Raw genomic sequence first — 54,924 nt, 5'->3', positions numbered from 1 at the left:
TTTTTCATGTAGGTGCCTTTGGCCCCCGACGGCTTTGCGCGCGCAACGGCATCCACGAAGGCCTTGATGTTTTCCACCAGCTTGGCCTGGTCAAAGGACACCTTGCCGACGCCGCCATGAACCACGCCGCCTTTCTCGACCTTGAACTGGACCTCGCCGCCCTTCGCGGCCTTGACCGCGTCCGCGACCTCCATCGTCACCGTTCCGACCTTGGGGTTCGGCATCAGGTTGCGCGGCCCGAGGACCTTGCCCAGGCGGCCGACGATCGGCATCATGTCCGGCGTCGCGATGCAGCGGTCGAATTCGATCTTGCCGCCCTGCACGATTTCCATCAGGTCCTCGGCGCCGACGATATCCGCTCCGGCGGCCTGAGCTTCGTCAGCCTTGGCGCCACGGGCGAACACGGCGACGCGCACGGTCTTGCCGGTGCCGTTGGGCAGGCCGACGACGCCACGGACCATCTGGTCGGCATGGCGCGGGTCGACACCCAGGTTGACGGCCAGTTCAATGGTCTCGTCGAATTTCGCGTTGGCGTTTCCCTTGACCAGAGCGACGGCATCCTCGACCGACAGATCGCTCTTGCCGGCAAATGCTTCACGTGCGGCGCGGGTGCGTTTTCCGAGTTTTGCCATCTTACTTCACCTCGATGCCCATGGAGCGGGCAGAGCCCAGGATGATCTGCATCGCGCCTTCGATGTCGTTGGCGTTCAGATCCTTCATCTTGGCCTCCGCGATCTCGCGCACCTGCGCGACGGTCACGGTGCCGACGGTTTCGCGGGACGGCGTCTTGGCGCCGGACTTCAGCTTGGCCGCCTTCTTCAGGAAATAGGACGCCGGGGGCGTCTTGATGTCCATGGTGAAGGACTTGTCCTGATAGTAGGTGATCACGGTCGGACACGGGGCACCGGGTTCCATGTCGGCGGTCTTGGCATTGAACGCCTTGCAGAATTCCATGATGTTGATGCCGCGCTGACCCAGGGCGGGTCCGACCGGCGGCGACGGGTTTGCCTGCCCGGCAGGCACTTGCAGCTTCATGCTGCCGACGAGCTTCTTGGCCATTGGCCTTCTCCTTTTACAGCACTGACGGATCGCGTTCCGTCAGCAGGTTTTGCCCGTGGTCCGGTGCGCCGCGCGCGTGCTGCGCCGCCTCCCACGTTTCGACTCGCCCCGAAGGACGATCCGTGTCCGATATCCAATCCGGAACCGACATGCAAGGGTGGTGAACCCGCGGTGGCAGCACGGGTACAGCCGCCGGCGGGCCAACCGTCCGCTGCGCCCAATTCGACAAACGCGTCGTTTTGTGGCATATTTTCCAGACGGCCAGAACGAAACGGATCGGGGACGGAAACACCCGCAATCGCCATGCGCCATCGATTGATCGCCGCCATTCTCATTTCCCTGCTCGGGGTCTCGCTGCTGCCGCGATCGGCTGCGGCCGCCGGCAGCGACTGCTCTCTGGCGTTGGTCTTCGCGCTTGATATATCCGTCAGCGTCGACGAAACCGAGTATCGCCTGCAACGCGAAGGTCTTGCCGCAGCCCTGAACGACCCCGAAGTCAGCGCGCTGATCCTTCAGCAACCGGACGCCGTGGCGATGCTGGTTTTTGAATGGAGCAGCCACCGCCACCAATCGGTCAAGGTGCCGTGGCATATGATCGAAACCCGGACCGACCTGTCCCGTTTCACCGCCAGTCTGATCGATTATCCGGGCTTTCCTCACTTCTATCCCACGGGTGTGGGCCGCGCTGTCGCCTTCGGCCTGACTGCGCTTGCCGAACAGTCCCAATGCACCCGGCGGGTTCTGGACGTGTCGGGCGATGGCGTGAACAATGATGGCTACGCGCCGGACAACGCATACAGGCATTTTCCCGTGGACGGCGTGACGGTCAACGGCCTGGTCATCCTGGGCGCCGATGCCGATGTCCTGTCCTACTACCTGGACAATGTCCGGTTCGGACCTGGCGCCTTCGTCGAAGTCGCCGGCAGTTTTGCTCAGTATGAACAGGCCATGAAGCGCAAACTGCTGCGGGAAATCGGCGTCCGGCAGTTCGTGTCAAACGAAGGTTCCGTCAGCACGCGCTGAAACGCAGCCTGTCGCCATTTGAATTCGTGCAACGCGAAACGCCGCGACCGGCGATCCGGGATGACACCGAATGGCTTCAGCTTTGCTTGGTGACCTGGGTGAATTCCAGTTCGACCGGAGTTTCGCGGCCGAAGATCGACACCGACACCTTCAGGCGCTGGTTGTCCTCGTCCACTTCCTCGATCATGCCGTCGAAATCCTCGAACGGGCCGTCGTTGACCTTCACCCTCTCGCCGATCTCGTAATGGATCAGGGTGCGCGGGGCCTCTTCGCCTTCCTGCACGCGGTTCATAATCGCATTCAGTTCCGCGTCGCGCATCGGCATCGGGCGGCCCTGCGGCCCAAGGAACCCGGTGACGCGGTTGATCGAGTTGATCAGGTGATAGCCCTGGTCGCTCATTTCCATGTGCACGAGAACGTAGCCCGGCATGAAGCGGCGCTCGGTCGTGACCTTCTTGCCGCGGCGCACCTCGATCACTTCCTCGGTCGGCACCAGAACTTCGTCGATCTGATCCTCGAGCCCCTGCTCGGCGACCGACGTGCGAATCTGCTCCGCGATCTTCTTCTCGAAATTCGAGAGAACACTGACCGAGTACCACCGTTTCGCCATGAACCTTGCCGTCCTTGTCCTGCCCGGCCCGTCCGCAAGACGCCGCCGTTATCTTGAATTGCCGGGCGCGGTCGTTGCGCCCTGCCCCGGAATAAAAAGCGGCGCGCAACACGAATCGCCGCACGCCCATACCGAGATAGGCCGTCACCTACCCGCCAGCGGCCCATTGATCAAGGGCTTTGGCCGCATTTGTTGCGGACCGGCGCCGACGCGCCGCCGTCAGCCAAACACCCCGAGAATGCCTTGCAGGCCGTAGCGGATCAGGATGTCGACCAGCGCGAAGAACACCGCTGTCAGCGCCGCCATGATGAACACCATCACCGTGGTCAGGAACACCTCGCGGCGGGTCGGCCAGACCACCTTCGCCACTTCGGCGCGGACCTGCTGGATGAACTGGATCGGATTGGTTGTGGCCATTGCTCGGGGAACTCTCTGCTAGCGGACGGTTGGCACATAAAGAGATCGCGGTGCCATTTCAACCCCGCGGACGCCGGGCCGCGCAAGCGCCGCCCGCTCCCGTCGCGACGGGCGGTCCTGGCAGGGGCTGAGGGACTCGAACCCACGACCCTCGGTTTTGGAGACCGATGCTCTACCAACTGAGCTAAACCCCTAGGACCGCGCTTTTCCTATGACAGGCCGACCGAGGGGGCAAGTGCTATTTGGATCCGCCGCCCGTCCTTCGCGCGGCAAATTGCAGGCGGCCCGACAATTTTCCCCCCGCGCATTCCAGACCGGCGCGGGATTGCATATGTAGAGACAAACAGTGGGGAGAATCCGGTGAGCCTGCGGAAAAGGATCGCGGACAGCGCATGGTTCAACGACTCTCTCGAAGGGGCGTTCGCCGCCTATATCCGGTTCGCCCATCGCACTTCGACCTGGCAGCGCATCGGGTTCGAACCGATGGAAGACGCGGTGCGCGCCGGGGAGCCGGTCATCATGGCGCTCTGGCACCAGCGGCTGATGATGGCCCCTTTCATGTTCGACACGTCGCTGGGGCCGATCTGCTCGCTGACCTCCTCGGCCCGCGCGGGCAGCGCGGTCGGGCGGATGCTCGGCCGGTTCGGTTTCGACACCGTCCCGATGTCCAGCCACAAGCGCCACGTCGCCCTGTCCCGGATCGTTCTCGGCAAGATGCGCGACGGCGTTTCCATCGGCATCGCCACCGACGGGCCGCGTGGCCCGGCGCGCATCGCCTCGACCGTGCCGCTGGTCTGGGCGCGCGCCTCGGGCAAGCGGGTCTTCGTCGTCGCCTATGCCGCCAACCGCCAGATCAGTTTTCCGACCTGGGACCGGATCACCCTGCCCGCGCCGTGGTCGCGCGGCGTCCTGATCTGCCGCGAGTGGGATGAAACCGTACCGCGCAAGTCCACGGACGCCGAAACCGAGGCCCTGCGGCTGAAACTCGAGGCCGCGCTCAACGACGTGACCGACGCCGCCGACCGCGCCGTCGGGCGGCCCCTGCCCTGATCCGACCGCCTTGCCCGGTTCAATCGGGGCGGGACACCGCAAAACGGGCCGCTCCAACGCGGAGCGACCCGGTCGCCATACCCCGTGGATTTACGGGCAACACCGAACTCGTTATCCCCGCGCCTCACTCCGCGCGGGGTACACTTGGCGACAACGGTCCGGGCCGGCCCGCAAAGCGGCCCACCCGGCTGTCAGGTCTTCCTTTTGCGCCGCAGGGCGGCCAGCCCGCCGAGCAGCGGCACGGTCCAGGCATCGATGCCGACCGACGCACCGTTCAGAAAACCTTCGACACTGTAGCTGACGGCGCCCCGCCCCCGCGGCGCCCAAATAGCCGGCAAAGGGGGTCAGGGAAAAGACACCGCCACCCGGTTTGGTGATGGTCAGCGTGCCGTCCGTAGAATTGCTCGCGGGGTCAATGGAATTCGACGGGGAAAAGCCATTGATGCCGCTTGCGGATGGGGGAAGTTGATCCCCAACGGCCGCGGAGGTGAGCGCCGCGAAGGCGGCGGAGGGGGCAAGGGTTTTCATACGATCTTTATAAAATATGGCCCAAAAACATTGCCAGATCATACTAATGGCCGCGAACCCTTAAGAATATCCGATATGCGAAACACCAATCCGGTTCACGAAAACCCGGCAGGAATATTTTTCTTCAAGACAACCTCCGGCAGAGGTTTCCTACGGCTCATCGCGAACAGGTTGCCCAGAGTCCGTGGCCAATGGTCCTGCGCCGCGAATCGCAAATGCAAAAGGGCGGCCCGAACGGACCGCCCTTCCCGAATTCTCTTCGATCAACCGCGTATTCTGACCCGATTTACTCGATGATTTTGGAGACGACGCCGGCGCCGACGGTGCGGCCGCCTTCGCGGATGGCGAAGCGCAGGCCCTGTTCCATCGCGATCGGCGCGATCAGTTCGACGCCGAAGCTCACGTTGTCGCCCGGCATCACCATCTCGGTGCCCTCGGCCAGCTGAACCGTCCCGGTCACGTCCGTCGTGCGGAAGTAGAACTGCGGCCGGTAGTTGGCGAAGAACGGCGTGTGGCGGCCGCCCTCTTCCTTGGTCAGGATATAGGCTTCGGCCTCGAACTTGGTGTGCGGCTTCACCGAACCCGGCTTGCACAGCACCTGGCCGCGCTCGACGCCGTCACGGTCGACGCCGCGCAGCAGCGCGCCGATGTTGTCGCCCGCCTCGCCGCGGTCCAGCAGCTTGCGGAACATCTCGACGCCGGTGCAGGTGGTCTTCTTGGTGTCGCGGATGCCGACGATCTCGATCTCGTCGCCGACGTTGATCACGCCGCGCTCGACACGGCCGGTCACCACGGTGCCGCGGCCGGAGATCGAGAACACGTCCTCGATCGGCATCAGGAACGGCTGGTCCACGGCGCGCTCGGGCGTCGGGATCCATTCGTCCACCGCCTTCATCAGCGCGCGGATCGAGTTCTCGCCGATCTCCGGGTCGCGGCCTTCCATCGCCGCCAGGGCCGAACCGGGGATGACCGGGATGTCGTCGCCGGGATATTCGTAGGAGGACAGCAGCTCGCGGATCTCCATCTCCACCAGCTCCAGCAGTTCCTCGTCATCCACCTGATCGACCTTGTTCATGTAGACGACCATCGTCGGGATGCCGACCTGGCGGCCCAGCAGGATGTGCTCGCGGGTCTGCGGCATCGGGCCGTCCGCCGCGTTCACCACCAGGATCGCGCCGTCCATCTGGGCAGCGCCGGTGATCATGTTCTTCACATAGTCCGCGTGACCCGGGCAGTCCACGTGGGCATAGTGGCGCGCGTCGGTCTCGTATTCCACATGCGCGGTGGAAATCGTGATCCCGCGGGCCTTCTCTTCCGGCGCGCCGTCGATCTGGTCATACGCCTTGAAATCGCCGAAATACTTCGTGATCGCAGCCGTCAGCGTCGTCTTGCCGTGGTCAACATGCCCGATCGTCCCGATGTTCACATGCGGCTTGTTACGCTGAAATTTTTCCTTACCCATCTGCAGGCGCCTTTTTCATTTTGGGGGGTCCAGCGACCCTGATTTACGTCGATTGCGCGCGCGACATATGAGGTTCGGCCGGGAAAATCAAGCCTGTCCGCGGCGCCCGGATCATTCCGCTGGAACGGCGCCGGCCGGGCCGGCCGCGGCCTCGTCGATGACGGTTCCGGGGTCCCTGTCGAACCAGCCGTCTTCCAGGTGCCGTTCCTGCAGCCAGTCGCCCAGCTGGTCCAGCGCATTGGCCGTCAGACCGTCCATCTGTTCCTGCTTCGTCCGCTCCCGGCCGGACCCCTTGAAGAAGGTCGTGACCGTCGAATCCTCGACCACCGTGATCTGATGCACTTCGTCGTTCAGCTTCTTTCCGAGCGCGTCGTCCCAGACCGTGACATTCAGGATCAGCATCGACCGGGGATTGTAGATGAACCCTTCCGGCGCCAGCATATAGCCTTCCACGCTGATACCGAAGTGATAGAGCTGATCGCCATCGAATGCGCCAAATCTCTGCTGCACGGCAGACTTGATGGTGGTTTCCCATTCCTCTGCGGTGGCGTCGCGGGAAATCGGACCCTGCCGCATCTTGTCGGCGACGACGACGTTGTGGCCGAGTTTGAACTCGCCCAGCGAGTCCGGTGTGCGGTCCTGCGGTCCGGTGTTGCAGGCCGCCAGAATGGCCAGTCCCGTCAGCAAGGCAAGGGTGCGGATCATGCTCGTCTCTCAGTTCTTTCGATCTGGCCCCAGATAGACCAGCAAGCCGACAGAGGCAAACCCTGCCTGACGGGATTCGACCGCGCCATTTCACAACGGCGCGACAATCCGCCGGGTTCAGCCGAACCTGTTGTTGCGCGGAAATCCGTATGGCGGCCGCTTGCCGACGCCGGCACGTTTCCCCAGCCATTCGGTCATGTCCGGTTCGTGGCGGGTCTTGCCGCCACCCATTTCCCAGCTCAGCCCGTCGGACCAGTTGAAGGTCGTGAGGTCCGACAGCCCTCCATCCAGTTCGAGCGATCCCTGCTTGCCACGCGCCATGTTGTATTTCTGAAGCCGCACACCCTTGCCCCGGCCCATCTCGGGCAGTTCCGACGCTGGGAACACCAGGAACTTGCCGTTCTGGGACACGATGGCCACGTGGTCTCCGGTCAGCGGCCGGCAGATCTGCGCCTGCGCCGCATCCCCGACATTCAGCACCTGTTTTCCGTTGCGTGTCTGCGCCACGACATCGGCCTCGGGCACGACGAACCCGTTTCCGGCGGAGGAGGCCACCAACAACCTGCGGTCCGGGTCATGAATAAAAAGATCGACGATCTCGGCCTCGTTGGGCAGATCGACCATCAGGCGCAGCGGTTCGCCCATGCCCCTCCCGCCCGGCAGGTTGGCCGCCGACAGGGTGTAGAACCGGCCATTGCTGCCGAAGACCAGAAGCCGGTCGGTCGTTTCGGCATGGAAGATGAAACGCGGGCCATCGCCATCCCTGAACTTGAGCTCGCGGGCCAGGTCGATATGGCCGGTCATGGCGCGAATCCAGCCCATCTGGGAACAGACGACGGTAATCGGTTCGCGGTCGATCATCGCCTCGAGCGGCACTTCTTCGACTTCGGCGGCCTCTTGCAGCAGGGTGCGCCGGGCGCCACCCTCGTAGTTCTTGCCAAAGGTCTCTCTCGTTTCCTTCAGCTGTTCGGCGATCCGCGACCATTGCAGGTCGTCGCTGTCCAGCAGGTCTTCCAGATCCTGCCGTTCCTGCAACAAGGCGTCGTATTCGCTGCGCAGTTCCATTTCCTCGAGGCGGCGCAGCGACCGCAGGCGCATGTTCAGGATCGCATCGACCTGCACTTCGGACAGTTCGCCTTCGCCCGGAGGCGGCGGCAGGTAATCCTTTTCCGACGTGGCCCGGACAAACGCGCGCGACCAGTCCTCGCGCATCATCGCGGCCTTGGGATCGTCGTCATAGCGGATGATGTCGATAACCCGGTCGAGGTTAAGAAAGGCGGTGATGAAGCCTTCCAACACTTCGAGCCGGTGGTCGATTCTGGCCAGCCGGTGCCGGCTGCGCCGGATCAGAACCTCCTGCCGGTGATCCAGAAACGCGCGCAGAACCTCCTTGAGGCTGCACACCTTCGGCGTCACCCCGTCGATCAGCACGTTCAAGTTGAGGCTGAAACGGACCTCCAGATCGGAGTTCCGATACAGCATCCCCATCAGAACCTCGGGGTCCACGTTCTTTGAGCGCGGCTCCAGGACCATGCGGATGTCGTCAGCGCTTTCATCCCGGATGTCGGCCAGAATCGGGACCTTCTTGGACTGGATCAGTTCCGCGATCTTTTCGATCAGCCTGGATTTCTGAACCTGATAGGGAATCTCGGTGACGACGACCTGCCATTGACCTCGGCCCAGGTCCTCGATCTCGTATTTGCAGCGCAGACGGAACGATCCGCGGCCGGTGCGATAGGCGGCAGCGATATTCTCGGGAGGCTCCACGATCACGCCACCGGTGGGGAAATCGGGGCCTGGCACGTCATTCAGGAGCGTATCGTCTTGCGTGTTGGGATTTTTGATAAGCCGCAAGCAGGCGTCGCACAGTTCAGCGATGTTATGCGGCGGGATGTTGGTCGCCATGCCGACGGCGATGCCCGACGATCCGTTGGCGAGCAGGTTCGGAAACTGCGCCGGCAGCACGACCGGTTCGCGCAGCGTACCGTCGTAATTGTCGCGGAAATCGACCGCGTCCTCGTTCAGCCCGTCGAGCAGCGCCTCGGCGACGATGGTCATGCGCGCCTCGGTGTAGCGGGAGGCTGCCGGGTTGTCGCCGTCGATATTGCCGAAATTACCCTGCCCGTCGACCAGCGGATAGCGGACGTTGAAATCCTGCGCCAGCCGCGCCATCGCGTCGTAGATCGCGGCGTCGCCATGCGGGTGGTAATTGCCCATGACATCGCCGGAAATCTTCGCGGACTTGCGGAATCCTCCGGTCGAGGACAGGCGCAATTCCCGCATCGCAAAGAGGATTCGCCGGTGCACCGGCTTCAGACCGTCCCGTGCGTCCGGCAGGGCGCGATGCATGATCGTCGATAACGCATACGTGAGGTAACGTTCGCCAATAGCGCGGCGCAGCGGTTCGGAAATCTCATCCGGCCCGTCTGGCGCCTTCATCTTGGGGTCATCAACCATATCGCTCATAGATGCTGTGATACGCGCCCGTTTCGTCCGGGTAAAGCGATGGCGACAGTTTTTATTTCCGGCGGGTTTCGCCCCCGTTCGTGCCGTCGCATCGGTGAAATCCGGCCGTTTGTCGTGCCCCGAATCGCCGGAGGGCCTATACTCTTGTCATACTGGCCCGAACGCATTCGGGCGGATTGTTTTTCTTGATGTTTGGGGGCGCCGATCATGCGCTTGATCGTTTCGAGTTTCGCCATTCTTGCAGCGGTCTTCTATGAACTGAGCGGCGGGGCGGATTTTCAGCCACCCGAACCGCCGGAACCCGTTGCGCGAGTCGAAACGAGACCGTCCCCGACCTCCCTGCCCGACCTGGCGCGGCCCGCCACCCGGACCCCTCTGGCCCAGAGCCGCGAACGCATTGCCGCAAGACGGGTTGCCGACCAGGTCGCGGAAAAGCCAGCGGCCGTCGAAACGGTGCCGCCCGCCGCATCGGAAAGCCGGGGCGCGGCGCAGGTGCGCTCCAGCCTGAGCCAGGGGCTGACGCTCCTGCCTGCGGCGGACCGGAACGGGTCCATGCAACTGGTTTCGCTGGAACTTGGCGCTTCGGGTTTGCGCCAGGCGCCTCCGAAGGCCGATTCCGCGGAAGAAACCACCGCCGTGCCACGAACGGACCCCTTGCCGGACACCGAAAAGGACCTGCGCGAAGTGACCGGAACGCGGGTCAACATGCGCGACGGGCCGGGCACGATCTATCCCGTTGTGGCGCGACTCGACATCGGGCACAAGGTGGAAATCCTGAGCGACAGCGGCACCGGCTGGCTGCGCCTGCGGATCCTGCCCGAACAGCAGCTTGGCTGGATCTCGTCCTCGCTGATCAGCCCGGCGGACCGTTGAGACCCACCGGTTGCACGATCCCTGGTTCGCAGGCATAGGGAAGGCGTCGTCGCAGCCAGGTCATCCGGTCCCACCATGTCAAAATCGATACTGATCACGGGATGCTCATCGGGCATCGGACTGGACGCGGCGCGGGGCCTTCGCAGCCGCGGGTGGCGGGTCTTTGCCTCTTGCCGGCAGCAGGAAGACTGCGAAAGGCTGGCCGCCGAAGGGTTTGACAGCCCGCGCATCGACTATTGCGACGAAGACAGCATCGCCAGCGGCCTGGCGCAGGTTCTGGACGCGACCGGCGGAACGCTCGACGCGCTGTTCAACAACGGCGCGCACCAGTTGGCGGGCCTCGTGGAAGATCTGCCGACCGATGGCCTGAGGGCGATCTTTCAGGCGAACCTGTTCGGCTGGCACGAACTGACGCGGCGCGTGATCCCCGTCATGCGGGCACAGGGTCATGGGCATATCGTTCAATGCTCTTCCGGGCTTGGATTCGTGGCGATCCCCTGGCGCGGCGCCTATACGGCGACAAAACACGCGCTGGAGGGACTGAGCGACACGTTACGTGTGGAACTGCGCGGCACCGGCATCCGGGTCGTGCTGATCGAACCCGGTCCGATCACAACCATGTTCCGCGAAAAGGGGATCCCCTATTTCGAGAAATACATCGACTGGCGCAATGCCCCCCGCCGCGCCGACTACGAAAGCCGGCTGATTCCGCGCATGAAGAACGGAAGCGGACCCGACAGGTTCGAATTGCCGGCCAGCGCCGTGACGGCGAAACTGATCCGGGTCCTGGACAGCGCGGACCCCGATCCGCGATACTATGTGACCACCGCAACCTATATCGGCGGCTACCTGAAACGGGTGCTGTCCAGCAGGATGATCGACCGCATCGTGTCCCGGATCTGAAAAACCGGTTCGCTTTTCCGTCCCGGACCGCTACATCACGCCGGGAATGCACAACAATGGCGGGGATGGCATGGGCGATCCGTTCTTCTTGATTATTATCCTGGCCGTCGCTGCGGTCCTTGTGGTCCTGATGATAGGGATCGGAGGTTTCGCCAAGGGTGGCGCGTTCAATCAGAAATACGGCAACAAGATGATGCAGTTGCGGATCGCGGCCCAATTCGTGGCGGTGGTCCTCATCCTTCTCTACATCTGGCTGCGCTGAAACGGGAAGAATTCGAATGGTCGTTCTCAACAAGATCTACACCAGGACCGGCGACGCGGGCGAGACCGCGCTCGGCAACGGGAACCGGGTGGCCAAGTTCGATCTGCGGGTGTCTGCCTACGGAACCTCGGATGAGCTGAACAGTGTCCTCGGTGTCGCGCGGCTCCACGCCGACGGAGACATCGACACAGCGCTGTCGCGCATCCAGAACGATCTGTTCGATCTCGGGGCGGACCTGTGTCGCCCGGACATGGATGCCGATGCCAGCGCGGAATATCCGCCGCTGCGCGTGATCGACAGCCAGGTGACCCGGCTGGAAACCGAAATCGACGCGATGAATGCGAATCTCGAACCGCTGCGCAGCTTCATCCTGCCCGGCGGCACCCCGCTGGCGGCGCAGCTTCACGTCTGCCGCACGGTGGCGCGGCGGGCCGAGCGCCTGACCGTGGAACTGGCGGCCCTCGACGGCGTGAACCCGGCCGCTGTGAAATATCTGAACCGGCTCAGCGACTGGTTTTTCGTCGCCGCCCGGACCGCGAACAATGGCGGCAAGGACGATGTTTTGTGGGTGCCGGGCGCCAACCGCTGACCGATCCCGATGGCCGCCACCCGCCTGCCGAAGAAAAAACGCGACGTCCCCGACCCTTGACGTGACGATTTTGCCCTGTTTCACACGTCGCCACCCCGTTATCTAATCCGGGAATGCATTGGACCGAGTCGCTGATCGGCTTGGGTTTTATTGAGGAGAGAAACGCCCATGAAGGTATTGGTGCCTGTCAAGCGCGTCATCGACTACAATGTGAAAGTGCGCGTGAAAGCGGACGGAAGCGGTGTCGATCTGGCCAACGTGAAAATGTCGATGAACCCGTTCGACGAGATTGCCGTGGAAGAGGCGATCCGGCTGAAGGAAGCGGGCAAGGCGGAAGAAATCGTCGCCGTCAGCATCGGCGTCAAACAGGCGCAGGAGACGCTGCGCACGGCGCTGGCGATGGGGGCCGACCGCGCCATTCTCGTGGTGGCCGCCGACGACGTGCACACCGATATCGAACCGCTGGCCGTTGCGAAGATCCTCAAAGCCATCGTCGATGAAGAACAGCCGGGCCTCGTGCTCTGCGGCAAGCAGGCGATCGACAACGACATGAACGCGACCGGGCAGATGCTGAGCGCGCTGCTCGGCTGGTCCCAGGGCACCTTTGCGTCCGAACTCGGTATCGACGGCGACCACGCCGTGGTGACCCGCGAGGTCGATGGCGGGTTGCAGACGATCAAGGTCAAGATGCCGGCGATCGTGACCGTGGACCTGCGCCTGAACGAGCCGCGCTATGCGTCGCTCCCGAACATCATGAAGGCCAAGAAGAAGCCGCTGGACGAAAAGACCGCCGCCGATTACGGCGTCGACGTCACCCCGCGGCTGCAGATTGTCGGCACCGCCGAACCGTCCGCGCGGGCAGCGGGCATCAAGGTGGGCTCGGTCGACGAGCTGGTCGCGAAACTCAAGGAAGTGGGGGCTGTATAATGGCTGTTCTTTTGCTTGCCGAAGTCACGGATGGCGAACTGGCGCTGGACGCGACCGCAAAGGCGGTGACCGCCGCGAAACAACTGGGTGAGGTGACCGCGCTCTGCGCCGGGGCCCATGCCGCCGCCGCCGGCGAAGCCGCCGCCAGGATCGACGGTGTTTCGAAGGTGCTGGTCGCCGAGGACCCGTCGCTGGGCCACCGCCTCGCGGAATCGACGGCGGCGCTGATCGTGTCGCTGGCCGGCGACTACGAACACATCGTCGCCCCCGCGACCACCGATGCCAAGAACGTGCTGCCGCGCGTGGCGGCATTGCTGGATGTGATGGTGATCTCGGATGCATCCGGCGTGGTCGATGGCGACACGTTCGAACGCCCGATCTATGCCGGCAATGCGATCCAGACCGTGAAGTCGTCGGACGCCAAGAAGGTGGTGTCGTTCCGCACCTCGACCTTCGACGCCGCGGGCGAAGGTTCCGCCGTCCCGGTCGAAACGATCGCCGCCGCCGCCGATCCGGGCCTGTCGTCCTGGGTCGAGGACAAGGTCGCCGCCAGCGACCGTCCGGAACTGACCAGCGCCGGCGTTGTCGTGTCCGGCGGACGCGGCGTCGGGTCGGAAGACGATTTCACGCTGATCGAGAAGCTGGCCGACAAGCTCGGCGCCGCCGTTGGCGCGTCGCGTGCGGCGGTGGATTCCGGCTATGCCCCGAACGACTGGCAGGTTGGCCAGACCGGCAAGGTGGTCGCGCCCGACCTCTATATCGCGGTCGGCATTTCCGGTGCGATCCAGCATCTCGCCGGCATGAAGGACAGCAAGGTCATCGTGGCCATCAACAAGGACGAAGAAGCGCCGATCTTCCAGGTCGCCGATTTCGGCCTCGTCGCGGACCTGTTCACAGCCGTCCCGGAACTCACCGAAAAGCTGTAACGGCGTCCTGCCCCGCAGGACCCTGACCGGATCGAGGCCCGCACGAACAGGTGCGGGCCTGTTTCGTTTCACCTACAGCAGCGCAGGCAGTTCGTTCGCCAGCATCGCCGCGATCCTGGAATGGGTTTCAGGGCCGATCGTCTGTTCGGCGGCCGGTGCCTGGAGCGGCCCGAACTGCATGCCGGCAAGTTCGCCCGCGCGCCCGGCCGTGCGCACCGGGATCTCCACGATGCAGGCCGTCTCGCCGCGCAGCTCATCAAGCATGGCGCGGGTCACAAGGCACGGAGCGCCCACCGTATCCAGAGCCTCCGCCGCGTCGTGGCCTTCGTGCCGCAACCAGAGCAACGCGGTCCTGGGCCCAAGTTTGCCAAGCAGGATCCGCATGCGCGCGACCCAGGCATCCTGAAGGTCCTCGCGGACGACACGAAAGCGTTCCGGCGATATGCCGTGCAGCGTCGACAGGAGATGCCTATTGAAATGGAATTCCGTGAAATCCACGTCGCTATAGATTTTCTTCAGCAGGGTGGACGCTTCGAGGAAGCGGTCGTTCCGCCGCGGATGGACCCGGTAGTAGCGGTTCGTCAGATTCTGCGCGCCCATCACCTGGATGACGGTAAACCTTGCGGATCCCGCGATCTCCAGAAGATCCGGATCGTTGACGAACGCATCCACGCCGGCATTCACGCATCCCAGATTGACACAGGCGATATCCATCGCTGCCTCTGTCAGGGCCGCGAACGGCTTTTCCACGAATTTTCCGTAGGTTTCGCTGCCGCCCAGAAACGAGAGATACGGCTGTTCAAGGTCTCGACTTGGTCCGCGAACCAGCAATTTCGATGCCCCATATCGACAGGGGGTATCATCAAGCGCATGCGCGCCCGGCACTTCAAAACTCATCATTCCCACCAGAATTGATTTTCACCCAGGATCAGCTTTGCCCGGAAATCCTTTCGATTCGGCTAAATGGCGCATTTGACGCAAATGGAGCGCGACTCTGCCTCTTGTCGCGGGTGGCTCGCGCCCGATAAGGTCAACCGACGCAAGACGAAAGGCAAGGCGATGGGTATTCAGACAATCGGCGTGATCGGAGCGGGCCAGATGGGCAACGGCATTGCGCATGTCATGGCGCTTGCCGGATATGACGTGCTGATGAACGACATCAGCCAGGACGCCCTGGACGCCGCGATTTCGAGCATCGACGGCAATCTGGCGCGCCAGGTGTCGCGCGGAAAGGTCAGTGACGCGGACAAGGCGGCGGCCATGCAGCGGATCGGAACGACCCTGTCCCTGCCCGATCTCGGCAAGACCGATCTGGTGATCGAAGCCGCGACCGAACGCGAAAGCGTCAAACAGGCTATTTTCGAGGACCTGCAACCGCATCTGCTGCCGCACACGATTCTGACGTCCAACACCTCGTCGATCTCCATCACCCGTCTGGCCAGCCGGACGGACCGGCCGGAACGGTTCATGGGCTTCCATTTCATGAATCCGGTTCCGGTGATGCAGCTGGTGGAACTGATCCGCGGTATTGCGACGGACGAACCGACCTATACCGCCTGCCGGGAAGTCGTGGACCGGCTTGGCAAGACGGCCGCCAGCGCCGAGGATTTTCCGGGTTTCATCGTCAATAGGATCCTGATGCCGATGATCAACGAAGCCGTCTATACGCTCTATGAAGGCGTCGGGAATGTTCAGTCGATCGACCAGTCGATGAAGCTGGGCGCCAACCATCCGATGGGTCCCCTGGAATTGGCGGATTTCATCGGGCTGGACACCTGCCTTGCGATCATGAACGTGCTGCACGACGGATTGGCGGACACGAAATACCGCCCCTGCCCGCTGCTGACGAAATATGTCGAAGCCGGGTGGCTGGGTCGAAAAAGCAAGCGCGGTTTCTACGACTACCGTGGCGACGTGCCGGTTCCGACACGCTGACCGGCACCGAGAACCGCCGTTCTTTCCTGGCTCGATTGGGGTTCCGGGGAACAGTTGCCCCGGTTCACGCTTGCGTCACTTGCCCAGATCAAGCGTGTGCTGACGCAACCACGCCATGAAGCCGCGCGGATCGGTTTCCAGCCGGGCCATTTCCTCTTCGCGGACCGGCTCTCCGACGATCGGGGCCTGGGGCTTATTGCAGGACCTTACGATCTCGTGCAGCAGCAATCCCTGCCGCAAGACCGGAGAAATCCGGTTTGCGATCTGGTAGGCCCGTGAATTGCTGCCCGGAAAATAGATCGGAACCACCTTGGCGCCCGACCTGCGGATCATCTTGGCGGTGAAGACGTTCCATTCCTTTTCGACCGCAGGTCCGAACCAGCTTTCCGAAGACATCACCACGCCGGACGGAAACAGGGCAACGACGCCGCCGTTCTCAAGATGGGACATCGCATTGGCGCGCATCTCGACCATCTTGCGCTGCGCTTCGGGATCATGCGGAAAGGGCACGGGGATCATGAAGGAGGTTGCGGCCTCGTCCAGACCGGTCAGCACCGAGCGGGTCAGGATGCGATAATCCAGCCGGACACGCCCGATCAGGTCGGCAAAGATCATTCCGTCGACCATGCCATGGGGATGGTTCGCGACGACGACGACGGGGCCTTCCTTCGGGATGTTGGCCAGCTGTTCCAGCGGCGTCCGAAGCTCGATCCCCATGACGTTGAGAGCCCCGCGCCAGAATTTCTGCCCGCGGTAGTTCTCGTTGGTTCGCTCGAACCGTTTCACCATCTTCAGGATCGTTAGCTTGCCGGTGAACCATTCGATCGCGCGGATTGCAAACGCCGTCCAGGGATCGTCAAAGGAATTGGCGTAGGTCAGCGTGCGCCTGTCATAGACTTCGCCCTTCGGCTTGTCCGTCTCGGGCACAATCGTTGATGTGCTGTCTCGTGCCGTATCCACCAATTTTCCGTTCCTGTTCCATACGCCGCTCGGCGGCGTTCAGAACCCTTCACCGAACTTGTCCGCGACCAGCGCCTCGAGCGCATCGGCCAGAGCTTCAGCATCGGGCCCGGTGGTCTGCACGTCAATAGTCGTTCCCTTGGACGCTGCCAACATCAAAAGGCCCATGATACTGTCACCCGAGGCGGACAAACCGTCACGCGAGACTTCGGCGCGCGCGTCAAAGCCTTCGACGACTTCGACCAGTTTTGCCGAAGCGCGGGCATGCAATCCCTTTTCGTTCACGATTTTCAATCTGCGGTCTGTCATTGCTTTGTGGAACCTTGATCGGGGCTGACATTCTGGGTGTTGATGTACTTCTTGCCCGCTTCGATCGCGGCACGCACCGCATCCGACACCGGAAACTGCCGGCTCTTCGCCAGCTTGATCAGCATCGGCAAATTCGCGCCATAGACGATTCGCCGGTTGTCCGGCGCACAGGCCCGCAGGCTCAGATTGGACGGCGATCCGCCAAACAGATCGGTCACGACAATCACCCCGTCGCCGCTGTCCACGGCGTCGGCGGCGGCGCAAATTTCCTGCTGTTTCGCGTCCCGGTCGTGATCCGGTTCGATCGAAACGGCCCGCATGCCTGGCTGCACCCCGACAACATGCTCAATGGCTGCCAGATATTCCCTGGCCAGCCCGCCATGCGCCACGATCACAATTCCGATCAACCCGACCTCTCATCCGACTTGCGGCGTTTCAACTCACGATGCCTAATTGACACTTGCTGCCCGTCCTCTGCAAGGGCGGACGCCAATGTTTCCGCGACGACGACGGAGCGGTGCTGCCCTCCGGTACAGCCAAAGGCGATGGACAGATGCGATTTGCCTTCCTCGCGATAGGCCGGCAACAGCAGATGCGTCAGGTCGAGAACCCGGTCGAAGAACGGGGCAAACCGTTCGTCCGCCGTGACATGCGCGGCCACCCGAGGATCACGGCCATCGAGCGACCGCAAGGCTGGATTCCAGTAGGGATTGGACAGAAACCGGCAGTCGAATACCATGTCGACACCCCGGGGCAAGCCGCGCTTGTAGGAAAACGACTGCACGGACAAGGCGAGACGTGTCGCGCCGCCCAGGGCGAACCATCTCTCGATTTCCGCACGGAGCTGGTGGACATTCAGTTCGGTCGTGTCCAGCAGGATGTCCGCCAGTTCCCGGATCGGCGCCATCAGATCGAGGTCGCGTCTGACGCCGATCTCGGGGCTTTCCGCCGGCGCCAGAGGATGCCTGCGGCGGGTTTCGGAGAACCGCCGCAGCAGCACGTCACTGGTGCAATCCAGATAGAGCACCGTCAACCCGGCGCCCGGGTCGCCTGCCAGCTGGTCGATCAGTTCCAGCAGCGCCGCCGTCGAAAAATCGCGGTTCCGCGTGTCGATGCCCAATGCCAGAGGGCGGTCGGGAGCGGGGCCTTCGAGCAACCTGGGCAGCAGGTGCAGCGGCAGGTTGTCGATCGACTCGAACCCGAGATCTTCCAGAACGTTGATCGCGGTGGACCGGCCCGCGCCGGAGGGACCCGTGACCAGCACGATCTGCGCAACGTTCGGTCCGATTTCAGAGGTCATGGCGCGAAACGTCCGGATTTCAGGAACTGAACAAGACCCGGCACGAATTGCGGACCGGCGACACGATACAGCAGGGGAAGGTCCTGCCCCAGCAGGCTGATCGTTCGGCTCTGAGGCAGTCGTTCTGTTTCGGCCTGGTCCATGTCCACCACAAGTTTGACCGGAACCGGATCGCCCGGCGTGCAAGTCAACAAACCGACGCCGCGCGCCTCGATCAGCCCCCGCAGGATCGGTGGCGACGAAGCGATCACCGCCCCGGCATCCTGTTCCAGAATGACGCGATCATCTGCGACCAAGGTGGCGTTGAAGGCCAGCAAAGACAAGGCCAGCGTCGATTTTCCGCTGCCGGACGCCCCCAGAACAAGGAGGCCGTTGCCATTTAGCTCCACGCAGCTTCCGTGGACAATCACGCCAAATCCCCCATGCGATGCCGCGCCCCCCCGGCAAGATCAGATCGGCAACCCCACCACGAACCGCACGCCTAACGGATCGGATGTCACATCGGCTTCGGTCGGACAGATGTTTTCGGCCCAGATCACCCCCCCATGGGCTTCCACGATCTGCTTGGAAATCGCAAGTCCCAAGCCGGAATTGTTGCCGAAGTGTTCTTCGGGGCGTTGCGAATAGAACCGTTTGAACACCTTCGACAGCGATTGTTCCGGTATCCCCGGCCCGGTGTCCTCGACGACGATCAGCATCCTGTTCTCGCGCCTGCGCGCCCAGACCCGGATGGCGTCGCCGTCTTCGCAGAAGGAAATCGCATTCGTGATGAGGTTGACGAACACCTGCGCCAGCCTGGCTTCCAGGCCCTGGATGTGGATTGGCCCGTCCGGCAGGTCGGCGATATAGTCTATGCCCTTGGCGCGCGCGTCTTCGCTCAGGTATTGGTTCAGGTTGGACATCATGTTGATCAGGTCGAAGGTCTCTTCCTCTTCCTTCACGAGTTCCGCGTCCAGGCGCGAGGCATTCGAAATATCGCTGACCAGCCGGTCAAGACGCCGCACGTCGTGAGCGATCACATCCATGAGCTTTTCTCGCTGATCTTCGCGCGTGACGAGCCGCAAAGTGCCGACCGCGGATTGCAGGCTCGCCAAGGGGTTCTTGATCTCATGGGCCACGTCGGCGGCGAATTGCTCGTTGCCTTCGATCCGGTTGTACAGCGCCGCCACCATGCCGCGAAGCGCGCGCGACAGACGGCCGATCTCGTCCGGGCGGCCCGACATGTCCGGAATGCGGACCCGCCCCGGCTGGGTATGACGCGCATTCCGGTCGCGGCCATGTTCCGCCGCTTCGGCGAGGTCGGCCAGCGGACTGGCGATGGTCGATGCCAGCACGAGGCTCAGCCCGATGGACACAAGCGCCGCAACGACGAACATCCGCAGCACCCTCTCGCGCTCATCCCGCACCAGGGCATCGATTTCTCCGGATGGGCTGGCGACGGCGACGATGCCGATCGCGATCCCGTCGCGCAGGATCGGCGTGACGGCCGAGATCACCGTGCCGCCCGCCGTATCCAGCCCCGTCCTGATCTGCGTGCCGTTCTCGATGGCCGAGGGAATCAGCTTGCGAAGCTGGTCTTCGACGGATCCGACTTCTTCAGGCGTCTGCGGCCAGAGGAGCGTGGAAATCGCCTGCCAGATGAACACCAGCCCATCGCTGATCAATGCCCGGTCCGCATCCCGCGACGACAGGGCCGACAGCGCCTTGCTCTGGTTGGTACCGCGCGTGTGACCCGCCAGAGCTTCGGCGCGGTCGAAAACATAGACCTCTATTCCATTGCGCAGGCTTAGTTGCGCGAGTGTCTCCGACACGGCTTCCGGATTCATCGGCGGCGCCAATGGCGCATTGGTCGCTGACTTGGCCTCAAACACGTTGGCGACCAGTTCCGCTTCTCCGACCAAAGCGCTTGCGCGTTGCAGAACGAGGCTTTCACGCGTGCCGTTCAGATAAAGGATGCCGGCAACGAGTATGTTCAGGGCGATCAGGTTGAAGATGATGATCTTGCGCGTCAGCGGCGAGTCGTTCAACGAAATGAAACTGCGAAAGGTCTTCGCGGTGCCCGGTCCGGTCGCGGTCGGACCGTCGGCGGTCGGACCGTCGGCGATCGCCCAGCCCTCTTTCAACGCCTGAACGGCTTTCCGTCCAGCCTGCCTCACACCGGCGCCACGCTCAATTCCCTTTCCCGCGGTGCTCATTTGCGAAACTATTCTTCGTTGTATCTGTATCCGATGCCGTAAAGAGTCTCGATCGCGGAAAACGCGTCGTCCGCCGTGCGCATCTTCTTGCGCAGCCGCTTGATATGGCTGTCGATCGTCCTGTCGTCCACGTAGACCTGATCGTCATAGGCCACGTCCATCAGTTGATCGCGGCTTTTTACAAAGCCGGGTCGCTGCGCAAGCGCCTGCAGCAGCAGGAACTCCGTTACCGTGAGGGACACGTCCCTACCCTTCCAGCTGACCGAATGCCGAAGCGGATCCATACGCAGGTTGCCGCGTTCCATCACCTTCGAATCCGGGCTTTCGCCTTCGAAATCCCCGGCAACTGCATCCTGGCGCCGGAGCAACGCGCGGATACGTTCCACGAGCAGTCGCTGCGAAAACGGTTTCTTCACGTAATCGTCGGCCCCCATCCGAAGCCCGAGAACCTCGTCGATCTCATCGTCCTTGGAGGTCAGGAAGATGACCGGCATCTGCGATTTCATCCGCAAGCGCTGCAACAGGTCCATTCCGTCCATGCGGGGCATCTTGATGTCCAGAACCGCCATGTCCGGCATCTTCTTGTTGAACGCATCCAGGGCGGACTGTCCGTCATTGTAGGTTTCCACCTCGAACCCTTCGGCTTCGAGCGTCATGGAAACCGACGTCAGGATGTTTCGATCATCGTCGACAAGTGCGATTTTTGACATTTCAGGCGCCCCTATTCTGCCCGGTTCCCGTTGCTGTTCCGACATTTCCACCTCCCGGCACGGGCGCACCGCCCCAGGCCGCGAATCATCGGATCGTTCCTGACCGATTAGGGCAAACAAGTGTTATGAATAGCTGAACTGCCGCGTTTTGCGGCATGGGGCTTGCACACGGGTTTTCATGGTTGCGCTAAATTTGGCCTTGGTTGCGCTAACTCCGGCCAAGTGCACTGTTCACCCCGCGAACGCCCATGCTAAGGGCCATCGTCAAGGCGCCCTGTCAGCGTGTTCCAACGGGACATGCATTCTCGAACAAGGCGCGCACACAGGAGAAACGACCTCATGACAGTTGGACGGGTAAACCCGAGCTTTCGCCTCCAGGATCAAGGTATCGAAGGGGTGGAAAATGTTCATTACAACCTTCTGGAACCCGCGCTCATAGAAGCCGCCCTGCGCCTCGGCGAAGGCGTGTTGGGCCAGGGCGGTTCGTTCATGGTCGAAACCGGAAAATTCACCGGCCGGTCTCCCAAGGACAAGCATGTCGTCCGCTCCGCCACCACCGAGAACACGATCTGGTGGGAAAACAACGCGCCGATGACACCCGAAGCGTTCGATCAGCTTTACGAAGACATGATCAAACACATGAAATCCCGCGAGTATTTCGTTCAGGACATGTTCGTCGGCGCCGACCCATCCCATCGGCTGAACGTCCGCCTCGTGACCGAACTGGCCTGGCACAACCTGTTCATCCGCCACATGTTCCGCCGTCCGGAGCGCGAGGAACTGGACACGTTCAAGGCCGAGTACACGGTCATCAACTGCCCGTCGTTCAAGGCCGATCCCGAGCGCCATGGCTGCCGCAGCGAGACCGTGATCGCGATGAACTTCGATCGCAAGCTGATCCTCGTGGCCAGCACCGAATATGCCGGCGAAAACAAGAAATCCATCTTCTCGATGATGAACTACCTGCTGCCCGAAAAAGGTGTCATGCCGATGCACTGCTCGGCCAACCACGCCAAGGGCAACCCGGTCGATTCCGCCATCTTCTTCGGCCTGTCCGGCACCGGGAAAACCACCCTGTCCGCCGACCCGGACCGCACATTGCTGGGCGATGACGAACACGGCTGGTCCGACAAGGGCATCTTCAACTTCGAAGGTGGCTGTTATGCCAAGACGATCCACCTGAGTCCCGAAGCCGAACCGGAGATCTACGCGACCACGACCAAGTTCGGCACCGTGATCGAGAACATGGTCTATGACGAGGAAACGCGCGCACTCGATTTCGAGGATGACAGCCTGACAGCCAACATGCGTTGCGCCTATCCGCTGCACTACATCTCGAACGCGTCCGAGACCGGCGTCGCGGGCAACCCGAAGAACATCATCATGCTGACCTGCGACGCCTTCGGGGTGTTGCCGCCGATCGCGCGGCTGACCCCGGCGCAGGCGATGTATCATTTCCTGTCCGGCTTTACGTCGAAAATGGCCGGCACCGAGCGCGGCGTGACGACCTCGCAGCCGACCTTCTCGACCTGTTTCGGCGCGCCATTCATGCCGCGCCGTCCCGAGGTTTATGGCAATCTGCTGCGCGAAAAGATCGCGACCCATGGCGCGACCTGCTGGCTCGTCAACACCGGCTGGACGGGCGGTGCCTATGGCACTGGCTCCCGGATGCCGATCAAGGCAACCCGCGCGCTGCTGACGGCCGCCCTGGACGGTTCGCTCGCAGAGGTCGATTTCCGCAAGGATGCCAATTTCGGCTTTGAGGTTCCAGTCAGCGTGCCGGGTGTCGCCGAAGTCCTGCTCGATCCCCGGCGGACCTGGGACGATCCCGCGGCCTATGACAAACAGGCTGCCGAACTGGTCAAGATGTTCGCCGACAACTTCGAACAATACCTGCCCTATATCGACGAAGACGTGAAAGCCGCTGCAATCGGCTGACCCATCCGGAGCGGATGATTGGAATGGCCCCGGCAGCGCCGGGGCCTTTTGCCGTCCGGACCGCTGCGCGCGGGCCGGCCGTCAGCCGACAAGGCCCCGCCGCACCAATGCGAGACCGGCCAGCAACAGAACGATCAGCGTCACGCGACGAAACACGGCCTGGTCGACGCGGTCGTGCAGCAGCCCGCCCAGCCACATGCCGAACACGGCCGGAAAGACCAGCGCCAGTGAAAACGGCAATGTCTCCGCCCGGAGCACGCCGGACTGGACATGCGCGCCCAGGAGCGCGACCGCACCGAGCCCGTAGATCACCCCCTGAATGCGCATCTGTTCGGCTTTGGGCGTATTCAAGGCGGTCAGATAGGCCACGGTGGGCGGCCCCCAGATTCCAGACATGCCACCGATGAAACCCGCGATCGCGCCGACAAGGGCTTCGATCCGTTTGCTGGGCGCGCTCAGGCTGAACCGGACGCCAACGATCTGCATGAGGCAAAACACCGTCACCGGCAGACCGATCATCAGCAGGAGCATGCCCTCGGACAAAAGGCGCACCAGTTGCGCGCTTGCCAGAAGAAACACCAGCCCGACGCCCAGGAAGACCCCGAACCTTCGAATCGATGCAAGGGCCGCCTTCGGTCCCTGCCGAAGCGCCTGGATTCCGTTGGTCACGACGGTCGGCAGGATCAGGCCCGCCAGGGCGAGTTCCGGCGCAAGAAACATGCTCAGCCCGGAAATCGTGATCATCGGCATTGCGAAGCCGACCAGGCCCTTTACCATCCCGGCCCCGGCGGCGATAGCCAAAGCCAGAACCAGTTCAGCCGGCGTAAGGAATGGAAAAAGCGGTGTCATGGCAGCCTCATATCATCTGTGGCGGCGCTTGCACCTTTGAATTTTTGCGCAATATTTGGTCGATGCACTGTCCGTTTCCGTATTTTTGTTGCGCTGCACCTGCGAAATGACTAGGACCGTCCCAATCAAAAAAGGATGTGATTCATGCCCCATGACGGACAGGACCTGCATATGACGACCCCAGACAAAGCACCGGCATTGTTGCCCGAATTGCTGACACTGACCGGCGCGGCGATCAAGCCGGTCGACGATGTCCTGGAGTGCGCCCTGCAAAAGGTCCGCGCCCTGGTCAGCCGGGACGACCGGGTTTCGGCGGAGTTGATCGAAACGCATCAGACCGCGGCCCATGGGCTGGCCTGGCTTGCAACCTATGCGCAGAGCCTGCGGCAGATGCAATCATGGGCCGAACGCCAATCGGCCAATGGCAGGTTCGGCGAAATCGAACAGCTGATCCACCAGATCGCCTTCGGCGAATATCTCGGCCAGATCCACGGCGGAATCCCCATGAGCCAGGGCGAAATTCTGCGGCCGCAGAATATCGGCCTGACGCCCGACGACATGCGCGCCATGACCACCCCCGAGGTCGCAACGCTGATGCAGTCCGGCAACAACCAGTCCGCGCGCAGCCGGCTTGTCGAACTGATGCAGGAACAGTCCGCGAATATCACGGTCGGCGCGACCGGTCTCGATGACGAACTGGAGATGATCCGCGAGCAGTTCCGCCGCTACGCGCTGGAAAAGGTCGAACCCTTCGCCCATGACTGGCACCTGAAGGACGAACTTATCCCCATCGAGATCATCCGGGAACTGGCGGATATGGGCGTGTTCGGACTGACCATTCCGGAAGAATACGGCGGGCTCGGTCTGTCCAAGGCGTCGATGTGCGTCGTGTCCGAAGAACTGTCGCGCGGCTACATCGGGGTCGGTTCCCTTGGCACGCGCTCCGAGATCGCGGCGGAGCTGATCCTCTGCGGCGGCACCGACGCGCAGAAGGAAAAATGGCTTCCGCGTCTGGCCAGCGGCGAAACCCTGCCAACCGCGGTGTTCACCGAACCCAACACCGGCTCCGACCTCGGGTCGCTGCGCACGCGGGCGGTCAAGGACGGCGGCGACTACCGCATCACCGGCAACAAGACATGGATCACCCACGCCGCGCGGACGCATGTCATGACGCTCTTGGCGCGGACCGACCCGGACAGCACCGACCACCGCGGCCTTTCGATGTTCCTGGCCGAAAAGACGCCGGGAACCGATGCCGACCCGTTCCCGACCGAAGGCATGACCGGCGGCGAGATCGAAGTGCTCGGCTATCGCGGCATGAAAGAATACGAACTCGGTTTTGACGGCTTCCATGTGAAGGGCGAAAACCTGCTGGGCGGACAGGAGGGCAAGGGGTTCAAACAACTCATGGAAACCTTCGAATCCGCACGGATCCAGACCGCCGCACGCGCCATCGGCGTTGCTCAATCGGCTCTGGACATTTCGATGCAATATGCGGTCGAACGCAAGCAGTTCGGCAAATCGCTGATCGACTTCCCGCGCGTGTCCGGAAAGCTGGCGATGATGGCCGTCGAATTGATGATCGCGCGGCAACTGACCTATTTCAGCGCGGCGGAAAAGGACGAAGGCCGCCGCTGCGACCTGGAGGCCGGCATGGCCAAACTGCTAGGCGCGCGCGTGGCATGGGCCGCCGCCGACAACGGGTTGCAGATCCACGGCGGCAACGGATTCGCGCTGGAATACAAGATCTCGCGCGTGCTCTGCGACGCCCGCATCCTGAACATCTTCGAAGGCGCCGCTGAAATCCAGGCGCAGGTGATTGCCCGACGCCTGTTGGGCTGACCCGCAAGGACGACCGGGAAAGGGATCCTGGCCGATCACCAGCATCCCTTTTCCGTCCGGGGCCGCGCGGCGCGACGTTCCCCTGCACCGCGCGGCCTCATGCGCGCGCCATGCGGGCTTGGTTTTCAATCCGTTTTTCAGGCAAGGCGGTTCCCTTGCTCAGGACCATTCTGGCAATCGGTGTCCTTGCACTGATAGAGTGCGGCCCTGATGAAACCGTTCACGGCCACCGTGGCGCGGACCGCATCTGGATCCTGGGCGAACGAGACGGCAACGCCTTTCTGAACCGCCCCCGATTCTCCGGAACCCGGCCGGATCGCAGGTCCGACGCATTGCTCCCGCTATTCCGCGAAGATGGAAGCCACCTACCCCTAGTTTGACGCCGGTCTCATGGAACTGGCGCACGGAACTTGTCCCGGACGTCGCGGCGACAGGGACTTCATCGCCGCGATGACCGCAACGACCAGTCCGAAGCCGCTGGCGATCTCCTGATCCTGCGCAAGGAACCGGGCCATAATACGCCGTTCAAAGCATCCGGCTGAAAACTTCCAGGAAACGCGCGCGGGCGTCAGGCAACGGCCTGTGGCCAAGCGACGGGGCCAGCCGGTGTTCGAGGAAATACCCGGTGGTCGCCAGCGCCTCGGCGACTTCCGGATCCGGTGCCGTCCCCTCGCGGCGCAGGACCGGCGGCAGCGCGAGCATCCGGTTGGCCCAGGCGCCCGCCGCCCCCCGCGACACTGCCCGCCCCGATTTCGGAGAGACAAAGACCAGATCCTCGGTGGACCCGGTGACGGCGCAGGTCGCAAGATCAAGCCCGAAACCCATCTCTTCGAGCAAAGCCAGTTCCCACCTGAGATAGGCCAGCGGCCAGATGTCATTCTGACCGAGAAGGTCCAGAAGCTGTTCCGTGCGCTGATACAGATCGCGATGGGCTTCCCGATCCGGCAGGCAGAAGGCCAGCAAGGCCGTGACCGCATTCAGCCCCGCCAGGGCCAGGCGTCCAGACAGGGCGGCGGCGGCGCGGCTTCGCACCGGCTCCACGGTAAAGGCGCCGATGTGATCTTCGAGCCGGGCGCGCCAGAGCAGGTCCAGCTGCGCCCCCGGTTGCAGGATCGGGGCGATCTTCCGGCTGGTTGCGCCGCGGACGACCCCGCTATGCCGCCCATGCGCACGAGTGAACACGTCGATGATCGCCGAGGTTTCGCCATGGCGCCGCGAGGTCAGCAGGATACCGTGATCGCGCCATTCCATGCGTCAGCCCGCGCCTCTCAAGCCTGTCATCGGATCACCCTACTCCAACCCCGGTTCATCCAGCAAATGGCGTCCGTCACGGTCTTCAACCTCGATGATCCAGAGGTCCGGATCATAGCCGCGCTGCCGGGCGATAACCTGCTCCACATCGCGGTCCGGTCCGGCCGCCAGCTCGACCCAGCGCCGGTGTCCCGTCTTCAGATCGAAACTCCGCTGGAACAGACCGGCCTTGCCGTCCAGCGTGTTCAGCTTGACGAGGACGGCGCCGGCGGTGTCGTCACCATGGGCCACCACGAAGGCCGGGATGCCGGACACCCGAAGCCGGTTCAGGTAGGCATGGACCCAGAATTGCGCGGTCAGGCGGGTCATGCGCCGTCTTTGAAGTCGAGTCCCATTTCGGTAAAGCGTTCCGCCTCTTCCAGCCAGTTCGGGCGCACCTTGACCTGAAGGAACAGATGGATCTTGCGCCCGAGAAACTCGGATAGCTCTTCGCGGGCAGCCTTGGACACGGCCTTGATCGTTTCGCCCTTATGGCCCAGAACGATGCCCTTGTGCCCGTCGCGCACCACATAGATCACCTGGTCGATCCGGGCCGAGCCGTCCTTGCGTTCTTCCCACGACTCGGTTTCCACCGTCATCTGGTAGGGCAATTCCTGGTGCAGCCGAAGCGTCAGCTTCTCGCGCGTGATCTCGGCCGCGATCATGCGCATCGGCAGATCAGCGATCTGGTCCTCGGGATACAGCCATGGCCCTTCCGGAAGTTCACTGGCCAGCCAGTCGCGCAACGCCTGCACCCCATGGCCCTTTTCCGCGGAAATCATGAAGGTTTCCGCGAAACCGTATCTGTCGTTCATCTCCTTGCTCAGCGTCAGGAGCGTTTCCGGCTGCACCCGGTCGATCTTGTTGATCGCGAGGACGATCTTGCGGTCCCTGCCGATATCGGCGAGCCCTTCCAGAATGCGTTCCACCCCGGCGGTGATGCCGCGATGCGCCTCGATCAGCAAAACGACCAGATCGGCATCCGCGGCGCCGCCCCAGGCGGCGGCCACCATGGCGCGGTCCAGCCGCCGGCGCGGCTGGAACAGGCCGGGCGTGTCGACAAAGACAATCTGTGTATCGCCTTCCATCGCCACACCGCGGATCCGCGCCCGCGTCGTCTGCACCTTGTGGGTGACAATCGACACCTTGGCGCCGACCATCCGGTTCAGCAGGGTGGATTTCCCGGCGTTCGGTTCCCCGATCAGGGCGACGAATCCCGCGCGTGTCATTGGTTCGGCTCCAGTTTCCGCAAGAGAGCGGCAGCGGCCCTTTGTTCGGCCAGCCGCTTTGACCCGCCTGTCGCGCGGGCTTCGCTGCCATTGTCCATCCTGGCAACGATCGTGAACACCGGGGCGTGATCGGGGCCCGATCGGTCCAGTTCGGTGTATTTCGGCGGCGCCTCGCCCCGCGCCTGTGCCCATTCCTGCAAGGCCGTCTTCGGGTCGCGGGCATCCGCTTCGACCGTGCGGATGCGCTCGCCCCAAAGCCCAAGGATCACATCCCGCGCCGTCACGAAGCCCGCATCCTTGTAGACGGCGGCGATCACCGCTTCCATCGCGTCGCCCAGCAGCGCCTGCTTACGGCGACCACCGGTGAGCATTTCCGAACGCCCCAGTTTCAGCACCGCCCCCAGATCGATCTCGCGCGCGACCTCGGCGCAGGCTTCCTTGCGCACCAGAGCGTTGAAACGGGGGGCCAGTTGCCCTTCACTCGCCGTCTTGTCGTCGTCAAGCAGCGCCTCGGCCATGACCAGCCCCAGAACCCGGTCGCCGAGGAATTCCAGCCGCTGGTTGTCCAGCCGCGTCGGCGACGAGATCGACCCATGCGTCAAGGCGCGAACCAGGAGTTCGGGACGCGAGAACTGATGGCCGATCCGGCGTTCGAACGCTTGCAGTTCGGCCGACAGTTTCACTGCACCGCCTTGAAGAACCGGTCGCTGCGCCAGGTCCAGAAGAACAGCATGGACCGTCCCGCCGAACTGAACATGATCCGGTCCGCCCGTCCGATCAGGTTCTCGAACGGCACGAAGCCGACACCGCCCGCGCTCTGCGGCAGGCGGCTGTCGCTGGAATTGTCGCGGTTGTCGCCCAGGAAGAAATAGTGGCCTTCGGGAACCAGGTAGACGCCGGTGTCGTCCATGCCCTGTTCACCGATATCGAGAATGGTGTGCTGACGCCCGCCGGGCAGGGTTTCCAGCATCCGCATCTTTTCGCAGATCGCCCCGTTCCCGACCGGGCCGTTGGAACATCTCGGTCGGGTGCCTTGCGGGCCCTGCGGCTCATAGATTTCTTCGAACACGCCATCCGGTTGCAGCTCGACGGGCGTGCCGTTGATCGACACCACGCCCCCCTGAACCTGCACGCGGTCGCCGGGCATGCCGATCACCCGCTTGATGAAGTCGCGGCCCGAAACCGGGTGGCGGAAAACGACCACATCGCCCCGTTCGGGTTCCGATCCGAACAGGCGGCTGTTGTCGCCCCGCATCACGCCGCAGATGTCTTCGGCATCGATGTTGATTCCGAAACCGGGCAGGATCACGCTGGGACAGGAGGCAAAGGAATAGCCATATGCCATCTTGTTGACGAACAGGAAATCGCCGATCAGCAAGGTTTCCTTCATCGATCCGGACGGAATCCAGAACGGCTGGAAGAACAGCGTGCGGAACACCCCTGCGATCAGCAGCGCGTAGACGATCGTCTTGATCGTCTCGACGATGGGGTTTCCTTTCTTCTTGGCGTCGTCGGCCATGCAGTTCTCCGGGGCTTCGTGGGTTTCGGGCTTCATGCGGGGCCGGTGCGGCAGTGTCAAGGTGCCCTCAGGGCGCGTCGGCGAGCGGGCGCGCCTCGATCACCACGAAAGCCTGCGCCCAGGGATGGTCATCGGTCAGGGTCACATGAATGATCGCCTCGTGGCCCGGTGGCGTCATCTGCGCGAGCCGGTCCGCCGCCCAGCCCGTCACCGCCATCACCGGTTGCCCCGTGCGCAGGTTGCTCACGGCCATGTCCTTCCAGGCGATCCCCATGCGCAGTCCGGTCCCCAGGGCCTTGGAACAGGCTTCCTTCGCCGCCCAGCGTTTGGCATAGGTGCCCGCCGTGTCCAGGCGGCGTTCCGCCTTGCGCTGCTCGGTTTCGGTGAACACGCGGTTGCGGAACCGGTCGCCGAACCGGTCCAGGGTGCCCTGTATCCGGTCGATGTTGGCCAGATCGGTGCCGATGCCGAGGATCATCGCGACAACGCCGAGCGAAGCAGCCCCAAACCGGCCGTCGCAAAGATTCCGGCAAGCGCCAGTTCGATCCGGCGGCGCGCATGGCGGTAGCCCTGCATGACCCGCGGAACGGAAAACAGCGCCGCCCACATCAGGTAGTTCGCCAATCCGATTCCGGCGCAGAGAACCGTCGCCGGGACGACGGATCCGGCGGCAGAGGACGGCTCAAGCCCGACGGCCAGCGCCGCCATCCAGGCAAAGACGGCTTTTGGGTTGGACAGGTTGAGCAGCAGCCCCTGCACGATCCACCTGTCCCCGGACGGCCTTGCCCGTTCCGGGACATCCGGTCGGGCCGAAGCCCGCGCCGACACGGCTGCCAGCCAGAACAGATAGGCGGCTCCGAAAAGCTTCAGACCGGCCAGAACCGATTCGGATTTTTGCAGGACAGCCCCGAGACCGCAGGCGGCCAGAACGCCCCAGAACGCCAGGCCGAGGCTGAGTCCGATGCCGAAGGCGACTCCGGGGCGGCGCCCCTCGCGCATCGCAATCGCGGCACAGGCCAGGTTCGCCGGTCCCGGCGATACCGTGACGATCAGGAATGCGCCCGCGACCGCAAGGCCGGCTACGGGGTCAATCACCGCGCGCCTCGTCCATCAGCCGCCGCATTTCGGCGATCGCCGGTTCCAGACCGCGGAAAATCGCCTCGCCGATCAGGAAATGGCCGATGTTCAGTTCGACGACCTGCGGAAAGGCGGCAACCGGCTGTACCGTCTCGTAGGTGAGCCCATGGCCCACATGAACCTCAAGCCCCAGACTGGCGGCCTGGTCCACCATCTGCCTCAGGGCTTCGAGTTCGCGGTCGCGGTCGTCCAGGCGCCCCTCGTGATGGGCATCGCAATAGGCGCCGGAATGAAGCTCGACCACCTGCGCACCGATCCGATGCGCCGCTTCGACCTGCCGGATGTCGGCTGCGATGAAGATCGACACGCGGGAGCCCGCGTCGCGCAACGGGGCGATGAACGCCGCAAGACGGTTTTCGTCGCGCGCCACGTCCAGCCCGCCCTCGGTCGTGCGTTCCTCGCGCTTTTCCGGCACGATGCAGACCGCATGGGGCCTGTGGCGCAGAGCGATGGCCTGCATTTCTTCCGTCGCCGCCATCTCGAAATTCAGCGGTATGTCCAGGATCTGCATCAACCCGTCGATGTCGGAATCGCTGATGTGGCGCCGGTCCTCGCGCAGATGGGCGGTGATCCCGTCCGCCCCCGCCTCTTGCGCGATACGGGCCGCCCTCAGGGGATCGGGCGTATCGCCGCCGCGGGCGTTCCTGACGGTCGCCACATGGTCGATGTTCACGCCAAAGCGAAGACGCTTGTTTGTCATGTCGAATTTCCGGTCGCTTGTCTGGTGGCAGGTTATTCAGCTTTCGCGGTTTCGTCAGCCTCTGTCTCGGCCTTTTTTCGAATCGCGTCGAACTTCTTCTTGATGATCTTCTTGCGGCGCTTCTGATAGGCCCGGATCAGCGGAACGCTCAGGTAGTAGAAGATCGTCGCGGTGATCATTCCGGGCAGGATCCCCCCGACCAGGTAGGGCAGGAAAATCTCATGGTAGAACACGCTCAGCCCGTGCCAATCCGCGGTCTTGTCGGTGAACATGGCGATGAAGTTGTTCTTCAGATCGTCGCCCGCATCCAGGAACTTGCCGCCGAAGGACCGGGCGTGGTGTTCTTCGAACTTCGTCCCAAGAATGAAATGCCCGGTCTTCAGCGAGACAAAGCCGATGGGGACATAGGTCAGCGGGTTACCGAAGAACGTCGCCATCAGCGCCGCGAGGATATTGGCCTGCATCAGCCGCGCGATCAGGAAGGCCACCAGGAAATGCATCGTGTAAAACGGCGTGAACGTGGTGAAGACGCCAGCCCAGATTCCGCGGGCAATCCGTTCCGGTGAATCCGGCAACCGCCGGACGCGGTGCTTGATATAGTGAAACGCGCGGGTCCAGCCGCCACGAGGATACAGAAAATCCGCTGTGGCGCGCAGCATCGGGCGTCGGTCACGGCGTCTGAATACCAAGGGGGAGTCCTCTGCTTGCCGGGTCTGCTTCAACTGGCCGCGGAATGAACCTTGGCCTTCTCTCGAAATCGCTCCACGGCGGCCACGTCGCTATCCGCCTCGAGCGCCAACATCAGGGACAACAGCTGTTCGACATCCCGCAGTTCGACGCTGACAAGAAGCCGGAAGAAATCGGGTTTCCTGTCGACGAACACGAGATCGCTGATATTGGCCTTTTTTTCACCGATCAATGTGCAAATACGCCCCAGCACCCCCGCGTCATTGCCAATCGTCAGATCCAGGGTTGCACCATAGACCGCCGGATGCGTGCCGCTGTGCCAGTGCAGATCGACCCAGCGGTCCGGCTGATCCTCGTATTCGCTCAGTTTGTCGCAATCGATCGCATGAACGACCACGCCCTTGCCCCGAAAGGTGATGCCGACGATCCGTTCGCCCGGCAGAGGCTGACAGCAGGGCGCCCTTTCGAACGACTGTCCGGGACTCAGGCCGATCACGGCGCGACGCGGCGAAATCTGGTCGCCCGCGTCGGGAGCGAGGTCGGGATAGACCGCCTGCACCACGTCATGCGCCGTGAGTTCCGCGCTGCCGAGTCTGGCCAGCAGTTCCTTGCGGTCCCGCAGCCGCAGGTGTTTGGCTGCGGTCGCCAGCGCCTTGTCGGTAGCCTTTCGGCCCACATGTTCAAATGCGGCGCGCGCCAGTTCCTGCCCCAGCTTCACGAAGCGTTCCCGGTCGACTTCACGCAGGGCGCGCCGAATCGCGGTGCGCGCCTTGCCGGTGGTGGCAATGTCCAGCCAGCTGGTCTGGGGCGTCTGGCCCTCGGCGGTGATGATCTCGACCGACTGGCCGTTCTTCAGCCGCGTCCAAAGGGGCACCCGCAACCCATCCACCTTGGCCCCGACACAGGCCCCGCCGATGCGGGTATGGATGGCATAGGCATAGTCGATCGGCGTGGCGCCGCGCGGCAGCTTGACCACATCGCCCTTGGGCGTGAAGCAGAACACCTGGTCGGAATACATTTCCAGTTTGACCGCTTCGAGAAAATCCTCGTGGTCTTCCTCGGCGTCGAACTGTTCCGTCAGCCCCGAGATCCATTTCGCCGGGTCCACCGCGAACGGGTTCCTGGTCCGCACCCCGTCGCGATAGGACCAATGCGCCGCAACGCCGGTTTCGGCGACATCGTGCATCTGCCGGGTGCGGATCTGCACCTCGACGCGCTTTCCGTCACGCCCCGATACCGTCGTGTGGATCGACCGGTAGCCGTTGGTCTTGGGCTGGCTGATGTAGTCCTTGAACCGGCCCGGCACCGCGCGCCAGCGCTGATGGATGGTTCCCAGCGCGCGGTAACAGTCTTCCTCGCTGCGGGTGATGATGCGGAACCCGTAGATGTCGGAGAGGCGCGAAAACCCCTGTTCCTTTTCCTGCATCTTGCGCCAGATCGAATAGGGCTTCTTGGCGCGACCGAAAACTTCGGCCTCGATTCCCGCCTTTTCCAGTTCGTTGCGCATGTCGCCGGTGATCCGGTGGATCACGTCCCCGGTTTCCCGCTGCAGGGTGATGAAGCGGCGGATGATGGATTGCCGGCCTTCCGGGTTCAGCACGCGGAAGCTCAGGTCTTCCAGTTCCTCGCGCATCCACTGCATCCCCATGCGCCCGGCGAGCGGCGCATAGATGTCCATCGTCTCGCGCGCTTTCTGAACCTGCTTTTCCGGGCGCATCGACTTGATCGTGCGCATGTTGTGCAGCCGGTCCGCCAGCTTGACCAGGATGACCCGCAGATCCTTGGACATGGCCATGAACAGCTTGCGGAAGTTCTCCGCCTGCTTCGTCTCGGTGCTGGACAATTGCAGGTTGGTCAGCTTGGTGACGCCATCGACCAGTTCCGCCACTTCGGTGCCGAACCGCCGTTCCACCTCGGAATAGGACGCCTTGGTGTCTTCGATCGTGTCGTGCAGCAGCGCGGTGATGATCGTCGCATCGTCCAACCGCTGTTCGGTCAGGATCGCCGCCACCGCGACGGGATGCGAGAAATAGGGTTCGCCCGAATGCCGGAACTGCCCCTTGTGCATATCCAGGCCGAACGCATAGGCTGCGGCGATGCGATCTGCATTGGTTTTCGGGTTGTAATTGCGGACCAGCGCAATCAGATCTTCAACTGCAATCATCCGGTCCGCACCTTCAAGGGTCGCGACAGCCTCAGCCCTGACCCTGGGCCTCCATCAGCTGACGCAGCAGCATTTCTTCGGACATGTCGTCCTCGGCCGGCTTGTCCGCTTCGGTACCCATCAGCAGCGCCATGGAATCCTCTTCCGGCTCGTCGATCTCGATCTGGCTCTGGTTGCTTTCGATCAGGCGTTCGCGCAGATCGTCGGCACGCTGGGTTTCCTCGGCGATTTCACGCAGCGACACCACGGGGTTCTTGTCGTTGTCGCGATCGACCGTGATCGCCGCGCCTGCCGAGATTTCCCGAGCCCTGTGCGCGGCCAGCATCACCAGTTCGAATCGGTTTGGAACCTTGTCGACGCAGTCTTCGACCGTTACGCGTGCCATCGGTGGCCTCCATCAGGTAGGGTGTCCAGAAAAGGCGTGTTTAGACGCGAATCTATTGCTTGACAAGCAGAGAATATGGGGTCGCGCCTATATCGGGCGGACGGCGGCAATATCCTCGGCCGGCAGGGCGTCGCAAAGCTCGCGGACGGAACGGTTCAGGACCGGGTGCACCCAATCGGGCGCGATATCGGCCAGCGGAATCAGCGCGAACGGCCTGTCCTGAAGCCGAGGGTGCGGCACGATCAACCGATCGGGCACCGCCTGCAACTGCGTTTCCCGCGGCAGCGTCAGCCAATGGCGAAACGTCTCCGGATCCGGCAGAACGCTTTCGCCGCAGGTCAGGATGTCCAGATCCAGGGTTCGCATCCCCCATCTCTGCGCGCGGGCGCGTCCGAATTCCAATTCGACGCGGTGCAACCTTTGCAGGAGTTCGGCGACAGGCAGCCGGGTTTCGACGAGCACCGCGGCGTTCACGTAATCCGGCCCTGCCCCGGCGGGAAAACAGGGAGTCTGGAAGAACCGGCTGACAGAGCGAATCACCACCTCGGGCCCGGACAGGCGGCGCAGCGCGCGGACCAGCGTAACTGCCGTCGGGGAACCCTCAAAAGGCAGGTTTCCGCCCATACCGATTGCAAGAATTGACCGAAAATCGATCATCATTGACCCCTATTCGTATGATCGCGATACTTGCCGTCAGCGATCGTTCACCTATTTTAAAGATCAAAGTCCGTCAATTTTTAGCACTCACTCACTCACGGAACACCGACGGACCGAATTACCGGAAGGAAAGGTTGATGTTTTACAAAGACGAACGGCTTGCGCTGTTCATCGATGGTTCGAATCTTTACGCAGCGGCGAAGGCGCTGGGTTTTGATATCGACTACAAGTTGTTGCGACAGGAATTCATGCGCCGTGGAAAGATGCTACGGGCGTTCTATTATACGGCTTTGCTTGAAAATGACGAGTATTCCCCGATAAGGCCACTGGTCGATTGGCTGCACTACAATGGCTTCACGATGGTGACCAAGCCCGCGAAGGAATACACCGACAGCATGGGGCGTCGGAAAGTCAAAGGCAACATGGACATCGAACTCACCGTCGATGCCATGGAACTGGCGCCCAGGGTCGATCACATCGTGCTATTTTCCGGCGATGGAGATTTCCGTCCGCTGGTCGCCAGCCTGCAACGCCAGGGCGTGCGCGTATCGGTTGTGTCAACGATCCGAAGCCAGCCGCCGATGATTTCGGACGAACTTCGCCGTCAGGCCGACAATTTCATCGAGCTGGAAGAACTGCGCGACGTGATCGGTCGTCCGCCGCGTGACGTGTCGCCGGAACCGCGCAGCGTCTCTGTCGCAAACAGCTGACACGACATTCACGCCGGTTTCACGAGAACTGGCGTGATCCTCCCATTTCGGCGGAAATGGGCGCAGTCCCGCGCCGGAACACCGGCTGCCGTCGATGGGATGCGTCGGATGGCGGAACCGGATCGCCCCCGGCGGAGGAACGGCGTCCCGCCACCCCGTGTTGACCGGGGTGCAGGCTTCGGAGCGTTTCCCGGCCCATGAATATCGCAGGCCACCGCTCCGCGTTGCGGTGCCGGAAACCGGCGCCGCCCGGCGCGCCGGCAAAGACGCCCTGAAAGCCGAACAGGCCATCCAGCGCCCGTCCGGCGTCAACCTACTGGACGATTGCGGCATAAAGCCTTACGTGACCCGCCAAGGAGAAACGATGCCATGTCCAAGACGCCCCTCACCCTGTATCTGGCGGCCCCGCGCGGGTTCTGCGCCGGTGTGGACCGGGCGATCAAGATCGTCGAGATGGCGCTGCAGAAATGGGGCGCGCCGGTCTACGTGCGTCACGAAATCGTGCACAACAAGTTCGTGGTCGACGGGCTGAAGGCCAAAGGCGCGGTTTTCGTCGAGGAACTGCACGAATGCCCGGCGGACAGGCCGGTCATCTTTTCCGCCCATGGCGTGCCGAAATCGGTTCCCGCCGAGGCCGCCGCGCGCCGGATGATCTATCTGGACGCCACCTGCCCGCTGGTCAGCAAGGTGCATATCGAAGCGCAGCGCCACGCGGACAACGGCTTGCAGATGATCATGATCGGGCACAAGGACCACCCCGAAACCATCGGAACGATGGGCCAGCTTCCGGAAGGCGAGGTGCTTCTCGTTGAAACCGTCCTCGATGTCGCCACGGTCCAGGTGCGGGACGAGACCCGGATCGCCTTCGTCACCCAGACGACGCTGAGCGTCGATGACACCGCCGACATCGTGGCCGCGCTCAAGACCCGGTTTCCGGCCATCGTCGGGCCGCACAAGGAAGACATCTGCTACGCTACGACCAACCGGCAGGAGGCCGTCAAGGCGATGGCTCCGTATGCCGACGCGATGCTCGTGGTGGGCGCTCCCAATTCCTCGAACTCGCGTCGCCTGGTCGAAGTCGGGGCCAAGGCCGGCTGCGCCTATGCCCAGCTCGTCCAGCGGGCCGCGGACATCGACTGGCGCGCACTGAAAGGGGTGAACAGCATCGGTGTCACCGCCGGCGCATCCGCCCCCGAAGAACTGATCGACGAAGTCATCGACGCCATCCGGCAAAGGTATGACATCACCATCCGGACCATCGAAACCGCCGTCGAGAATGTCGAGTTCAAGGTCCCGCGGACCCTGCGGGCGGCGGAATGACCGGCATTCCCCGCGCGCCGCTGGTCCTGAGCCTCGCGGGGCTGGTCCCGTTTCTCTGGGGCGCGGCGACCTATCTGAACTTCGACCTCCAGGCCTGGGGCGCGGGGTTTCTCGGTCCGCGTTTCGTCGGCCCCTATGTGCAGCTGTTTTACGGTTCGGTGATCCTGTCCTTCATGTCCGGCGTCTTGTGGGGCTTCGCCACCAGGGCGAGCGGCCCGCAGGCGGTGACCGGCTACGCGCTGTCGGTGCTGCCCGCGCTCTGGGCGTTCTTCATGACCGGCGGCGGCCCGGTCGGAGCCGGCACCAACCTGATCTTCGGATTTGCCGGGCTGTTGCTGCTGGATTATGCGTTCTCCCGCTGGGCGCTGGCCCCCGCATGGTGGATGCGCCTGCGCCTGCCGCTCACTGCAATCGTCATCGCGTGCCTATCGGTCGGGGTATGGCTATGAGCGATCCGCGCACCCTCTCTGACCATGACCGGCAGAACGGCGATTACGCCGCGAGGGCCGAAAAGGAAGCCCTGCGCGATCCGATGATCGCCCGTTTCATCAAAGCCAGCCATCCCGGCGGCCGGGTGCCCGGCCTTGGCTGCGGACCGGTCGAACACTGGACCGGCAAGGCCGCCAACCTCGCGGGCCATCCCCAGAGCTGGATCGCGATCCAAGCCCATGCCTGATCTCTTCGCCTATACCGATGGGGCCTGTTCCGGCAACCCCGGCCCCGGCGGCTGGGGTGTTCTCATGCGCGCCGTGTCGGGAGAAACCGTGCTCAAGGAACGCGCATTGTCCGGCGGCGAGGCGAACACCACCAACAACCGGATGGAACTGCTTGCCGCCATCAACGCATTGGAGGCGCTGGACAGGCCCAGCGCCATCACCATCGTCACCGACAGCCAATACGTGAAGAACGGAGTCACCGGCTGGATTCACGGCTGGAAACGCAATGGCTGGAAAACCTCGGCCAGGAAACCCGTCAAGAATGTCGAACTCTGGCAACGGCTAGACGAAGCGCAGGCCCGCCACGACGTCAAATGGGAATGGGTCAAGGGCCACGCCGGCCACCCGGAAAACGAACGCGCCGACGAACTGGCGCGCGCCGGGATGGAGCCGTTCAAGCCCCGGAGGCCGGCCAGTTGACCTTTCTCGCGTTGCTCGATTTCGGATCTGTGCTGATCTTCGCGCTGACCGGCGCGCTGGTGGCCAGCCGCGCGCAGCTCGACCTGGTGGGCTTCGCCTTCATCGCCTGCCTGACCGCCGTCGGCGGCGGCACGGTGCGGGATCTGCTGCTGGGGCGCGAGCCGGTGTTCTGGGTCGGGGAACCCGTCTATATCCTGATCGGGGTCGCCGCCGCGGTCGCCGTGTTCTTCACCGCGCACCTGATGGAAAGCCGCTATCGCTGGCTGTTGTGGCTGGACAGTTTCGCCCTGTCCATCGCGGTGGCCGCCGGCACGGGCGTCGCCTTGGCAGAGGGGCAGCCGGGCGTGATCGTCGCGTTGATGGGGGTGGCGACCGGGTGCCTTGGCGGTCTGATGCGCGACGTGGTGGTCGGGGAAATCCCGCTGGTGCTGAAGCAGGGCGAACTCTACGCCACGGCGGCGCTGGCCGGCGCGGCGGCGGCACTGACCGCGCTTCACTTCGATCTGGGAACGCGCCCGGCGCTGGTGATCGCGGCGGCGATCTGCTGGGTCCTGCGCGCCGGATCGATCGCCTTCGGCTGGAGCCTCCCGGTCTACAAGAGCCGTCCGCCGCGGGCCTGATTCAGCGCCGATAACGCTGCCAGAGCCAGATCAGCAGCATCGCCCCCAGCACGGCGCCGACGAAACCGGACATCGCGCCCATCACCGCCAGCAGGCTGCGCAGAATCAGCCCGCCGATCAGCGCCCCCATGATGCCGATGAACATCGTCGTCGGAATGTCCGCGTCAACGCGCATCAGGCGGGTCGCGAGGAACCCCGCAGCCGCGCCGATGATGACCAATGCAACAATGCCCACGCGATCATCTGCGCCAATGGGTCGGGATGATGATCAAGGCCCCGATCGACGACAGGATCGCGTTCAGCCCAGGCGATCCGAACCCGAAGCCGAACATGATCCGGACAAAATAGAACAGGAACGCGCCTCCGATGCAGATGATGACGGATGGCAGGATGCCATTGCGGGTAAAGCCGGTTTTTTCCGACAGAAAGCCGACGATCCCCGCGATCACGACGGTGCCGATCATGGTCGGAAACATGGCCGTCCTCCTATAGTCTTGCGCCCCTGGGCACGGGCCGTCCGCGCAGGAACGTTTCCGTATCCTGCGCAGCCTTCCCCGCCCGTTGCAAGCGCAGGATGGACACGGCCCCACGACCGCAGGCCACGGTCAGCGCGTCATCCAGCACCTGCCCCGCCGGACCTTCGCCCTCGGTCAGGCGCGAGGCCAGAACCTTGACCCTTTCGCCTTCGATCCCGGTCCAGGCCCCCGGAAAGGGCGACAGGCCGCGGATCTGGCGGTCGACCGCATCCGCCGGGCGGCTCCAGTCGATACGGGCTTCCGACTTGTCGATCTTGCCGGCATAGGTCACGCCCGCCTCGGGCTGAGGCTGCGGATGCAGCCGTTCCGGAGCCTCCAGCGCCCGGACGATCAGCGCCGCCCCCATGTCCGAAAGGCGGTCGTGCAGCCGGTCGGTGGTCTCGTCCGGTGCGATCGGCGTCGCCTCGCGCAGCAGCACCGGACCGGTATCCAGCCCCGCCTCCATCTGCATGATGCAGACGCCGGTTTCCCGGTCGCCTGCCATGATCGCCCGATGGATCGGCGCCGCGCCGCGCCAGCGCGGCAGCAGGCTCGCGTGGATGTTCAGGCAGCCCAGGCGCGGCGCATCCAGCACCGCCCGCGGCAGGATCAGGCCATAGGCCACCACCACGGCGACATCCGCGCGAAGCCCTGCGAACGCGGCCTGCGCCTCGGGCGTTCTCAGAGTTACCGGATGGCGAACCGGCAGGCCGAGCGTTTCGGCCCGCGCCTGCACCGGGCTTGGGCGCTCCTTCTTTCCGCGCCCGGCGGGTCGCGGCGGCTGGCAATAGACAGCGACGATTTCATGTCCCGCCGCGATGAGAGCGTCGAGTACCGGCACCGAAAACTCCGGGGTTCCCATGAAGACAACGCGCATGTTCCGGCCCTTTCCCGGTCGGGTTCACCCCGCCGCTTTCTTCGCCTTTCGCAACAGCATGTCGCGTTTGACCTTGGACAGGTTGTCGAAATACATCCGACCGTTCAGGTGGTCGATCTGATGCTGGACACTGGTCGCCTCGATCCCGACGAAATCCCGGCGGTTGATCGTCCCGTGTTCATCCAGGTAGCGCACCGTGACCGCGCGCGGCCGGCTGATCCGGGCCGATACGCCGGGCAGGTTCGGGCTGGCCTCGTCATGGTCGCGAAACTCGACCGACGCATGCAGGATTTCCGGGTTCGCCAGCCGCACCGCCTTCCCCCGTTGCGTCGAGCCGTCGACCACCGCCAGCCGCAGCAGCACGCCGATCTGCGGCGCCGCGAGACCGACGCCGGGCATCGCCTCCATCGTGTCGATCATGTCGTCCCAAAGGGCACGGATCTCCTCCGTGATCGCTTCGACCGGCTGCGCTTGCGTGCGCAGCCGCCTGTCGGGCCAGGGGATGCAACGGCGGACCGTCATCCTGCAACCGCGTAATCCGCATCCGCCTTCGCGCGGGCGGCAGGATCCAGGTGCTGAAGCGTCACGATGCCGTTCAGGTGGTCCAGCTCATGCTGGATGCAACGGGCCTCTGCCGCGTCGAACCTTCGGCTGTGATGCCGTCCCTCCGCATCGCTCCAGGCCAGGACAATCCAGTCCGGCCGGGTCACGACGGTCGAAATACCGGGGATCGAAAGGCAGGCTTCGGTGCCCTCCACCAGGGTTTCCGATGTCTCGATCAGGCGTGGGTTCACAAAGGCCACCGGGCTGCGCGGCCCGTCTTTCCAGCCGACATCGACAACGAAGACCCGCTTCATCACGCCGATCTGCGGACCGGCGAGCCCGCGCCCCGGCGCGGCATACATGGTGTCGAACAGGTCTCCGATCACCGCCGCCACGTCGTCATCCGCGGCGACCGGTTCGCAGACCATGCGCAGCCTGTCGTCCGGCCATCGAAGGATCGGCAGGACGGCCATCAGGATCGCGCCATTTCGCGTTTCAGCTTCTGCATCTTGCGGGTGATCATCTGCCGGCGCAGCGGTTTCAGATAGTCGATGAACAGCTTGCCGTTGAGATGGTCGATCTCGTGCTGCACGCAGGTCGCCCACAGCTTGTCGAATGCGGCTTTCTGCGGGTTGCCGTTCCGGTCGATCCATTCGACCTCGACCTCGGCCGGACGGGTGACTTCGCCGTATTGTTCCGGTATCGACAGGCAGCCTTCCTCATAGACGCTGGTCTTGTCCGACGCCGCGACGATCTCCGGGTTGAACATCACGGTCGGTCTGGGCGCCGCGCCTTCTTCCTTGACGCAGTCCAGCACGATCAACCGGTCGAGCACGCCGACCTGCGGCGCGGCCAGGCCGATGCCCGGCGCGTCATACATGGTTTCCAGCATGTCGTCGGCCAGCTTGCGCAAATCGTCCGTCAGGTCGCCCACGGGTGCGCAGACCTTTTTCAGACGCGGGTCGGGATGGATCAGGATCGAACGTTTCATGGCGGTTCATGTAGGCGATCGACGGTCCCACCGCAACGCCCCTTGCGCCCGAGACATTTCCGGTTAGCTTGCGCCCGACCACAGGAGACCGACATGACTTTCAACGACCCGATCGACCGTCGCGGAACCCATTCCAGCAAATGGGACAAGATGGAAACGCTGTTCGGGGTCTCGCCCGACGACGGGCTGGCCATGTGGACCGCCGACTCCGATTACCCCACCGCGCCCTGCGTGATCGAGGCCGTCCAGAGAGCGGCGGCACATGGGGCCTTCGGGTATGTCTGGGAATATCCGGAATACCTGGCCGCCATCCAGTGGTGGATGAAGACCCGGCACCGCTGGGAGATCGACACCGACTGGATCCTGACCACGCAGGGTCTCGGCAACGCCATCGCGCTCTGCCTCGACGTGTTCAGCGACCCGGGCGACGGCGCGGTGATCTTCACACCGGTCTACCACGAGTTCGCGATGAAGATCCGGAAATCCGGGCGCGAAGTGGTGGAATGCCCGCTGGTGCGCGGACAGAACACCTATGTGCTCGATCTCGAGGACGCCCAGAACCGCCTAACCGGAAACGAGAAACTGCTGATCTGGAGTTCCCCCCAGAACCCGTCCGGGCGGATCTGGACCCGCGAAGAACTGCGCGCCATCGGCGCATTCGCCGCGCGCAACGGGCTGATCCTGGTCTGTGACGAGATTCACCATGACCTGATCATGCCCGGCAACAGCTTCCTGCCGATGGATCTCGCCAGCCCCGAGACACGCGCCAGCACGGTCTTCCTGACCGCCGCGTCGAAAACCTTCAACATCGCCGGGCTGCGCACCGGCAACATGATCATCCCGGACCCGGATCTGCGCGCCGCGATCCGCGCCCGGCTGCGCGCGCTGGATTACAGCCCGAACTCTCTCGGCATGATGATGATCGAGGCGGCCTATTCGCCCGCCGGCGCCGAATGGGCCGATGCGCAGAACCGGCATCTCGACGGCAACCGGCACCTGTTCGACGAAACCGTCAATGCCATTCCCGGCCTCTGGTCGATGCCGCTGCAGGCGACCTACCTGGCCTGGGTGGATTTTTCCGGCACCGGCCTGACGGACCCGGAAATCGAGACGCGCCTGCGCGAAAACGCCCGGATCGCCACATCTCCCGGCCCCGGTTTCGGCACCGGCGGCGAACGGTTTCAGCGCTTCAACCTCGCGACCCAGCGATACCGGGTCGAAGAGGCCTGCACGCGCCTGCGCGCGGCCTTTTCCGATTTGCACTGATCAGAACCGCGGCAGCAGTCCGGCGGGTGCTCCCGGTTCACGGTAATGGTCCAGCGGCGCAGTCTCAGTGGCGGCGGTGTTGCGTTTGAATTCATAGCGCCGCTCACCGGCTTCCGGTTCCGACCCGATGATCAGGCATTGGCAGAGATGCCGTTCGCCATCGTAAAGATCGACCAGGCCGCGCAGCGGCGGCACCGTGTCGGCCTCGACGGAGAACCCGCCGCGCCACATCCGCAGGATGGTATACACCTCCTGCCCGGCTCGGACGCGCAACCGGCTCAGCTTCTTCAGGCTGGCCAGACGGGCCGCAGTGATTTCGCAACGGACATCGTCGCTGATATAGGTCGACATGGCGCATCCCTCCCAAGGCAGCATATGCAGGGTGTCACTCTGGCTCGCAAAATCAAGTGACAGTTCGGTAAACCCCCGGCCGCAGTGGAAAATGTGGTGCCTGCGCGACGCCCCTGTGCGGCATCGCAGGTCCCCTGCGCGGAGCCGGAACTGGGAATTTTCCCGTCGCGGCCCTATGTGTCTCCATGAAAACAAGGGAGATTGCCGCAATGGGATTGCTGATTGATGGGGTCTGGCACGACAAATGGTATGACACCAAGTCTTCCGGGGGTAAATTCGAACGGTCCGCCGCGCAGTTCCGAAACTGGGTGACGGAAGACGGCGGGGCGGGTCCGACCGGCACCGGCGGGTTCACCCCTGATTCGGGGCGCTATCATCTCTACGTCAGCTTCGCCTGCCCCTGGGCGCACCGAACCCTGATCTTCCGCGAACTCAAGGATCTGTCGGATCACATCGCTGTGTCGGTCGTGCATCCGGACATGCTGGACAAGGGCTGGACGTTCAAGACCGACGATCGCGGCGCGACCGGAGACACCCTGCACGGTCAGGACTATGCCCATCAGATCTATACCCGCGCCGCGCCGGAATATTCCGGCCGCGTGACGGTGCCGATCCTCTGGGACACGTGGACGAACACGATCGTGTCCAACGAAAGTTCCGAGATCATCCGCATGTTCAATTCGGCCTTCGACCGGCTGACGGGTAACTGCGACGACTACTGGCCCGCCGCGATGCGGGACGAGATCGAACAGGTGAACGAACGCATCTACGACACGGTCAACAACGGCGTCTACAAGGCCGGTTTCGCCACCACCCAATCGGCTTATGACGAGGCCGTCGGCCCGTTGTTCGACAGTCTCGATTGGCTCGAAGAGCGGCTATCGCGGCAACGCTACCTGCTTGGCGACAGGATCACCGAAGCGGATTGGCGGCTGTTCACGACCCTCGTGCGGTTCGATTCGGTCTATCACCTGCATTTCAAATGCAACCGCGCACGGCTGATCGACTTTCCCAACCTCTGGGGCTACGCGCGCGAATTGTTCCACTGGCCCGGAGTCGCGCGCACCGTCAACATGGCGCATATCGTGCGCCACTACCACTACAGCCACGACAGCATCAATCCGCACCGGATCATTCCGATCAATCCGGTCATCGACTGGCACGAACCTCATCGCCGGGATCAGCGCACCGCCGCGTAATGTTCGACCATCGCCGCCAGGTCCTCCGGCGGCGTCTCGCTCTGAACGTAAGCGCAGGCATTCGGAGAATGGGCGAAAATGGACCCGTCCGAAAAGAAGCTGGTGTTGGTCACGAAGATCACGCGGGCACCGGGACGCCGGTAGCTCGCGAAATCGGCCACCGCCAGAGCGCTGCCGTGATCCAGGACCAGGTCCAGGACAATAATGTCGAAGTCTTCTCCGTAAAGCGCCATGATGGCCGCTTCCTGACTGTGAACCAGGGTCACATCGGCCCCCTGGCGTTCAAGATGGCGCCGCCAAAGGACGCCCAAATCCGACCTGCTTTCTACAATGAGCACATTCATAAGACCATCCGGGCACGTCTTGCCGTTAGCGTTTCGTGTGCCTCTCCCCCACCCCGTCATGTTCCCATTGTCTTAACAAAACCTTAACGGTCTCCCGGCATCGGCAATTTTCCGATAACAACCTTGTGTGCCGGGCGGAAATCCGCTTGAACCGGCAAGATCGCAGATAACCCCCGGTTGAAAGTATCGCATGTTCCCCAATCGACCCGCAAACACGTCATCGGAACGCGATCATGGCGGGGGACTCGACGCGGCCATGGCCCGCCACGGCGGCACGCGCGCGGGCTGGATCGACCTGTCGACCGGAATCAACCCGGTGCCCTACCCGCTGCCGGATCTCTCCGGTTCGGACTGGACGGCGCTGCCGGACCGGAATGCCCACGCGGCGCTGGTCACGGCGGCGCGGAGGTTCTGGCGGGTTCCGGACGGGGCCGCGATCCTGCCCGCCCCCGGCGCATCCGCGCTGATCGCGCGCCTGCCCGCGCTCCTGCCGCCGGGACGGGTCGGGATCACGCCGCCAACCTACAACGAACACGCGGCGGCCTTCGCCGCGTCCGGATGGGCGATAAAGGACGGCGGACAGGCTGATGCACGGGTCCTCGTGCATCCGAACAACCCGGACGGGCGGCTCTGGACGCCGAAGGATGCCGATGCCGACCTCACCATCATCGACGAGAGTTTCTGCGACGTGATGCCGGAGGCCAGCCTGATCCAGCTGGCCGGTCAGCCCGGCCGCCTGGTCCTGAAAAGCTTTGGCAAATTCTGGGGGCTGGCCGGGTTGCGGCTCGGTTTCGCCATCGCGCGGCAGGACACGATCGGCCGGCTGGCCGACATGCTGGGTCCCTGGCCTGTTTCCGGACCGGCGCTGCGCATCGGGGCCGCCGCCCTGAGCGACACCGCCTGGGCCGACCGCACGCGCACCCGGCTGCGCGATGACGCGGCCCGTCTGGACGCGATGATCACCGCCGCCGGCGCCGCGCCGGCAGGCGGCACCGACCTGTTCCGGCTCTACCGCGTCGACGATGCGGCGCGGTGGCAGGACAGGCTGGCGCAACGGCACATCTGGTCGCGCCGCTTTCCCTATTCATCGACCCTGCTGCGGCTCGGTCTGCCCGGCCCCAACGGCTGGATCCGGCTTCGGGACGCGTTGTGACCGACGGCGCATTGCTGGTCGCGGCGGCGCTGCTGCTGGATGGGCTGTTCGGGGAACCACGGTGGCTCTGGTCCCGGCTGCCGCATCCGGCGGTGCTGATGGGCCGGGCGGTCGGGGCGCTGGACCGCGTGTTCAACGCCCCGCCGGCACGGCGGGCGAAGGGTGTTCTTGCGGTTCTGCTGCTGTCCGGCGGCGCGATCCTTGCCGGATGGCTGCTGTCGCTGGGCGGCCCGGTCATCGAAATCGCCACCGCCGCGATCCTGCTCGCCCAGCGGTCGCTGGTGGAGCATGTGGCGGCGGTTGCGGCGGCCTTGCGCCTGTCGGCGGACGATGCACGCGCCGCGGTGGCGATGATCGTCAGCCGGGATTGCCGGGACATGACGCAGGCGGAGGTCGCCCGCGCCGCCATCGAAAGCGCCTCCGAAAACCTGAGCGACGGCGTGATCGCCCCGGCCTTCTGGTTCCTGGTCGCCGGCCTGCCCGGTCTCGTTCTCTACAAGGCAATCAACACGGCGGACAGCACGATCGGATACCGCACGCCCCGTCACGAGGCGTTCGGCTGGGCCGCGGCCCGCAGCGACGACCTGCTGAACCTGATCCCCGCCCGCCTGACCGGCCTGATGATCGCGGCGCTGGCCGGGCAGCTTCGCGCCTGGCCGGAGATCGTGCGGGACGCCCGGCGCCACCGCTCGCCCAACGCGGGCTGGCCCGAGGCCGCCATGGCCCGCGCACTGGATCTCGCGCTGGCCGGACCGCGCAGCTACGATGGGCAGCTCCGGCAGCTGGCCTGGGTGAATGGCGGGGCGCGGCGCGAGATCGGCGCGGACGACATCGACGCCGCCGTCGCGATGCTGTGGCGGGTCTGGGGGCTGTCTCTGGTCATGCTGCTGGCCGGGGCGGCCACCGGTTTCCTGCTGATGGTTTAGGTCGCGCCGCTTCAGGCCGATATCGGCAAGAATCTGCCGAAAAAACATCTGCCCCGATGGAACCAATCCGGTGGGCGCGCCGTTGATCCCCCACATGAGACGAGCGCCCGGCGGCAGTTTCGCATCCGGGCCGCAACAAGAGGAGACGCAGAGATGAAACATCTGTTCGCAACCACCGCGCTGGCCACGGCCCTTGCCCTGCCCGCCTACGCGACCGAACCCAAACCCGCCGAGGGCAACGCCATCGACAAGGCCGCCGAAGCCACGGAAGAGGCTGTCAGCGACACCGCCAAGGCCGCCGAGAACACGGCAGAGGATGCCGCCCAGGCGGTCGGGAACGCTGCCGGGACCGTCGCCGAGAAAACCGAACAGGCGATCGACGCCGCCGGTCAGGCGACCGCAGAAGCCGTCGATGACATGAAGGCCGACTCCGGCACCGGCATGGTGCAGAAGCCCTCCGGCGCGCCGATGGACGGCTATGCCTATGTCGAACCGGCGCAGGTGACCGCCGAGGAGCTGGATGGCGCCCGCGTCTATGACAGCAAGAACGAATGGATCGGCGAAATTTCGGAAATCGTGCTGTCCCCGGAAGGCGAGATCGAAACCCTCGTGGTGGATGTCGGCGGTTTCCTGGGGCTGGGCGAAAAGCCGGTGGGCCTGAACTATGAAACCTTCAGCCTGCAACGCGAGGTGGAGGGTGAAGAAATCCGCGCCAGCGTGACCGCGACCTATGAGCAGCTGAAAGACATGCCCGAATACGAAAGCTGACCCACGCCGAAACGACCTTGCAAAGGACCCCCACGGGGGTCCTTTCGCCTGCCGGGATCAGGCCACCATCGACTCCGCCTTTTTCAGGTCGACGGACACCAGCTGCGACACGCCCTGTTCCGCCATCGTGACCCCGAACAGCCGATCCATGCGGCTCATCGTGACCGCGTGGTGGGTGATGATCAGGAACCGGGTGTCGGTCTGCCGGCACATCTCGTCCAGAAGATCGCAGAACCGGGTGACGTTGGCGTCGTCCAGCGGCGCGTCCACCTCGTCCAGAACGCAGATCGGCGCCGGGTTGGCCAGGAACACGGCAAAGATCAGCGCCAGCGCGGTCAGCGTCTGCTCGCCGCCCGACAACAGAGACAGGGTGCTCAGCTTCTTGCCCGGCGGCTGGCACATGATCTCGAGCCCCGCATCCAGCGGATCGTCGCTTTCGACCATGACAAGATTGGCCTCACCGCCGCCGAACAGATGCCGGAAAAGCAGCGTGAAATTGCTGTTGACCTGCTCGAAGGCGGTAAGCAGCCGTTCGCGCCCCTCGCGGTTCAGGCTGGCGATACCGTTTCTCAGGGTCTTTATCGCCTCTTCGAGATCGGCCTTTTCGCGCGCCAGCGTGTCATGTTCTTCCTGGACTTCCCTGGAGTCCTCTTCCGCCCGCAGGTTGACCGCGCCCAGGGCGTCGCGTTGCCGCTTGTGCCGGTTGACCTCCGCTTCCAATGCTTCGGAATTCGGGATCCGGTCCGGATCGATGGCCAGCCGGTTCAGCAACTGACTCGGCGTCGCCTCCTGGTCGTCGGCGATCCGCTCGGCGGCGTGCAGCACCGTTTCCCGCGCCGCGTCCGACCGCGCCTCTGCGCGCGCCCGCGCCTCGCGGGCCTCCGAAGCGGTGCGCTCGGCCTCGCGTTCCGCCTGCACCGCCGCGCGCAGGGCGGCTTCGGCGGCGGACAGCGCATCGCCGGCATTGGCGCGCCGCGCCTCGGCATCGGCGATCGCGCCGGACAGTTCCTCCCGCTTCGCGGCGATCTCTGCCGGAACCGCGCTGGCCTCCTGCAACTCCCGTTCCGACGCGGCCTTGCGCTCCGCCAGTTCGGCAATGCGTTTCTCCGCCGTGTCCAGGCGGTGCCGCCAGCCGCTCAGCTCCTTGGTCACCTCCTGACGGCGCCGGGTGCGGGCCTCGCCTTCGCGGCGCAGCTCGTCATGGGCGGACCGGCGGGACATCATGGTGATGCGGCTCGCCTCCACCGTCATCTTCACGTCTTCGGCCGCCGCCCGCGCTGTGTCCAGATCGCCGAGATCGGCCACCGCCCGCTCGGCCTCGCGGACCTGGACGCGGGCGCCGATGGCTTCTTCCTCGTGCCGGGCCACCGCCAGCCCCAGCGATTCGAGCCGGCCTTCTGCCAGGTTCCGGTCCGCCTCCGCCCGGCTCAGGGCGCGGCCCGCATCCGTCACCGCCCGGTCGGCGTCGCGCCGGGCGGCGCGGGCCTTCTGGTCGGCGTCGGCCAGATCCGCCAATTGCCGTGTCAGCGCCTCATGCGCCCGGATCGCGCCCTCGGCGCGGGCCGTGGCGCGGGCCAGGGTCTGCTTCAGGTCCTCGAGCCGGTTGAGCTGCTGAAGGCGCAGCGCCGCCGCGCTCGGCGCGTCTTCGGCCCAGGCGCGATACCCGTCCCACCGCCAGAGATCGCCCTCCAGCGACACCAGCCGCTGGCCCGGCTTCAGATCCCGCTGCAACCTTTGGCCGTCATCCGCCGCGACCAGCCCGATCTGCCCCATCCGGCGCATCAGAACATCCGGCACGGACACGTGGTTGGACAGGGGCGTGATCCCGCCCGGCAACGCCTGCGCGCTCGCATAGGCCGGCAGAACCGTCCAGCCGGACGGGCCGTCGCCCTCGACCTCGGGCGCGCGCAGATCGTCCGCCAGCGCCGCTCCCAGCGCCTTTTCGAACCCCTGCTCGACCTGCAACCGGTCCAGGATCTGCCCGCCTTCCGCCGTGTCGCGCTGCAAGAGCTTGCTCAGCGCGGTCACTTCCGCTTCCAGTGCGTTCAACTCTCCCGTCGCCTCGGACCGTTCGGCGCGGGCGTCGGCCTCGCGCTCGTGCACAGCGGCGCGCTGCGCCTCGGTTTCGGTCAGCTTGGCCTCGGCCCCGGAGGCCGCGGCCACGGCCTCCGCCTCGGCCCTTGTCGCCGCCTGGAAATCCCCGGCAGCCTTGTCCAGGGCCGCCCGCGACACGGCCATTGCCGCGCGTGCCTTCTCGGCCTCGGCCTCGGACTTGGCCTCGGTCTTGCGGCTGTCCTCGAGCAGACGGTGCGCGGACTGGTGCCGGGCGGCCAGCCGGGCCACGTCCTCGGTCTGGGCGGACAGGTCGGTTTCGCGGGCCTGCAGGACCGCCGCCGCCTCCTTCGCCAATTCGGCGGCTTCGGCCAGACGGTCCTCATGGCCGTCTTCGGCCTTCACCAGTTCGCGCAGTTCCCAGTCCAGCCGTTCGATCGTGTCGCCGGCGTCCCGGTTCAGACCGGTCTCGCGGTCGATGTCCCGGCCCAGCTGCTCGATCCGCCCGGTCAGGGTTTCGATGGCCTGACGGGCGCGGGTCTCCTGATCGGCCAGCGTGTCGCGCTGCACCTGCAACCGTTGCAGCACCGCCGCCGCGATGGCCTCTTCCTCACGCAAAGGCGGCAGGGCCTCTTCCCGTTCCGCATGCAGTCTGGCCGCCTGCCGCGCGGCGGCTTCGGCCTGCGCCGCTTCGCTGACCCGCGCACGCAGGATCTCTTCCGCCGCCGCACGCGCCTCGTCCGCCTCTTTCCAGCGGCGGTAGAGCAACTGCCCCTCGGCCTGCCGCAACTGCTCGCCGATCTCCCGATAGCGCGCCGCCTGCCGGGCCTGCCGGGCCAGTTGCGCCAGCTGCGCCGCAAGCTGCTCGATCACGTCGTCGACCCGCAGCAGGTTGGTTTCCGCGCCTTTCAGCTTCAGCTCCGCTTCATGCCGCCGCTGGTAGAGACCGGAGATCCCCGCCGCTTCCTCGAGAATGCGCCGCCGCGACTTCGGCTTGGCGTTGATCAGTTCCGAAATCCGCCCCTGCCCGACGAGTGCGGGCGAATGCGCCCCGGTCGAGGCATCGGCAAACAGCATCTGCACGTCGCGGGCGCGCACGTCCTTGGTATTGACCTTGTAGGCGCTTCCCACATCGCGGGTGATGCGGCGGACGATGTCCAGCGCATCCGTATCGTTGAACCCGGCAGGGGCGAGCCGTTCCGCGTTGTCGATCTGTAGCGTCACCTCGGCGAAATTGCGCGCCGGGCGGGTCGCCGCCCCGGCAAAGATCACGTCCTCCATGCCGGAGCCGCGCATGGTCGTCGGGCGATTTTCCCCCATCACCCAGCGCAGGGCTTCCAGCAGGTTCGACTTGCCGCAACCGTTCGGCCCGACCACCCCGGTCAGACCATCCGCGATGATCAGATCGGTCGGATCGACGAAGCTCTTGAATCCGGTCAGTCTGAGTTTGGAAAACCGCAAAGCGCGTGCCTGTTCTGATTCCTGCCTGGATAGGGAATGTGCGGCCTAGGCCCGGCCCGAGTCAACGCGTTTGCGCTGTATCTGGTCAAATCGGCGGTTTTATCCCCAACATATTGACGTTTTCAACAGATCGTCAGTAGGAATCGCAATCAAATTCCGAATATGGGCCACCGGGCATATCGTTCAGCAGCGCCCCGATCTGAACGCAGTTGTAGGACCTCGGATCCATCGGCTGCACCCAGTCCGGCGACCGCCCCGAACAGGACAGCCTGCCCGTGGCCACTGCCTGGTCGCCCTGCACCTCGCGCACGATGCAGCCGCTGACCTGCTCCATCGCAAAGGCCGCCCGCGCCCGGATCGGCCCGAACCGCGGCGCGTATTCCGGACTCCGGCGCTGCGCTTCCGCCAGATCGCCGCGCACCCGGACATCGAACACGCTGCCATCCACCGTCACCCGCGTCGCCGGGAGACCCCGGAAATACGGACCCGCCATGTTGCAAGCCGCAACGCCAAGGCAAAGGCAGAGAAGGAGACGGATCATGCTCCGACTCTTCGGGCATCAGGGTTAACAAGCTCTTTACGGGGCGGGAAACTGGTTGTCGCGCCCCCGGTCTGGTCATATCATTTGACCAATATCCGGAAACCGCCGCATGCCCTTTCAGAAAGTCCAGTTGGAAAAACTCTCGACCTCGGTCGTGCGCCAGATCGAGCTGCTGATCCTGCGGGGGATCCTGCGCCCCGGCGAACGTTTGCCGTCAGAACGCGAACTCGCCGACCGCCTGGGCGTGTCGCGGCCGAGCCTGCGCGAGGCGGTGGCCGAACTCCAGGCCAGGGGGCTGCTGTCCACCCGTGCGGGGTCCGGCATCTATGTGGCCGAGGTTCTGGGATCGGCCTTTTCGCCCGCCCTGGTCGATCTCTTCGCCAGCCACGAAGAAGCCGTGTTCGACTACCTGTCCTTCCGCCGCGACATCGAGGCGCTCGCCGCGGAACGGGCGGCGCGGCAGGCGTCCGACAGCGACCTCAAGGTGGTGCAGTCGATTTTCGACAGGATGTGCGCCGACAAGCCGCGCCGGAGCGCGGAGGAAGAAGCCGAGATCGACGCGCAGTTCCACAGCGCGATCATCGAGGCCGGCCACAACGTGGTCATGCTGCACATGATGCGGTCGATGTTCGAACTGCTGCGCAACGGCGTGTTCTACAACCGCCTGACCATCTTCCGGCAGCGCTACTCCCGCGATGCGTTGCTGGAACAGCACCGGGCCATCAACGACGCCCTTCAGGCCCGCGACCCGGACGGCGCCCGGAAAGCCGTCGTCGCGCATCTGGACAATGTCGAACAGGCGCTTCGCGACCAGAAACGCGCCGATGCGAACGAAATCATCGCCCGCCAGAAGTTGGCGCATGAAACAGCGACCGACTGACCCGGCCGGTTTCGTTCGAAAGTTTGCTCATTTGAGCTTGCCGCGTCGCTCCTCTATACTGCCCAAGTTCGAAATTTCATTTTAAACCCCATGACTTAACCGGAAGAGTCCATATGAAAATCACGCATATTTGCGAAGCGGATAGTGGCGGTGGCGCAATGCTGGCGGCAGCCAAATTGCACAAAGCAATGCAAAAGCTTGGAATCGACAGTAAAGTTCTGGTGCGGATCAAGATGGGGAACGACCCAAGCTTCCTGAACATTCGCGAAAACCTGGATCCGTTGGACTGGATCGATTACAAGCTTCGAAGATTCAGGAACAAAAGATTAAAGCGCAAGTATCGACCGCGTCCGATGGAACAAGTCGGACCTTTCTCCACCGGCATGGGAAGCCTGGGCAATGCTCTATCGCGAAACCTTCCCGAATCCGACATATTTGCACTACACTGGAGTTCGGACCTCATCGACTTGCTGCCTCTCATGAAGACGATCGGAAAGAGACCGGCTTTTTGGCGCATGGCGGACATGAACCTGATGACCGGGGGCTGCCATTATTCGATGGGCTGCGACCATTTCCAGCAAGCTTGCGGAGACTGTCCAGTGTTGCAGAACCCGGCTCCCGATGATCTTTCTCAGTATGCATTGGAGCGAAAGTCGAAAGCCTTCGCTGACACGGACCCGAAACACTTTCACCCTGTGGCACCCAGCCGGTGGTTGAAGAAACAGGCTGATCGAAGCAGTCTGCTGAAGCGTTTTGACACCATCCATATTCCAACGGGTGTGAACACAGACGATTACCGCCCAATCCCTCGGAGCAACGCAAGGCAGCGCCTTGGACTGGAAAACAGCGAAAAAATTCTTTTGTTCGCTGCCGAAGATGTGAATGACCTCAGAAAAGGGTTCGACCTGCTTCTGGATTCATTGCGACGACTGCCAAAGAGCTTGCATGTGACGCCAGTCGCGATGGGCAAGGCACATTCCCGTCTCGAAGGTATTCGATATCTCGGCAAGCTCGATGGCGCAGAGGCCCTGGCCGTTGCCTACAGCGCCGCCGATGCTTTCGTCCTGCCGACGCGAGCCGACAATTTGCCGAATGTCGCCCTGGAAGCGATGGCATGCGGGCTGCCGGTCCTCTCTTTCGATGTGGGCGGAATGCCTGACTGTGTTTTCGACGGAGAGACCGGCTTTCTTGCCCCTCCGGAAGACACTTTGATGTTGGCGAAAAACATCGAGACGGTATTGACGAACGAAGCGCTCCGGAAAGAAATGGGTGAGAAATGCCGCACTCTCATGCTCAACCAGTTCAACGAGAACCTATCGGTTCAAAGATACGTGGCTTTGTGCGAGAAAATGATTGAAGAAGCGGGCCGGTAGAATGTGCAACATCTCCAGGCTCAAAAGCGGCGATCCGACGCATTCCGGTGTGTTCTTACAATGTTGTGTCGGCCGTCAGGATCTCTGTCCGGGGAATGAACCGTGACTGTTCAAGTCGTATTCGCAGTCGATCCCGGCCTGAACTCTGCCGGCAGCATTGAACTGCGTGTAGGAAAGTCTGAAAAACCTCGCTCTCTGAGCGGGTTGAGGTAGACTGGGCATGATCAGCAAGGACACTCCCGATGCCCAAGCAGCCCGCCTTTCCCGGCCTCCGCCATGCGATGAAGAAGAA

Annotated in this window: 62 protein-coding genes and 1 tRNA gene (1 of these 63 only partly in view); 24 read left to right on the top strand and 39 right to left on the bottom strand. The window is 63.7% G+C overall.

Annotation, left to right across the window (positions count from 1 at the left end; genetic code table 11):
- Both rplA and rplK read right to left on the bottom strand, forming a co-directional pair.
- A protein-coding gene (gene rplA / locus QO034_RS03295) for a 50S ribosomal protein L1 (protein ID WP_284484080.1) crosses the window boundary here: on the bottom strand, positions 1-632 show its 5' portion. Its footprint begins 67 nt before the window's first position; the window shows 632 of its 699 coding nt (coding positions 1-632); it begins with the start codon at positions 630-632; its stop codon lies beyond the left edge, outside the window.
- A 1-nt stretch (position 633) separates the two neighbouring features.
- Positions 634-1,059: a 50S ribosomal protein L11 gene (gene rplK, locus QO034_RS03290; RefSeq protein ID WP_284484079.1), complete on the bottom strand. Its 426-nt coding sequence runs from the start codon at positions 1,057-1,059 to the stop codon at positions 634-636.
- A gap of 303 nt (positions 1,060-1,362) precedes the next feature.
- On the opposite strand from rplK, the gene QO034_RS03285 reads away from it, so the two are divergent.
- Positions 1,363-2,082, top strand: coding sequence for a DUF1194 domain-containing protein (locus tag QO034_RS03285; RefSeq protein ID WP_284484078.1), 720 nt, complete (start codon positions 1,363-1,365; stop codon positions 2,080-2,082).
- A 76-nt stretch (positions 2,083-2,158) separates the two neighbouring features.
- Here the strand turns inward: QO034_RS03285 and nusG are convergent, their stop codons facing one another.
- The 3 genes from nusG to QO034_RS03270 form a co-directional block, all read right to left on the bottom strand.
- Positions 2,159-2,692, bottom strand: coding sequence for a transcription termination/antitermination protein NusG (gene nusG, locus QO034_RS03280; RefSeq protein WP_284484077.1), 534 nt, complete (start codon positions 2,690-2,692; stop codon positions 2,159-2,161).
- 219 nt (positions 2,693-2,911) lie between these two features.
- Positions 2,912-3,109 (bottom strand): preprotein translocase subunit SecE, encoded by a 198-nt coding sequence (gene secE, locus QO034_RS03275; RefSeq protein WP_284484076.1) that lies wholly within the window; start codon positions 3,107-3,109, stop codon positions 2,912-2,914.
- A 118-nt stretch (positions 3,110-3,227) separates the two neighbouring features.
- A tRNA-Trp gene (locus QO034_RS03270) sits at positions 3,228-3,303 on the bottom strand.
- 166 nt (positions 3,304-3,469) lie between these two features.
- Here QO034_RS03270 and QO034_RS03265 point away from each other — a divergent pair.
- Positions 3,470-4,159 carry a lysophospholipid acyltransferase family protein gene (locus QO034_RS03265; protein WP_284484075.1) on the top strand — a complete coding sequence of 230 codons (690 nt, stop codon included), beginning with the start codon at positions 3,470-3,472 and terminating at the stop codon, positions 4,157-4,159.
- Positions 4,160-4,973: 814 nt separating this feature from the next.
- Here QO034_RS03265 and tuf read toward each other — a convergent pair.
- The 3 genes from tuf to QO034_RS03250 form a co-directional block, all read right to left on the bottom strand.
- Positions 4,974-6,149 carry an elongation factor Tu gene (gene tuf, locus QO034_RS03260; RefSeq protein ID WP_284484074.1) on the bottom strand — a complete coding sequence of 392 codons (1,176 nt, stop codon included), beginning with the start codon at positions 6,147-6,149 and terminating at the stop codon, positions 4,974-4,976.
- Positions 6,150-6,260: 111 nt separating this feature from the next.
- Positions 6,261-6,854 (bottom strand): hypothetical protein, encoded by a 594-nt coding sequence (locus QO034_RS03255; protein ID WP_284484073.1) that lies wholly within the window; start codon positions 6,852-6,854, stop codon positions 6,261-6,263.
- A 117-nt stretch (positions 6,855-6,971) separates the two neighbouring features.
- On the bottom strand, positions 6,972-9,320 hold the full coding sequence (locus QO034_RS03250; protein WP_284484072.1) for a DNA topoisomerase IV subunit A: 2,349 nt from the start codon (positions 9,318-9,320) through the stop codon (positions 6,972-6,974).
- Positions 9,321-9,527: 207 nt separating this feature from the next.
- On the opposite strand from QO034_RS03250, the gene QO034_RS03245 reads away from it, so the two are divergent.
- From QO034_RS03245 to QO034_RS03220, 6 genes are all read left to right on the top strand, one after another.
- The gene (locus QO034_RS03245) at positions 9,528-10,193 is read left to right on the top strand and encodes an SH3 domain-containing protein (RefSeq protein WP_284484071.1); all 666 of its coding nucleotides are present in this window, start codon (positions 9,528-9,530) and stop codon (positions 10,191-10,193) included.
- Positions 10,194-10,268: 75 nt separating this feature from the next.
- Positions 10,269-11,096 (top strand): SDR family NAD(P)-dependent oxidoreductase, encoded by an 828-nt coding sequence (locus QO034_RS03240; RefSeq protein WP_284484070.1) that lies wholly within the window; start codon positions 10,269-10,271, stop codon positions 11,094-11,096.
- A 70-nt stretch (positions 11,097-11,166) separates the two neighbouring features.
- Positions 11,167-11,358 (top strand): twin transmembrane helix small protein, encoded by a 192-nt coding sequence (locus tag QO034_RS03235; protein ID WP_284484069.1) that lies wholly within the window; start codon positions 11,167-11,169, stop codon positions 11,356-11,358.
- A gap of 16 nt (positions 11,359-11,374) precedes the next feature.
- A complete protein-coding gene (locus QO034_RS03230; protein ID WP_284484068.1) occupies positions 11,375-11,947 on the top strand; it encodes a cob(I)yrinic acid a,c-diamide adenosyltransferase in 573 nt (190 codons plus the stop codon).
- Between the two features lie 168 nt (positions 11,948-12,115).
- Positions 12,116-12,874: an electron transfer flavoprotein subunit beta/FixA family protein gene (locus tag QO034_RS03225; protein ID WP_284484067.1), complete on the top strand. Its 759-nt coding sequence runs from the start codon at positions 12,116-12,118 to the stop codon at positions 12,872-12,874.
- A complete protein-coding gene (locus QO034_RS03220; protein WP_284484066.1) occupies positions 12,874-13,800 on the top strand; it encodes an electron transfer flavoprotein subunit alpha/FixB family protein in 927 nt (308 codons plus the stop codon). Before QO034_RS03225 ends, QO034_RS03220 begins: the two co-directional genes overlap by 1 nt.
- 72 nt (positions 13,801-13,872) lie before the next feature.
- On the opposite strand, the gene QO034_RS03215 is transcribed toward QO034_RS03220, so the two are convergent.
- Entirely contained in the window at positions 13,873-14,697 is an 825-nt protein-coding gene (locus QO034_RS03215; RefSeq protein ID WP_284484065.1) for a DUF6473 family protein, read from the bottom strand.
- Between the two features lie 162 nt (positions 14,698-14,859).
- Between QO034_RS03215 and QO034_RS03210 the strand changes: the two genes are divergently transcribed.
- Positions 14,860-15,735, top strand: a complete 876-nt coding sequence (locus QO034_RS03210; RefSeq protein WP_284484064.1) for a 3-hydroxybutyryl-CoA dehydrogenase — start codon at positions 14,860-14,862, stop codon at positions 15,733-15,735.
- A gap of 75 nt (positions 15,736-15,810) precedes the next feature.
- Here the strand turns inward: QO034_RS03210 and QO034_RS03205 are convergent, their stop codons facing one another.
- From QO034_RS03205 to QO034_RS03175, 7 genes are read right to left on the bottom strand one after another with little or no spacing between them, the layout of a single operon-like run.
- Positions 15,811-16,698, bottom strand: a complete 888-nt coding sequence (locus tag QO034_RS03205) for a 1-acyl-sn-glycerol-3-phosphate acyltransferase (protein ID WP_284484063.1) — start codon at positions 16,696-16,698, stop codon at positions 15,811-15,813.
- A gap of 36 nt (positions 16,699-16,734) precedes the next feature.
- Complete coding sequence (locus QO034_RS03200; RefSeq protein ID WP_284484062.1) at positions 16,735-17,004, bottom strand: HPr family phosphocarrier protein; 270 nt, start codon at positions 17,002-17,004, stop codon at positions 16,735-16,737.
- Positions 17,001-17,411, bottom strand: a complete 411-nt coding sequence (locus QO034_RS03195) for a PTS sugar transporter subunit IIA (protein ID WP_284484061.1) — start codon at positions 17,409-17,411, stop codon at positions 17,001-17,003. Before QO034_RS03195 ends, QO034_RS03200 begins: the two co-directional genes overlap by 4 nt.
- The gene (gene rapZ, locus QO034_RS03190) at positions 17,408-18,304 is read right to left on the bottom strand and encodes an RNase adapter RapZ (protein WP_284484060.1); all 897 of its coding nucleotides are present in this window, start codon (positions 18,302-18,304) and stop codon (positions 17,408-17,410) included. Before rapZ ends, QO034_RS03195 begins: the two co-directional genes overlap by 4 nt.
- The gene (locus QO034_RS03185) at positions 18,301-18,693 is read right to left on the bottom strand and encodes an HPr kinase/phosphorylase (protein WP_284484059.1); all 393 of its coding nucleotides are present in this window, start codon (positions 18,691-18,693) and stop codon (positions 18,301-18,303) included. The genes rapZ and QO034_RS03185 overlap by 4 nt, the downstream gene beginning before the upstream one ends.
- Positions 18,694-18,753: 60 nt before the next feature.
- On the bottom strand, positions 18,754-20,499 hold the full coding sequence (locus tag QO034_RS03180) for a sensor histidine kinase (protein WP_284484058.1): 1,746 nt from the start codon (positions 20,497-20,499) through the stop codon (positions 18,754-18,756).
- Between the two features lie 8 nt (positions 20,500-20,507).
- Positions 20,508-21,209 (bottom strand): response regulator transcription factor, encoded by a 702-nt coding sequence (locus tag QO034_RS03175; RefSeq protein WP_284484057.1) that lies wholly within the window; start codon positions 21,207-21,209, stop codon positions 20,508-20,510.
- 339 nt (positions 21,210-21,548) lie between these two features.
- Between QO034_RS03175 and QO034_RS03170 the strand changes: the two genes are divergently transcribed.
- Positions 21,549-23,147, top strand: coding sequence for a phosphoenolpyruvate carboxykinase (locus QO034_RS03170; RefSeq protein WP_284484056.1), 1,599 nt, complete (start codon positions 21,549-21,551; stop codon positions 23,145-23,147).
- Positions 23,148-23,228: 81 nt separating this feature from the next.
- Here the strand turns inward: QO034_RS03170 and QO034_RS03165 are convergent, their stop codons facing one another.
- Entirely contained in the window at positions 23,229-23,996 is a 768-nt protein-coding gene (locus QO034_RS03165) for a sulfite exporter TauE/SafE family protein (RefSeq protein WP_284484055.1), read from the bottom strand.
- 144 nt (positions 23,997-24,140) lie between these two features.
- Between QO034_RS03165 and QO034_RS03160 the strand changes: the two genes are divergently transcribed.
- Positions 24,141-25,838, top strand: a complete 1,698-nt coding sequence (locus QO034_RS03160) for an acyl-CoA dehydrogenase family protein (RefSeq protein ID WP_284484054.1) — start codon at positions 24,141-24,143, stop codon at positions 25,836-25,838.
- 525 nt (positions 25,839-26,363) lie between these two features.
- Here the strand turns inward: QO034_RS03160 and recO are convergent.
- The 12 genes from recO to folK all read right to left on the bottom strand — a co-directional run bounded on the left by recO (position 26,364) and on the right by folK (position 35,606).
- On the bottom strand, positions 26,364-27,089 hold the full coding sequence (recO, locus tag QO034_RS03155) for a DNA repair protein RecO (RefSeq protein WP_284484053.1): 726 nt from the start codon (positions 27,087-27,089) through the stop codon (positions 26,364-26,366).
- A 39-nt stretch (positions 27,090-27,128) separates the two neighbouring features.
- Entirely contained in the window at positions 27,129-27,458 is a 330-nt protein-coding gene (locus tag QO034_RS03150) for a DUF1491 family protein (RefSeq protein WP_284484052.1), read from the bottom strand.
- The gene (gene era / locus QO034_RS03145) at positions 27,455-28,357 is read right to left on the bottom strand and encodes a GTPase Era (RefSeq protein WP_284484051.1); all 903 of its coding nucleotides are present in this window, start codon (positions 28,355-28,357) and stop codon (positions 27,455-27,457) included. Before era ends, QO034_RS03150 begins: the two co-directional genes overlap by 4 nt.
- Complete coding sequence (gene rnc, locus QO034_RS03140) at positions 28,354-29,040, bottom strand: ribonuclease III (protein ID WP_284484050.1); 687 nt, start codon at positions 29,038-29,040, stop codon at positions 28,354-28,356. The genes era and rnc overlap by 4 nt, the downstream gene beginning before the upstream one ends.
- Positions 29,037-29,876 (bottom strand): signal peptidase I, encoded by an 840-nt coding sequence (gene lepB, locus QO034_RS03135; protein WP_284484280.1) that lies wholly within the window; start codon positions 29,874-29,876, stop codon positions 29,037-29,039. The genes rnc and lepB overlap by 4 nt, the downstream gene beginning before the upstream one ends.
- Before the next feature lie 67 nt (positions 29,877-29,943).
- Positions 29,944-30,354, bottom strand: coding sequence for a holo-ACP synthase (gene acpS, locus QO034_RS03130; RefSeq protein WP_284484049.1), 411 nt, complete (start codon positions 30,352-30,354; stop codon positions 29,944-29,946).
- A complete protein-coding gene (locus tag QO034_RS03125; RefSeq protein ID WP_284484048.1) occupies positions 30,351-30,971 on the bottom strand; it encodes a LysE family translocator in 621 nt (206 codons plus the stop codon). The genes acpS and QO034_RS03125 overlap by 4 nt, the downstream gene beginning before the upstream one ends.
- Entirely contained in the window at positions 30,964-31,713 is a 750-nt protein-coding gene (locus QO034_RS03120) for a pyridoxine 5'-phosphate synthase (RefSeq protein ID WP_284484047.1), read from the bottom strand. Before QO034_RS03120 ends, QO034_RS03125 begins: the two co-directional genes overlap by 8 nt.
- Positions 31,714-31,745: 32 nt before the next feature.
- The gene (locus tag QO034_RS03115; protein WP_284484046.1) at positions 31,746-32,402 is read right to left on the bottom strand and encodes a DUF2062 domain-containing protein; all 657 of its coding nucleotides are present in this window, start codon (positions 32,400-32,402) and stop codon (positions 31,746-31,748) included.
- A gap of 29 nt (positions 32,403-32,431) precedes the next feature.
- The gene (locus QO034_RS03110; protein ID WP_284484045.1) at positions 32,432-34,564 is read right to left on the bottom strand and encodes a RelA/SpoT family protein; all 2,133 of its coding nucleotides are present in this window, start codon (positions 34,562-34,564) and stop codon (positions 32,432-32,434) included.
- A 31-nt stretch (positions 34,565-34,595) separates the two neighbouring features.
- Positions 34,596-34,949: a DNA-directed RNA polymerase subunit omega gene (rpoZ, locus tag QO034_RS03105; protein WP_284484044.1), complete on the bottom strand. Its 354-nt coding sequence runs from the start codon at positions 34,947-34,949 to the stop codon at positions 34,596-34,598.
- 87 nt (positions 34,950-35,036) lie between these two features.
- A complete protein-coding gene (gene folK / locus QO034_RS03100; protein WP_284484043.1) occupies positions 35,037-35,606 on the bottom strand; it encodes a 2-amino-4-hydroxy-6-hydroxymethyldihydropteridine diphosphokinase in 570 nt (189 codons plus the stop codon).
- A 137-nt stretch (positions 35,607-35,743) separates the two neighbouring features.
- On the opposite strand from folK, the gene QO034_RS03095 reads away from it, so the two are divergent.
- From QO034_RS03095 to QO034_RS03070, 6 genes are all read left to right on the top strand, one after another.
- Positions 35,744-36,316: a LabA-like NYN domain-containing protein gene (locus tag QO034_RS03095; protein WP_284484279.1), complete on the top strand. Its 573-nt coding sequence runs from the start codon at positions 35,744-35,746 to the stop codon at positions 36,314-36,316.
- A 369-nt stretch (positions 36,317-36,685) separates the two neighbouring features.
- Entirely contained in the window at positions 36,686-37,636 is a 951-nt protein-coding gene (ispH, locus tag QO034_RS03090; RefSeq protein WP_284484042.1) for a 4-hydroxy-3-methylbut-2-enyl diphosphate reductase, read from the top strand.
- A complete protein-coding gene (locus QO034_RS03085) occupies positions 37,633-38,085 on the top strand; it encodes a DUF3429 domain-containing protein (protein ID WP_284484041.1) in 453 nt (150 codons plus the stop codon). The genes ispH and QO034_RS03085 overlap by 4 nt, the downstream gene beginning before the upstream one ends.
- Positions 38,082-38,312: a hypothetical protein gene (locus tag QO034_RS03080; RefSeq protein WP_284484040.1), complete on the top strand. Its 231-nt coding sequence runs from the start codon at positions 38,082-38,084 to the stop codon at positions 38,310-38,312. Before QO034_RS03085 ends, QO034_RS03080 begins: the two co-directional genes overlap by 4 nt.
- A complete protein-coding gene (gene rnhA, locus QO034_RS03075) occupies positions 38,305-38,772 on the top strand; it encodes a ribonuclease HI (protein WP_284484039.1) in 468 nt (155 codons plus the stop codon). The genes QO034_RS03080 and rnhA overlap by 8 nt, the downstream gene beginning before the upstream one ends.
- Positions 38,769-39,392, top strand: coding sequence for a trimeric intracellular cation channel family protein (locus QO034_RS03070; RefSeq protein ID WP_284484038.1), 624 nt, complete (start codon positions 38,769-38,771; stop codon positions 39,390-39,392). Before rnhA ends, QO034_RS03070 begins: the two co-directional genes overlap by 4 nt.
- A gap of 1 nt (position 39,393) precedes the next feature.
- Here QO034_RS03070 and QO034_RS03065 read toward each other — a convergent pair whose 3' ends face one another.
- From QO034_RS03065 to def (QO034_RS03040), 6 genes are read right to left on the bottom strand one after another with little or no spacing between them, the layout of a single operon-like run.
- A complete protein-coding gene (locus tag QO034_RS03065) occupies positions 39,394-39,627 on the bottom strand; it encodes a GlsB/YeaQ/YmgE family stress response membrane protein (RefSeq protein WP_284484037.1) in 234 nt (77 codons plus the stop codon).
- Positions 39,628-39,631: 4 nt separating this feature from the next.
- Positions 39,632-39,868 (bottom strand): hypothetical protein, encoded by a 237-nt coding sequence (locus QO034_RS03060; protein ID WP_284484036.1) that lies wholly within the window; start codon positions 39,866-39,868, stop codon positions 39,632-39,634.
- A gap of 10 nt (positions 39,869-39,878) precedes the next feature.
- A complete protein-coding gene (gene fmt / locus QO034_RS03055; protein WP_284484035.1) occupies positions 39,879-40,784 on the bottom strand; it encodes a methionyl-tRNA formyltransferase in 906 nt (301 codons plus the stop codon).
- Positions 40,785-40,808: 24 nt separating this feature from the next.
- The gene (def, locus tag QO034_RS03050) at positions 40,809-41,306 is read right to left on the bottom strand and encodes a peptide deformylase (RefSeq protein ID WP_284484034.1); all 498 of its coding nucleotides are present in this window, start codon (positions 41,304-41,306) and stop codon (positions 40,809-40,811) included.
- Positions 41,303-41,800 carry a peptide deformylase gene (gene def / locus QO034_RS03045; RefSeq protein ID WP_284484033.1) on the bottom strand — a complete coding sequence of 166 codons (498 nt, stop codon included), beginning with the start codon at positions 41,798-41,800 and terminating at the stop codon, positions 41,303-41,305. The genes def (QO034_RS03050) and def (QO034_RS03045) overlap by 4 nt, the downstream gene beginning before the upstream one ends.
- Entirely contained in the window at positions 41,800-42,318 is a 519-nt protein-coding gene (gene def, locus QO034_RS03040) for a peptide deformylase (protein WP_284484032.1), read from the bottom strand. The genes def (QO034_RS03045) and def (QO034_RS03040) overlap by 1 nt, the downstream gene beginning before the upstream one ends.
- A 93-nt stretch (positions 42,319-42,411) precedes the next feature.
- On the opposite strand from def (QO034_RS03040), the gene QO034_RS03035 reads away from it, so the two are divergent.
- A complete protein-coding gene (locus tag QO034_RS03035; protein ID WP_284484031.1) occupies positions 42,412-43,584 on the top strand; it encodes a MalY/PatB family protein in 1,173 nt (390 codons plus the stop codon).
- On the opposite strand, the gene QO034_RS03030 is transcribed toward QO034_RS03035, so the two are convergent.
- On the bottom strand, positions 43,585-43,935 hold the full coding sequence (locus QO034_RS03030; RefSeq protein ID WP_284484030.1) for a hypothetical protein: 351 nt from the start codon (positions 43,933-43,935) through the stop codon (positions 43,585-43,587). It lies immediately after the preceding gene.
- A gap of 209 nt (positions 43,936-44,144) precedes the next feature.
- Between QO034_RS03030 and QO034_RS03025 the strand changes: the two genes are divergently transcribed.
- The gene (locus tag QO034_RS03025; protein ID WP_284484029.1) at positions 44,145-45,134 is read left to right on the top strand and encodes a glutathione S-transferase family protein; all 990 of its coding nucleotides are present in this window, start codon (positions 44,145-44,147) and stop codon (positions 45,132-45,134) included.
- Here the strand turns inward: QO034_RS03025 and QO034_RS03020 are convergent.
- Positions 45,116-45,478: a response regulator transcription factor gene (locus QO034_RS03020; RefSeq protein WP_284484028.1), complete on the bottom strand. Its 363-nt coding sequence runs from the start codon at positions 45,476-45,478 to the stop codon at positions 45,116-45,118. The genes QO034_RS03025 and QO034_RS03020 overlap by 19 nt on opposite strands.
- A 190-nt stretch (positions 45,479-45,668) precedes the next feature.
- Between QO034_RS03020 and QO034_RS03015 the strand changes: the two genes are divergently transcribed.
- The 3 genes from QO034_RS03015 (at position 45,669) to QO034_RS03005 (ending at position 48,325) form a co-directional block, all read left to right on the top strand.
- Positions 45,669-46,631: a threonine-phosphate decarboxylase gene (locus tag QO034_RS03015; RefSeq protein WP_284484027.1), complete on the top strand. Its 963-nt coding sequence runs from the start codon at positions 45,669-45,671 to the stop codon at positions 46,629-46,631.
- Positions 46,628-47,557, top strand: coding sequence for an adenosylcobinamide-phosphate synthase CbiB (cbiB, locus tag QO034_RS03010; protein ID WP_284484026.1), 930 nt, complete (start codon positions 46,628-46,630; stop codon positions 47,555-47,557). The genes QO034_RS03015 and cbiB overlap by 4 nt, the downstream gene beginning before the upstream one ends.
- 153 nt (positions 47,558-47,710) lie before the next feature.
- Positions 47,711-48,325 carry a PRC-barrel domain-containing protein gene (locus QO034_RS03005; protein WP_284484025.1) on the top strand — a complete coding sequence of 205 codons (615 nt, stop codon included), beginning with the start codon at positions 47,711-47,713 and terminating at the stop codon, positions 48,323-48,325.
- Between the two features lie 57 nt (positions 48,326-48,382).
- Here QO034_RS03005 and smc read toward each other — a convergent pair whose 3' ends face one another.
- Both smc and QO034_RS02995 read right to left on the bottom strand, forming a co-directional pair.
- Positions 48,383-51,838, bottom strand: coding sequence for a chromosome segregation protein SMC (gene smc / locus QO034_RS03000; RefSeq protein ID WP_284484024.1), 3,456 nt, complete (start codon positions 51,836-51,838; stop codon positions 48,383-48,385).
- Between the two features lie 133 nt (positions 51,839-51,971).
- Complete coding sequence (locus QO034_RS02995; RefSeq protein WP_284484023.1) at positions 51,972-52,379, bottom strand: hypothetical protein; 408 nt, start codon at positions 52,377-52,379, stop codon at positions 51,972-51,974.
- Positions 52,380-52,488: 109 nt separating this feature from the next.
- Between QO034_RS02995 and QO034_RS02990 the strand changes: the two genes are divergently transcribed.
- Positions 52,489-53,259 carry a FadR/GntR family transcriptional regulator gene (locus QO034_RS02990; RefSeq protein ID WP_284484022.1) on the top strand — a complete coding sequence of 257 codons (771 nt, stop codon included), beginning with the start codon at positions 52,489-52,491 and terminating at the stop codon, positions 53,257-53,259.
- Between the two features lie 113 nt (positions 53,260-53,372).
- A complete protein-coding gene (locus tag QO034_RS02985) occupies positions 53,373-54,632 on the top strand; it encodes a glycosyltransferase (RefSeq protein ID WP_284484021.1) in 1,260 nt (419 codons plus the stop codon).
- The last annotated feature ends 292 nt before the right edge of the window (positions 54,633-54,924 follow it).

The organism is Sedimentitalea xiamensis (genome assembly GCF_030164465.1).
Classification (GTDB): Bacteria; Pseudomonadota; Alphaproteobacteria; order Rhodobacterales; family Rhodobacteraceae; genus Sedimentitalea; species Sedimentitalea xiamensis.
Note: the sequence above shows the minus strand (reverse complement) of the source record. Positions and strands in the feature narration are given on the sequence as shown.

Excerpts from the sequence above, each read along its gene's own strand:
- def (WP_284484034.1), bottom strand. The coding sequence starts at position 41,306 with ATGACGGTCCGCCGTTGCATCCCCTGGCCCGACAGGCGGCTGCGCACG.
- QO034_RS03210 (WP_284484064.1), top strand. The coding sequence starts at position 14,860 with ATGGGTATTCAGACAATCGGCGTGATCGGAGCGGGCCAGATGGGCAAC.
- secE (WP_284484076.1), bottom strand. The coding sequence starts at position 3,109 with ATGGCCACAACCAATCCGATCCAGTTCATCCAGCAGGTCCGCGCCGAA.
- QO034_RS03180 (WP_284484058.1), bottom strand. The coding sequence starts at position 20,499 with ATGAGCACCGCGGGAAAGGGAATTGAGCGTGGCGCCGGTGTGAGGCAG.
- rplK (WP_284484079.1), bottom strand. The coding sequence starts at position 1,059 with ATGGCCAAGAAGCTCGTCGGCAGCATGAAGCTGCAAGTGCCTGCCGGG.
- rapZ (WP_284484060.1), bottom strand. The coding sequence starts at position 18,304 with ATGACCTCTGAAATCGGACCGAACGTTGCGCAGATCGTGCTGGTCACG.
- ispH (WP_284484042.1), top strand. The coding sequence starts at position 36,686 with ATGTCCAAGACGCCCCTCACCCTGTATCTGGCGGCCCCGCGCGGGTTC.
- QO034_RS03220 (WP_284484066.1), top strand. The coding sequence starts at position 12,874 with ATGGCTGTTCTTTTGCTTGCCGAAGTCACGGATGGCGAACTGGCGCTG.
- rpoZ (WP_284484044.1), bottom strand. The coding sequence starts at position 34,949 with ATGGCACGCGTAACGGTCGAAGACTGCGTCGACAAGGTTCCAAACCGA.
- def (WP_284484032.1), bottom strand. The coding sequence starts at position 42,318 with ATGAAACGTTCGATCCTGATCCATCCCGACCCGCGTCTGAAAAAGGTC.
- nusG (WP_284484077.1), bottom strand. The coding sequence starts at position 2,692 with ATGGCGAAACGGTGGTACTCGGTCAGTGTTCTCTCGAATTTCGAGAAG.
- QO034_RS03085 (WP_284484041.1), top strand. The coding sequence starts at position 37,633 with ATGACCGGCATTCCCCGCGCGCCGCTGGTCCTGAGCCTCGCGGGGCTG.
- def (WP_284484033.1), bottom strand. The coding sequence starts at position 41,800 with ATGGCCGTCCTGCCGATCCTTCGATGGCCGGACGACAGGCTGCGCATG.
- acpS (WP_284484049.1), bottom strand. The coding sequence starts at position 30,354 with ATGATCCTCGGCATCGGCACCGATCTGGCCAACATCGACCGGATACAG.
- QO034_RS03015 (WP_284484027.1), top strand. The coding sequence starts at position 45,669 with ATGTTCCCCAATCGACCCGCAAACACGTCATCGGAACGCGATCATGGC.
- QO034_RS03110 (WP_284484045.1), bottom strand. The coding sequence starts at position 34,564 with ATGATTGCAGTTGAAGATCTGATTGCGCTGGTCCGCAATTACAACCCG.
- QO034_RS03250 (WP_284484072.1), bottom strand. The coding sequence starts at position 9,320 with ATGAGCGATATGGTTGATGACCCCAAGATGAAGGCGCCAGACGGGCCG.
- QO034_RS03060 (WP_284484036.1), bottom strand. The coding sequence starts at position 39,868 with ATGTTTCCGACCATGATCGGCACCGTCGTGATCGCGGGGATCGTCGGC.
- QO034_RS03240 (WP_284484070.1), top strand. The coding sequence starts at position 10,269 with ATGTCAAAATCGATACTGATCACGGGATGCTCATCGGGCATCGGACTG.
- QO034_RS03165 (WP_284484055.1), bottom strand. The coding sequence starts at position 23,996 with ATGACACCGCTTTTTCCATTCCTTACGCCGGCTGAACTGGTTCTGGCT.
- QO034_RS03005 (WP_284484025.1), top strand. The coding sequence starts at position 47,711 with ATGAAACATCTGTTCGCAACCACCGCGCTGGCCACGGCCCTTGCCCTG.
- QO034_RS03080 (WP_284484040.1), top strand. The coding sequence starts at position 38,082 with ATGAGCGATCCGCGCACCCTCTCTGACCATGACCGGCAGAACGGCGAT.
- QO034_RS03230 (WP_284484068.1), top strand. The coding sequence starts at position 11,375 with ATGGTCGTTCTCAACAAGATCTACACCAGGACCGGCGACGCGGGCGAG.
- tuf (WP_284484074.1), bottom strand. The coding sequence starts at position 6,149 with ATGGGTAAGGAAAAATTTCAGCGTAACAAGCCGCATGTGAACATCGGG.
- QO034_RS03025 (WP_284484029.1), top strand. The coding sequence starts at position 44,145 with ATGGGATTGCTGATTGATGGGGTCTGGCACGACAAATGGTATGACACC.
- QO034_RS03020 (WP_284484028.1), bottom strand. The coding sequence starts at position 45,478 with ATGAATGTGCTCATTGTAGAAAGCAGGTCGGATTTGGGCGTCCTTTGG.
- QO034_RS03175 (WP_284484057.1), bottom strand. The coding sequence starts at position 21,209 with ATGTCAAAAATCGCACTTGTCGACGATGATCGAAACATCCTGACGTCG.
- QO034_RS03120 (WP_284484047.1), bottom strand. The coding sequence starts at position 31,713 with ATGACAAACAAGCGTCTTCGCTTTGGCGTGAACATCGACCATGTGGCG.
- QO034_RS02995 (WP_284484023.1), bottom strand. The coding sequence starts at position 52,379 with ATGATCCGTCTCCTTCTCTGCCTTTGCCTTGGCGTTGCGGCTTGCAAC.
- QO034_RS03235 (WP_284484069.1), top strand. The coding sequence starts at position 11,167 with ATGGGCGATCCGTTCTTCTTGATTATTATCCTGGCCGTCGCTGCGGTC.
- rnhA (WP_284484039.1), top strand. The coding sequence starts at position 38,305 with ATGCCTGATCTCTTCGCCTATACCGATGGGGCCTGTTCCGGCAACCCC.
- QO034_RS03200 (WP_284484062.1), bottom strand. The coding sequence starts at position 17,004 with ATGACAGACCGCAGATTGAAAATCGTGAACGAAAAGGGATTGCATGCC.
- QO034_RS03150 (WP_284484052.1), bottom strand. The coding sequence starts at position 27,458 with ATGACCCGCCTGACCGCGCAATTCTGGGTCCATGCCTACCTGAACCGG.
- QO034_RS03170 (WP_284484056.1), top strand. The coding sequence starts at position 21,549 with ATGACAGTTGGACGGGTAAACCCGAGCTTTCGCCTCCAGGATCAAGGT.
- recO (WP_284484053.1), bottom strand. The coding sequence starts at position 27,089 with ATGGAATGGCGCGATCACGGTATCCTGCTGACCTCGCGGCGCCATGGC.
- fmt (WP_284484035.1), bottom strand. The coding sequence starts at position 40,784 with ATGCGCGTTGTCTTCATGGGAACCCCGGAGTTTTCGGTGCCGGTACTC.
- QO034_RS03225 (WP_284484067.1), top strand. The coding sequence starts at position 12,116 with ATGAAGGTATTGGTGCCTGTCAAGCGCGTCATCGACTACAATGTGAAA.
- QO034_RS03095 (WP_284484279.1), top strand. The coding sequence starts at position 35,744 with ATGTTTTACAAAGACGAACGGCTTGCGCTGTTCATCGATGGTTCGAAT.
- QO034_RS03285 (WP_284484078.1), top strand. The coding sequence starts at position 1,363 with ATGCGCCATCGATTGATCGCCGCCATTCTCATTTCCCTGCTCGGGGTC.
- QO034_RS03245 (WP_284484071.1), top strand. The coding sequence starts at position 9,528 with ATGCGCTTGATCGTTTCGAGTTTCGCCATTCTTGCAGCGGTCTTCTAT.
- QO034_RS03030 (WP_284484030.1), bottom strand. The coding sequence starts at position 43,935 with ATGTCGACCTATATCAGCGACGATGTCCGTTGCGAAATCACTGCGGCC.
- folK (WP_284484043.1), bottom strand. The coding sequence starts at position 35,606 with ATGATCGATTTTCGGTCAATTCTTGCAATCGGTATGGGCGGAAACCTG.
- QO034_RS03160 (WP_284484054.1), top strand. The coding sequence starts at position 24,141 with ATGCCCCATGACGGACAGGACCTGCATATGACGACCCCAGACAAAGCA.
- era (WP_284484051.1), bottom strand. The coding sequence starts at position 28,357 with ATGACACGCGCGGGATTCGTCGCCCTGATCGGGGAACCGAACGCCGGG.
- QO034_RS02985 (WP_284484021.1), top strand. The coding sequence starts at position 53,373 with ATGAAAATCACGCATATTTGCGAAGCGGATAGTGGCGGTGGCGCAATG.
- lepB (WP_284484280.1), bottom strand. The coding sequence starts at position 29,876 with ATGGCCGACGACGCCAAGAAGAAAGGAAACCCCATCGTCGAGACGATC.
- QO034_RS03255 (WP_284484073.1), bottom strand. The coding sequence starts at position 6,854 with ATGATCCGCACCCTTGCCTTGCTGACGGGACTGGCCATTCTGGCGGCC.
- QO034_RS02990 (WP_284484022.1), top strand. The coding sequence starts at position 52,489 with ATGCCCTTTCAGAAAGTCCAGTTGGAAAAACTCTCGACCTCGGTCGTG.
- QO034_RS03035 (WP_284484031.1), top strand. The coding sequence starts at position 42,412 with ATGACTTTCAACGACCCGATCGACCGTCGCGGAACCCATTCCAGCAAA.
- QO034_RS03215 (WP_284484065.1), bottom strand. The coding sequence starts at position 14,697 with ATGAGTTTTGAAGTGCCGGGCGCGCATGCGCTTGATGATACCCCCTGT.